Source organism: Streptomyces sp. col6, from assembly GCF_008042035.1.
Lineage (GTDB): Bacteria > Actinomycetota > Actinomycetes > Streptomycetales > Streptomycetaceae > Streptomyces.
Map to the genome: position 1 here is coordinate 1 of NZ_RDBL01000006.1, position 51,644 is coordinate 51,644.

Genomic DNA, 51,644 nt, shown 5'->3' on the forward strand with positions numbered 1-51,644 from the left:
ACCCCGGGCCGCCATCGAGGCGGCCCGGGAGTTCATCGACGGCGCGCCGCGCACAAGGCTCCAACGCGTCACGTCGATGGACGCCCACCGCGCGGCCAAGGACGCGGCTACGGGCGGCGCCCGCCTCGATCTCCGCGATACGGGCCGCGTTCGCGGCGGCGCGCAGGATGTGGCCCACCTGGTGCGCCTTCGCGATCGGGTGCAGGTAGGCGGCGGAAGCCGCGTCGCCCGCCGCCTGTGCGGCGAGGCGGGCGGGTTCCGTAGCCGCGTCCTTGGCCGCGCGGTGGGCGTCCATCGACGTGACGCGTTGGAGCCTTGTGCGCGGCGCGCCGTCGATGAACTCCCGGGCCGCCTCGATGGCGGCCCGGGGTCGTGCGTCGGCGGGGCACGCGACCTCGAACACCGGCAGGACGTCCAGTGCCGCCTCGGTGGCGTAACGGGCCACGGTTCTCAGTTCGTCCAGGGACAGTTCGAAGTCGCTCGTCACGCCGGTGATCTTCGCACAGGCGTCCGTTCAGCCGAGCCGGTCCGCCGTGTACGCCTCGATGGCATCGCGCTGGAACACGGCGAGGCCGGGCGCGATGGCCTCGTAGGCCGCGCGCCAGTCGGGGTTGCCGGAAAAGGGCGGGCGGACCGTATGGCCCCTCTGCCAGGATGGCCGGCCATGACCGCGACGCGAGCCACCATCCTCTTCGACCAACTGGCCCCGGTGTACGACGAGGTGCTGCCGTTCTTCGCCGGGTTCGCCCGACAGCACATGGCGTGGCTCGCTCCCGGGCCCGGGACCCGGGTGCTCGACCTGGGGGCCGGGCGCGGTGCCCTGACCGGTGCCGCGCTCGCCCACGGCTGTCGGGTGACGGCGGTGGACTGCGCTCCCGGGATGGTCGAGCGGCTGGCGGACCAGTACCCGCGTGTGCACGAGGCGCGGGTGATGGACGTCCACCAACTGGACTTTCCCGACGGCTCCTTCGACCTGGTCTGTGCGGGGTTCGTCGTCCACCTGCTCGATGATCCGGCTGCGGCGGCCCGGGAGATCCGGCGCGTCCTCGCCCCTGGCGGGGTGTTCTCCTTCTCCGTCCCCGGTGACGTCGAGGACGCGCCGGAGTGGGAGTTCTACGGGGCCCTCTTCCGGGAGTTCCAGCCCCTGATTCCCGAGGGTCAGGGGCGGCTCAGCCGTCCCCTGGACGCGGAGAGGCTGCTTTCGGCCGCGGGATTCACCGGCACCGGCGAGACCGCCATCGAGCAGCGCCTGCCCGTCCCGGACGCCGGCACGTTCTGGGACTGGGGGCTCTCACACGGCTCCCGCGCCTACTTCGACGCCCTCCCGTCCGATGCCCGTACCGAGTTCGAGGCCCGCGTGCGGGCGGAGCTGTCCGCCATGGACCCGATCGTGTTCGCGGCCGGTGCGCGCCTCTGGAGGGGCACTTCAGCGGCCTGACCTCGGGCGGCGAACCGCACCATCGTTCGTGAGGGTGAAGCCCAGCAGGGGGATCTCGTCCGGGTCGACGTCCTCGGACGAGGGGCAGCCCTCCACGTATCCCGCCACGCCTGGACCGGGCTCCTCGGGCTCACCACGGCGGAGTGGTACAGGCGCCGGCTGTACGTGCGGGAGCCGTGCCGGTCCGTGCCGGCGGATAGGGTCGACGGGCCATGGACTACGCACCGATCGACCGGGATCCCGGAGCATTCCAGCAGCCCCTGAGCGCGGCCGAGATCGAGGCCGTCGTGCGGGCGGCCTTCGGCGAGGGCGCGGTCGTGCTGTCGGCGGCCGAACTCACGGGTGGGTACTACAACAACACGTACAGGGTCGACCTCGACGGTGAACGGCCCGTGGTGCTGCGCGTCGCGCCGGAGCCGGACCGTCAGGCCAGGGCCGATCCCGAGATGATGCGCAACGAGCACGCGGGGGTCCCGTACCTGGCGCCTGTGGCGGGGCTGCTGCCGCGTACCCTCGCGATCGACTTCACCCATAAGGTGATCGGCCGCGACTACATGTTCCAGACGTTCCTGGCCGGTGTGCCCGCCGCAGCGGCGCTCGCCACGTACCCGGAAACCGCGCGCGGCGCGTACTTCCGGCAACTGGGTGACATCACGCGTACCGTGCACGGCGTGCGCGGACCGGGGTTCGGCAGGGTCGCCGGCCCCGTGCACGAGTCCTGGAGCGACGCGCTGTTCACCTGGTTCGATCACGCGTGCGCGGACCTCACCGACGCCGGGCTCGACGCCGGTGACGTCACCAGGCTGGTCCGGCTGGCCGACCGTGAGCGCGCCGTGCTCGACGAGGTCACCGAGCCGCGTCTGCTGCACGGGGACCTCTGGGTGGGGAACACCATGCTGGCCGAAGGCACGCCGGAGCCGTTGATCACGGGTGTCTTCGACTGCGACAGGCTCTGGTGGGGCGACCCGGAGGCGGACTGGCCGGTCTATCTGGCGCTGCGCAAGCCGGGCGGCGAGCGCGATGCCTTCTGGGAAAGCTACGGCCGGGTGGGCCGGACCGAGAGCGCCCGGTGGCGCGCGCTGGTCTACGAGGCGAGGCACGCGACCGCGCTGCTGCACGAGTTGCACCGGCTCGGCCTGGCCGACCGGCTGGCGGAGACCTACGGCGAGATCCGCGACCTCGCCGACCGGCTGGCCGCCCACTGACGCGGAAGCGGTACGGGCCCGGCTCCCCCTCGTACAGGGAGCCGGGCCCGCTCACGCGCCGGCCGCTAGACCAGCGTCCACGACTGGTTCGCCGTGCCGCCGCAGGTCCAGATCTGGAGCTGGTTGCCGTCCGTGGTGCTCCAGTCCGTGACGTCCAGGCACTTGCCCGAACCGGCGTTGACCAGGCTGCCGTTGGCGCCGGCCGTCCAGGACTGGGCGCCGGAACCATTGCAGTCGTAGAGCTGGACCTTCGTCCCGTTGGCCGTGCCGGCGGCCGCGACGTCGAGGCATTTGCCGAGGGCGCGGAGGGTGTTGCCGGTGCGGGTCCACTGCTGGGCGGAGGTGCCGTTGCAGGTGTAGAGGTCGACCTTGGTGCCGTTGGCGCTGTTGGCACCGGCCACGTCGACGCACTTGCCGCCGTAGCCCTTGATGGCGGTCGTGCCGGCCGGCGGGTCGACGGGCCCGCCGCCGCCCGTGATGGCCTTGAACGTGTTGGTGAACTGCCAGGTGCTCTGCGGGGTGCCGCTCTCGCCCTGGTTGTCGCGGCCGAGGGACCAGAAGGTCAGTTCCTGGATGCCGTTGCTCGCGGCGAACGCCTCCAGTTCCTGGGCGTCCTGGGTGGTGAAGACCTCGGCGGCGGTGTCGTTGACGCCGATCATCGGGCAGTTGCCCTCCATCGCCCAGAGCTGTGCGGAGGACTTCTCGGTCCAGATCTGGCCGAGTTGGGTGTGCAGGCCCTTCGCGGCGCTGATCGCGGCCTGGCCCATGTCCATGGCGGGGCCGTAGTCCATGGTCATGATGTTGACCAGGTTGACGTCGAGGTTGTGGCTCTTGGCGTTCTTGAGGAGCGCGATGCCGTTGGACTCCAGGCCGCTGGGGCTGACCGGGAGCGTGTAGTCGATGTCGAGCTTGCGGCCCTGTGCGCGGTACTCCTGCTGGAGGTTGGCGAGGGCCTGGTTGCGGCGGTCGTTGGCGGCGGTGTTGTCGAGTGTGCTGCCTTCGATGTCCAGGTCGATGCGGGTCAGGTTGAGCTGGTCGATGACCTTCTTGTACTGGGCCTGCATCGCGGACACCGAACCGCAGGAGGCCAGTTCGTTGCCGCTCGCGCCGCCGAAGGAGGCGATGACGTCGCCGCCCACCGCGCGCAGGCTGTTGATGGCGTTGTTCCAGCCGGAGTCGGTGACCGGGGTGTCGCCGTTGATGGTGGCGTTGCAGGTGCCCTGGCTGATGATGAACGCCAGTGTGTAGTACTTGTTTCCGGTCGCGTTGTACGCGTTCATCAGGCTGGACGGGCTGTTCCACATCTCCGCGTACGGGGCCGCGTAGTGGGCGGGGAAGCCGGGTCCGGGGTTGGCGGCGGCGGAGGCGGGGGTGGCCGTGGCGACCAGGCCGGCGGCGGCCAGGGGCAGCACGCCGAGCAGGGCGGTGAGCCATCTGCTGCGGGATCGGGGCATGGGGGTTCCCTCCGTTTACGGGTAGGTGGTGAGGTACGCGACGTTGCTGCCGGGCGTGACCGCCGCCCCGGTGCTGTTGATGATGTGGCTGATCGTTCCGGCGCCGCCGAGGACGACGGTGACCATGTCGTGGAACTTCACGCCGGAGGTCTGGGGCACCTCGAAGGAGTGGTCCTCGACCACCGAGGGGTTGACGTTGAAGTAGGCGTAGCTGCCCAGACCCCACGCTTCGTGGCTGGTCACGGACGCGCCGACCTTGTACGCGGGGTAGCCGTTGGTGTTCCCGTTCTTCCAGGCGCTCTGGTTGGGCGGGTCGTACGGCAGCTCGTTCTGGAAGAAGTACGTGCGCCCGCCGTTGCCGTTCCAGATGACCTGGGTCTTCTGGTAGTGCTCGACGAACAGGCCGTACGCGGTGACGTTCTGGCCGTTGACGACCAGCCCGGTGTCGGCGGTGTTGGTGTTCCAGCCGACGGTGCCGCCGTTGCCGTGGTCGGCGCGCCAGATCCAGGTGTGGTCGATGATCGTGTTGCTGGTGTTGACGACCAGCGACTGGGTGGCCTTGCCGACGGTGGCGCCGCCGATGCGGAAGAACACGTCGTTGAGCGTGACGGGGTTGGCCGCGTGGTTCGCGGACGAGCCGTCGGGGCCGATCCGCATCAGGGTCTGGGAGTTGGTCGTACCGGCGTCGACGAGGACCCCGGCGATCTTGATGCCGTCGACGTCGGCGGTGGTGAGCGCGGTGATGCCGTTGTCCGGGATGAGCGTGGCGAGGCCCATGCCGAGGACGACCGTGTCGGGGCGGGTGACGTTGAGCGTCTGGTTGAGGTGGTAGACGCCCGGGGTGATCAGGAGGTTCTTGCCGGCGGCCAGGGCGGCGTTCATGTCGGCCGCGCTCGCGCCGGGCTTGGCGATGTAGAAGTCGTCCAGCGGAAGCGACGAGCCCGCCTGGGTCTTGCCGCTCCAGGTGGTGGCCGAGGCGTTGGTCTGCGCGGCGGGTACGAACACCTTCCAGGCGCCCGCGTCGTCGACGTACAGGAAGGGCTTCTCGCGGTTGACCGGGGCGGAGGCGACGGTGGTGTAGGTCGGGAAGGACTGGGCGGGGGCACCCTGGTCGCCGACGAAGACCATGTTCCAGTTGGAGCCGGACCAGGAGCCCATCTTGGTGTTCTTGGTCAGGAACTGCTGCTGGCTGCCCGACTGGATCTGCCCGTCGATCTTGGAGTCGGAGATGAAGCCGCCGCTGGACCAGCCGCCGTCGTCCAGCTTGAGGTTCCCGCGCACATGCATACGGCGGTACGGGGCCGCCTGCGAGACGGCCCAGCGGTCGCTGCCGCCGTTCGGCGTGACGGACAGGTTCTCCGCGTCGCGCCAGAAGTTCTGGGTCGCATTGCCCTGGAACCAGTCGGCCTCGGCGTGGACGGCGCCGTTGATGTTCACCGCGTCCGGGGAGAGGCCGAGGCCGGCGACCTGGGTGTAGAAGCCGACGTTGACGTCCGCGCTGTACGTGCCCGGCTTGAACAGCACCGCGTAGCGCTGGGAGCCGAACTGGTTGGACTGCTGCTGGCTGAAGATGCTGTTCAGCTTGGACTGGATGGACGAGGCGGACATCGACGGGTCGAAGATCACCGTGTTCGGGCCGAGGTCCGGGTTGTCACCCGTGGGCGGGTCCGTGGGGTCGGTCGGGTCCACCGCGCCGGAGAAACTCCACTTCTGGTTGCCGGTGCCCGCGCAGTCCCAGATCTGCAGCCGGGCGCCGTCCGCGGTGCTGTTGTCCTTGACGTCCAGGCATTTGTTCGCGGCGGTGTTGACCAGGTCACCGGCGGAGGTCAGCCGCCATTTCTGACTGGCGACGGTCCCGTAGCAGGTCCACAGGTGCACCGCGGTGCCGTTGGCCGTGCCGTTCGCCGCCAGGTCCAGGCACTTGCCCTTCGCGGTCAGCGAGCCGTCGCTGTTGAGCGTCCAGCTCTGGTTCTGGCTGCCGGGGTAGCAGGTCCACATCTGGGCGGGCGTGCCGTCGGCGGTCGAACCGTCGGTGACGTCGAGGCACTTGCCGGTGCCGGTGTTGGTCAGCGCGCCGGGGGTCGCGGCGCCGGCGGTTCCCGAGCCGAGGGCGACCAGGGCCCCCGCGGCGGCCAGCGAGGCGGACAGCGCCATGGCCAGGGATGCGGTGCGCCGTCTGCGGCGGCGGTGGGGCGGATGAAGCATGGGGAGCCTTCCTGTGGCGGGCGGGGGGTAGGAAGTCAGGTCCATGACAGGAGACACGTCCGGCCTTATTTCAAGCCGTGAAGCTAGAGGCGTCTGCGACCGCCCGTCAACCCCCTTGCACGGGCCGGTATTTCAACCTCTGTAGACACTCCGCCCGCGATCACGGGAAACCGCAGCACTCTCGTACGGCTTCTGAAGTCGCAGGTCAGCTGTACTGACATGCAGTGTTCGAGTTGTGCGCGATTTTCTGCCAGGAAAGTTTCCTGACAGACGGCTTGACGGGCTGTCGTGTACACGCGCAGACTCCGGTCTGCTCAGCCGCTGCGCTCCACCGCCCACCTCTGGAGTCCCCCATGCGCGTCAGACACGGCACCGCACTCCTGCTCCGGCTCCTCGCCCTCGCCGCGCTCGTGCTCGGCCTGCAGGCCGCCCCGGCGCACGCCGCCCCCGCTGCCGGTACGTTCCGGGTGCTGGCCTTCTACGACGGCACCTACGACGCGGCGCACATCAGCTTCGACCACGAGGCCAACACCTGGTTCGCCCAGCAGGGCGCAGCCCACGGCTTCACGTACACCGCCACCACCGACTGGAGCCGGCTCAACAGCACCGAGCTGGCCGGCTACCAGGTCGTGATGTTCCTCGACAACTACCCGCACACCGCGTCCCAGCGCTCCGCGTTCCAGTCGTACGTGCAGAACGGCGGCGGGTTCGTCGGATTCCACGTCTCCGCGTTCAACACCGATACGAGCGACTGGCCCTGGTACCACAACACCTTCCTCGGCACCGGGACGTTCCGGTCGAACACCTGGGGCCCCACCCAGGAGACGCTGCGCGTCGACGACCCCGGGCATCCGGCGACGGCGGGGCTCCCCGCCACCATCACCTCGTCGGTCAGCGAGTGGTACAGCTGGCAGAACGACCTGCGGAAGAACCCCGCGATCGACGTCCTCGCCTCGATGGCCCCCTCGACGTTCCCCATCGGGACCGACCCCAACCAGACCTGGTACAGCGGGGATTACCCGATCGTGTGGACCAACCGCGGGTACCGGATGGTCTACAACAACTTCGGCCACAACGCGATGGACTACGCGACGAACACCGCCCTGTCGTCCACCTTCGCGAGCGCCCAGCAGAACCGGCTCCTGCTCCAGGAGATCGCCTGGGCCGCCGGGCAGGACGGCGGCCCGGTCACCCCGCCCGACGACTCCACCGGCCGGATCACCGGCTACGGCGGCAAGTGCGTCGACGTGGCGGGCGCGAGCTCCGCCAACGGCGCGGCCGTCCAGCGCCAACGGCGCGGCCGTCCAGCGGGTATCCGGCGGGGCTGCGCGGGTGCCCCTGCCCGCTGGGGGTGGAGCCGGGGGCTTTTGGGCGGTACGGGGACGGCGGCGGGGCTGCCGGTCCGGTCGGCCAGGACCGCGCTCAGGTCCAGGGCGGGGAAGCGGGATGCGGTGCGAGGGGCCTCGGGCATGCGATGTCCATCCGTTCGTCGTTCGAGGTGAACTTTACGACGGAGGTAAATTTAGCCCGAGACTTCAAGGGTGTCAACATAAAAATGCTACGAGGGTAAGATTGCGCCATGACTACTGAGACCACCGCAGCCACGGGCGCCCCCGTCGGACTCCGTGAGAGCAAGAAGCAGGAGACCCGGCAGCTCATCTCCGATGCCGCCACCCGGCTCTTCCTCGACCAGGGGTTCGAACAGACCACCATCGCGGAGATCGCCGCCGCCGCCCGTGTCGCGAAGAAAACGGTGACCAACTACTTCGCGCACAAGGAGGACTTGGCGCTCGACCACCAGGACGCCTTCACCGGCTCCCTGGCCGCCACGGTCGCCGGCCGGGCGTCGGGCGAGTCCGCGCTGACGGCCCTGCGGCACGCCTTCGCCGAGGCGGTCGCGGCGGCCGACCCGGTCGCGGGATTCTCCGGCCCCGCGTTCGCCCGGATGATCGCCGACAGCCCCACGCTGACGGCCCGGCTGCGCGACCTGCACGATCTGCGGGAGACCCGGCTCGCCGAGGCCCTGGCCGAGGCCACCGGCGCCGCCCCCGACGACATCGCCGTGCGCACCGCCGCCGCCCTGCTCGGCAGCGTCCACCGCATGCTCTTCGACCGCATCCAGGAACGGACCCTGGCCGGGTGGCCCAACGCCCGGATCAGCGGCGAGATGGCGGAGGCCGGGGACTACGCGTTCGGGGTGCTGGAGGAACCGCTGGCCGGTTACGCCGCCGGGCCCTCCACCGACCCGAAGGTCCACCCGGACCTCGTGCTCTGACGGATGTCCGCCGCGCTGTGCCGACGACGCGTACCCGCCGCGCTGCTCCGGCAGGTGTCCGCGGGGGCCTCAGCGCCCAGGCCAGGCGATGTCGTCCACGGCGAGGAACGGCTCACCGGCCACCTTCGCCGGGGTCGCGCCGGTGAACGCCACGACGTCCCGGTGCAGATGGGACTGGTCGGCGTAGCCCGTCTCGGCCGCCACCCGGGCCGGACCCTCGCCCGCGACCAGGCGGTGGGCGGCGTGGTCGAAGCGGACCAGTCTCGCCGCGCGCTTGGGCGGCAGCCCGAGCTGGGAGCGGAAGCGGGACCACAGCCGCTTGCGGCTCCAGCCGACGTCGGCGGCAAGTTCGTCGATCCGGAGCAGTCCGTGGCCGGCGGTCATCCGCTCCCAGGCCCGTGCCACCTCCGGGTCCACCGGGGGGCCTGCCGCGTACCGGCGGCCGAGCAGCGCGTCCGCGAGCGCGAAGCGGGCCTGCCAGGACGGGGCTTCGCCGAGCTGTTCGCGTATCCGGGACGCCTCACGGCCCCACAGGGCGTCCAGCGGGACGACGGCACCGTCGAGCTCGGCCGGGGGCACGCCGAGGACCGCGCGGGCGATCACCGGGGACAGCCGCACCTGCACGCACTCGACGTCCTGTCCGCGTACCCGGACCGCGCCGCCGGAGCCGAGCCCGGGACCGGCGACCAGGCAGCCGCGCTGCTGTTCACCGGTCGCGGTGTCGAGGACGGGGGTGCCGGCGCCGAATTCGAGGAGCAGGGTGACCGCCGGGTGCGGGACCATGCGCAGCGCGTCCAGATCGTGCACGCGGAACCCGGCCATGGTGACCCCGGGCACGCGGCTGGGCCGTGGTGGGCGGGAGACGTCCCACACGGCCGTACCGTGCATGAAGGTGTGCACCCCTCCATGCTACGAGCGGGCCGCCGCGAGCACGGCCGGGCGGGCGGGACATTCGTTCAAGACGGGGCCGGGGCCGGTGGCGACAGTGGGGTCATGACTGTTTCCGACGCCACCGAGTTCTCGGCCGTAAAGCTGGACGACGGCCACACCATCCATGTATGCCAGGACGGACCCCGTGACGCCCCCGTGCTCCTGCTCATCCACGGATCGGCGTCCTCGGCGCGCTCGTGGGACGCGCTCGTGCCGCTGCTCACCGCGCACCGCGTCATGCGGGTCGATCTGCTCGGGCACGGCAGGTCGGACAAGCCGGACGACGGCGGTTACGCGATCCGCGACCAGGCGCGGCGCACCGGCGAGGTGCTGGACCGGCTCGGTGTCGGGCACGCCGTGGTGGTGGGCCATTCCAGCGGCGGGGTGACCGCGACGGCCCTCGCCGAACAGCGGCCGGAGCTGGTGTCCGGTCTGGTGCTCGTCAACACGGGCCCCGGCCTGGGGGCATTCATCGCCACCGGCTCCGGCGCCGCTGCCGCGCCCACGCAGTGGCCGCCGAGCGACGAGCAGATCAGGCAGCTCGCGAGCACGGGCTTCAGCCGCCCCGGTTACCGGGTGCCGGACGCACTGCTGGACGAGGTGCGCGCCATGACGGCGCACTCCTTCACCGCCACGATGGGGAGCACCCGCGCCTACCTGGAGCAACGGGCGCTGCCGGAGCGGCTGGCGGGACTCGGCAAACCGCTGCTGGTGCTCTTCGGTGAGGACGACCGGCGCTGGCGCTCCTCGTCGGCCGCCGACTACCGCGTCGTCCCGGGCGCGCGGGTGGAGTTGCTGCCGGGGCTGGGGCACTCGCCGATCCTGGAGGACCCGCCCCGGGTCGCCGGGCCCCTGCTGGACTTCGCCGCGCTCCACGGCTGAGAGGGAGGGCGTCGTGCGGATTCTCGTCTCCGGGGCCGGGGTCGCCGGTCCGGTGCTCGCCCACTGGCTCGTCCGGTACGGCTTCCGGGTCACCGTCGTGGAGCGGGCGCCGGCTCCGCGCCGGACGGGCGGGCACGCGGTCGACCTGTTCCGTCCCGCCGTGGACATCTCGGAGCGCATGGGAGTTCTGCCGCGCATCGAGGAGCGGACCACCGGCACAGATCGGCTGAGCGTCTTCCGGGAGGGGGCGCGGCGGCCCGTCCGGGCGGACCTCGCCAAGATCTTCGGCGGGGCCTCCGACCGGCACGTCGAGGTCTTGCGCGACGACCTGACCGCGATCTACTACGACGCCGCCCGCGAGGACGTCGAGTACCTCTTCGACGACTCGGTCACCTCGGTCTCCCCCGGGGACGGCGACGGGTGCGAGGTGACGTTCGAGAACGCCGCGCCGCGCCGCTTCGGCCTCGTCGTCGGCGCGGACGGGCTGCACTCCGCCGTGCGCCGCCTGGTCTTCGGTGCGGATTCCGGGCGCGGCTCCTTCCTCGGTGCCTACTTCGGGGTACTGAGCCTGCCCAACCTCTCCGGGCTGGACGGAGAGTTGCTGATGCACGTCGGGGTGGGGCGCACCGCCGGGATGTACGGGGCGCGGCATCTGGACGACGCGCGGGCCCTGTTCCTGTTCCGGAGCGCGCGGGAACTCGACTGGCACCACCGCGACGTCCCCCGGCAGAAGGAGTTGCTGCGCGGAGCGTTCGCCGGGCTGCACCCCCAGGTCGACGGGTGGCTGGAGGAGCTGGACCGTACGCCGGCGTTCTACTTCGACTCGATCAGCCGGCTCCGCATGGACAACTGGTCGCGGGGGCGGGTGACGCTCGTCGGGGACGCGGGGTACTGCCCCGGTCCGGCCGTCGGCGGCAGCACCACGCTGGCGGTGGTCGGCGCGTATGTCCTCGCCGGTGAGCTGGCCCGTGCGGGCGGCGACCACACCCGTGCGTTTCCCACGTACGAACGGGTGATGGCGGACCACGTACGCGGCAGCCGTGCGGTCGCGTTGAGCGCGGCGAGGACGCTGATTCCCACCTCGCGCGCCGGGGTGTGGGGGCTCGCGCAGGGCGCCCGGCTGGTCTCCGCGCTGCCCGCGGGGCCGGGCCGCGCGCTGCTGCGCCTCACGACGAGGAGCGCGCGGCTGTACAACGCGATGACCGTCGAGGACTACGCACCGGCCGCCGCCGTGTGAGGGCCGGCGGACGCGTATCAGGCGCGGTCCAGCGCCGCCTCCACCTCGTCCATCACGTGCTGCCAGTGGGTGCGCCGGTTCTCGCGTTCCTCCGCGCTCGCCAGGTGTTCCTGGTGGAAGCGGAGCATCGTACGGGCGCCGTCGGCGGCCGGGGTCATGGCCACCTGGAGGGTGGTGGTGCCGTGGGTGACGCGGATGCGGTCAGCCGGGCGGTAGCCGCGTACCTCGCCGGTCACGCCGGCCGCCGTCCGGTAGGGCGCCCCGCGCTCGGGGGTCAGGGCCGTGTCCGAGCCGAGCCAGAGGGCGAGTCCTTCGGGGCCGCTGATGAAGTCCCAGACGACGGACGGCGGGTGGGGCAGTGTGCGGGACACGCCGATCTGCCAGCCCGCGTCCCTGGTGAGTCCGGTGGGCATCGGTCATCCTTCCTCGGAGTGGCGGGCGCGCAGCGCCCTGACCTTGTGACGGTTGCCGCAGTGCTCCATCGAGCACCAGCGGCGGCGGCCGGGGCGCGAGGTGTCCACGTAGATGAGGTGGCAGTCCTCGGCGGCGCAGGTGCGGATGCGGTGCGCGTGGGGCCCGGTCAGCAGCTCGACGGCATCGCGGGCGACGGTGGCGGCCAGCGCCGTGCCGCTGGGGGCACCGGCCCAGCGGCGGCTGCCGTCCGGGGCGATGGCGGGTGCCAGGGCGGGGCGGGCGGCGGTCTCGTTGATGACCGCCAGGTCGCCGGGCGGGTGCGGTTCGCCGCGCGTGTGGGCGACGACCACGCGGAACAGCGCGTCGCGCAGCATCCGTAGCGCCGCGACCTCCACGGCGGAGACGGCCGGCTCAGGGGTCGGGGTCAGCCGGGAGCGTTCCGCCCAGGCGGTCACGTCTGCGGGCTCGTGCAGGACCTCGTACCGCTCGTAGGGCCCGGGACCGCCGGTGGTCAGCAGCTCCAAGCACAGGGCGCCGGGATTGAACCGGTAGGCGACGCCGGTGGTGGAGCGCAGGGTCAGGCCCACGGGCTCCGCCCGCGCGGTCGCCGCCGCTCTCTCTGCGGACTTCATGTAACCACTATAAGCGGTTACAGTGACAGCGCCAGGGGTTCAGCGCAGCAGGGTGAGGTGGCCCCGGGTTCCGCGCAGAGGGCGGCTCTGGGCAGCGGTCACGGGGGCGAGGGAGCCGCCCACGGCGCGCGGGAGGACCACCTCGGTGGGGCGGTGGGCGCTCACGATCGCGTCCAGGGCCTGCCCGAGACGGGCGATGTCCTGAGCCGTGGTGTCGTGGTCCAAGGAGGCGTGGAGGGCGGTGGTGATGCCCCGTCCGGGCAGGTGGAGCGGCATCTCCTGGGCGACCGTCTTGCGCAGGACGATCCCCCGCGCGCGCAGCTCGCGGCGGAGCTGAGCAGCCGTCAGCTCGTCGTGGCGGAAGGCGAGGACGGCGGACTGGACGCGGCCCGGGGCGATCAGCTCGATGCCGGGGGCCCGGCCGACGGCGTCGCGCAGCTGCGGGTAGAGGTCCTGGCGCGGCGCGGCCGAAGCGTCCTTCTCGTGCAGGAGGAGCGCGGTGTTCAGGCCGGCGACGGACGCGCTGTGCGGCGTACGGGGCGGCTCCTGGCCGTACCGCGCCGGGCCCGGATCGGTGAGCGCGGACCGCAGGCGGGCCGTGGCGCAGGCGAATCCGACGTCGACGGGCCCGCCTAGGAAGCGCCAGGCGTCTCCGGTGAGCAGGTCGGCGCCGATGCGCGCCGCGTTCACGGGCAACTGGCCCACGGAGTACGAGACGTCGACCGCGTACAGGGCGCGGTGCGGGGCGAGGAGGCGGCCGATCTCCTCGACCGGGTTGACGATGCCGCAGCCGGCCGGGACGTGGGCCACGCTGACCAGGGCCACGTCCTCGTCGATGTGCGCCGCCATCCACTCCAGGTCCAGGTCGCCGCGCGCGTCCAGCGGGACGACGTCGAGGCGGCAGCGGGTGCGGTCGCGCAGCGCGAACAGTGCGGTGAGGCGGGCGACGTCCTCGTAGGGCGTCGTCCAGATCCGGTCGGCCGGGCCGACGGGCAGCCGGTCGAGCGTCTCCCGGAAGGCGTCGGCCCCGCCCGTCACGAGGGTCGTGGTGCCGGTGGCGGGCACGGAGAGCAGGGCGCCGAGGCGTGCGGGGACCTCGGTGTGCACGATGTCCTCGACGTACTCCTCCAGTTCGTGCGTCCCGTACTCGTCCTCCCGGCGCAGCAGCTCCGTGACGACGGCGCGCACCGCGGCAGGTGTGTGGCCGGCGGTGGCCGCGTCGAGACGGACCGTTCGTTCGACCTGGGGCGTCTGCACATTCATTCCGGGTCCTCCCCCCGTTGTCGGGGAACCTTGACAAGTCATTGCCTGACCTCTGGCAATATGTTGCCCGGCGTTCGGAGAATTTGGCAACGCCCGCTCCAGCGATACTCAAGCGCAGCGGGCCGCCCCTCTTCCCCTGGCCCCGGTTCCGAGATTTCCTGGCTCACTTCTCCAGGGTTTGCCAAGCGCCGGAAGAATGCGCGAAACAGCATGTCATCGCAGGTCAAGACGGCATGTACGAGCGGGACCCACTCAAGGAACGGGCCTCGCGGGCCCGTTCCTCCTCTTTACTCCACCCATTCACGAGGGAATTACGACCGAATTCCTAGGAGGTGTTGCCAATCTCAAGGCAAGAAGTTGCCAACGCGGCACACGGAACTTGTCACAAAGGAGACCAGCCATGAAGAACATCGCCCGCGTCCTCGTCAGCACCGCCGCCGTCGCCGCCGCCGTCCTCACCAGCGCCGGCATCAGCGCTGCCGACGGCCAGGACATCGGCTGGCCGTTCGCCGGCGGTACGACGCAGGTCTCCGCCAAGGACATCGGCTGGCCCGTGGCCCCGCAGGGCGACATCGGCTGGCCGACCGCTCCCCAGGGCGACATCGGCTGGCCGTCCGCCCCACAGAGCGACATCGGCTGGCCGGCCGCGCCCGTCGCCTGACCGCGCCGCCCGCACCGCCACCGCACGAGCGCCCGTCCAAGGCGGCTCGAGCGGAACCCGGCACCGTGACGCACGTACGCACGCAGGCTCGTACGTCCGGGCTCGCGCGGCCAGAAGTCCCGGCAGCCGGAAGGAAGTCCGCCCCATGGCACAGACACCGTGGAACGCGAGGTTCGAGACGATTCTCCGGCAGGGCCTCCCCGGCCTGGGCAAGGAGAGGACGCCCGACGCCGACGTTCCGATGGAGAGTTACGGGCTCGACTCCATGGCCCTCATCGGCATCGTCAGCTCCCTCGAAGCGGCGTACGGGGTCAGCCTCGCCGGCCAGGTCGTCGTTCCCGTGCACACTCTCACCGCCGGGCAGCTCTGGGGCATCGTCTCCGCCGCCTTCCAGCCTTCCTGGGACGCCGGCCTCTATCCGTCGTCGGACACCGTCACCCGTGGGCGTACCCCCTGGGCCGTCGCCTGACGGGCCACCCCGTTCCGCAGGACCCGAGAAGCCTCCGCCGCTCACCGAGCGCCGCGGGGGCTTCGGTCGTGTCCGGCCGCTCCCGCACACCCTGGTGACTCAGGTCACAAAGGCGCCATGTCACATTCGAGGGGTCCGCCTCCATCCCCTGGTTGTCAGCAGCCGGTGAGGAAGGAAGGACCCGATCATGAACGCGCAGCAGAGGACCCGTACGGCGGTCACGCACCGAGTGGTGATCCTGGGAGCCGGGTACGCGGGCATGGCCGCCGCCGTCCAGCTGGCTGCCCGGACCAGGAAGCACCGCGACACGGTGCGGGTGACCGTGGTGAACGCGCAGGAGCGGTTCACCGAGCGGATGCGGCTGCACATGACGGCCACCGGCCGCACGCCCGACGTGATGAGCGTCCCGGAGATGCTGGAGGGCACGGGCGCGCACTTCGTGCAGGGCTGGGTGACGGCGGTGGACGCCGGGGCCAGGACCGTGCGGATCGACGACGACCGCGTCCTTCCCTACGACACACTGGTATATGCGCTGGGCGGGCACGCCGACACATCGGCGGTGCCGGGGGCCGACGACCACGCCTACACCCTGAGTGGCGTCCAGGACGCGGAACTGCTCGCCGGGCGGCTGGAAGCCCTCGGCAACGGGAGCGGTGGCGGCACGGTGGTCGTCGTCGGCAGCGGACTCACCGGGATCGAGTCGGCCGCGGAGATCGCCGAACGGTACCCCCGCCTCGACGTGGTGCTGCTGGGCGGCAAGGAGCCCGGCGCAACCATGAACGACAGGGCCGCGGCCCATGTCCGGGCCGCCCTCGACCGCCTCGGCGTCCAGGTGCGCTGTGGTGTCGAGGTGGTGAAGGTGCTCGCCGGTTCGGTGGAGCTGGCGGACGGCGCGAGCATCGCGGCCGACGCGGTCCTGTGGACGGGCGGCACCCGGGTCGCACCGCTGGCCGCCGCGGCCGGACTTGAGGTGGACGAGCACGGACGCGTCGTCACCGACCGGGCGCTGCGCTCCGTTTCGCACCCCGAGGTGTACGCGGTCGGGGACGCGGCCGCGATCCGCCAGGGCTACGGGGTCATGCACGGCACCTGCCAGGGCGGCATGCCGACCGGGGTGCACGCCGCGCTGTCGATCTTCCGGGTCCTCGGGGGCAAGGAGCCCAAGCCGTTCCGGTTCGGCTACTACCACACGCCGGTGAGCCTGGGCCGGGGCGACGCGGTCGTACAGTTCACCCGGCCCGACGACAGCCCGCGCCGGATCTGCCTGGTGGGACCGATGGCCGTCCGGTACAAGGAGACCGTGACGGCTTCGCCCTGGCCGACGTACGGCCGCATGAAGAAGATGCCCGCCTCGGGCGCGTTCTGGCCCCGGGGCGGCCGCTTCACCCGTTAGGGCGTGTCCGCAAGGGCCCGTCGTACGCCCGAAGCCGACAGGCCCTAGTACCCGCACCCGATGTGTCCGAGGGGACAAATGAGCAACCCGCACGACGACGCAGGCCGTCCCGCCCATCCCGGTCAGCAGGTCTTCCTGGAGTACCGGCGGCTGCTGTTCTCCGTCGCGTACCGCCTGCTGGGCACCGCCGCCGACGCGGAGGACGCCGTGCAGGACGCCTGGCTCAAGTGGTCCGCCGCGGACCGTTCGAAGGTGGCCGATCCCAAGGCGTACCTGACCCGGATCGTGTCGAACCTGGCGCTGGAGCGGCTGCGGTCCGCCCGGCACAAGCGGGAGACCTATGTGGGGCCGTGGCTGCCGGAACCCATCCTGACCGGCACCGGCGCCTCCGAGGCCGTCGTCCCGGACGCCGAATCGGCCGCCCTGGGCGCCGAGTCGGTGTCGATGGCCATGCTGGTGGTCCTCGAAACGCTCAGCCCGCTGGAGCGCGCGGTGTTCGTGCTGAAGGAGGTGTTCGCCTTCAGCCACGCCGAGATCGCCGAGGCGGTGGAGCGGTCCGAGCCCGCCGTACGGCAGGCGGCGCACCGCGCCCGTGAGCACGTGCGGGCCCGCCGGCCGCGCTTCGAGGCAGGCCGGTCGGCGCAGCGCGCGGCGACGGAACGTTTCTTCGCCGCCGCGACCGGCGGTGACGTCAACGCGCTCCTCGAACTCCTCTCCCCGGACGTCACGCTGTGGACCGACGGCGGCGGCAAGGTCCGCCAGGCCCTGCGCCCGGTGACCGGCGCGGCGACGGTGGCCGCCTGGTTCTCGGCCATCGGCACGGTCGCCTACCAGGGCGTCGAGCCGGCGGACATGAAGGCCGAACTCGCGGAGATCAACGGCGGTCCGGGCCTGGTGTTCAGCGGGCCGGAACGCGTGATCGCCACCGTGTCGTTCGACTTCGACGCGGACGGGCGCATCACCGCGATCCACAACGTGGCCAACCCGGACAAGCTGCGGGCGGTCGCGGAGGGGGTCGCGTACGACGTCGGGGCGCGGTAGCCCGTACGGGCCCGCCGCCCCGGGGCGCCGCGCACGACAGCAGCCCGTCCGGGCAGGACCGGACGGGCTGCGGAGGGGGCGCCTCCGGTCGATCTCGACCCGTGTGTCGCGTCAACGACGTTGTCGTACACGGCCGGAGCATCGCCCCAGAACCGCTGGAGCGGTCGCCGGCGGACGTGCACGGCCGCGCTCCCGCACCGCTTCCTGGCAACGGCCGGGGGCGTCACGGCCCCGGACGGGCCGCCCCCACCTGCGGCTAAGGCAGGGCTCCAGCCGGTTCGGAGAATCTTTCAAGCCCCTTCTGCCAACGTCCTGGCAATGTCTTGCCACGGCGGAAGCCGCTGTCGAAGGAGCTCGCCACGATGTCCATCTCCGGTCTCATCGCGCAGCAGGTCGTCGCACGCCCCGACACGATCGCCGTCCACGCTCCCGGACACCCCGGCGACGACGTCTCCCTGACCTACCGTGAGCTGAGCGGCGCCGCCGACCGGCTGGCGCGGCTCCTCGCGGCCCGGGGCATCGGCCGGGGCGACCGGGTGGCGACAAGTCTGCGTCCCGGACCCCGGCTCGTGACGGCCCTGCTGGCCGTCCTGCGGACCGGGGCGGCGTACGTGGCACTCGACCCTGCCGATCCGCTCGCGCACCGCCGGTTCGTCGTGGGCGACAGCAGGGCCCGTACCGTCCTGGCGGAGCCGGCGGACACGCTCGACTACGCGGGACTGGGGGCGGCCGTCCTCGGCGCGCAGGCGGCGGGACCGGACGACGAACCGCCCCACGCGGCCCCCGTTTCCGCTGCCGTTTCCGATGACGACCCCGCGTACGTCTGCTACACCGCGCGCACCGGCAAGGGATCCCCCGTCGGCGCCGTCGTGTCGCACCGGGCGCTGGCCGAACTGGTGCGGTCCGGGGCCGCTTTCCGGCCCGGCCGGGACGATGTCGTCGCACAGGCCGCGAGTCCCGCGTCCGCCGCGAGCGCGTTCGAGACGTGGGCGACGCTGGCCGCCGGCGCCCGGCTCACCGTCCTGTCCTTCGACACCTTCGCCGGCCCGGAGCGGCTGCGGCGCGCCCTCGTCGACCACGGGGTGACCGTCGCCCTGCTGCCGGCCGCCCGGTTCCACCGGATCGTCCGCGACCGCCCCGACGCGTTCGGCTCGCTGCGCGCACTGCTCGTCGGCGGCGGGACCTGCGACCCGCACCAGGTGCGGCGGGTCCTGCGCGCCGGGCCGCCCCGGCGGCTGCTCCAGGTGTACGGGGCGGCGGAGACGGGCGCGTTCGCCCTCTGCCACGACATCACCGGCGAGGCGGCGGACCCGGACGGCCCGATCCCCTACGGCCGGCCGGTCGGCAGCACCGCCGCCGTGGTCGTCGGCGCCCACGGCCTGCCCGCCGACCCGGGCACCGTCGGGGAACTGCTGCTGGGCGGGCCCGCACTCGCGGACGGCTACCTCGGCCGGCCGGAGCTGACCGCCCAACGCTTCGTCGAGGACCGGTTCACCGGAGTCGGCGGGCGGCTGTGGCGGACCGGCGACCGGGTGCTGCTGCGGACGGACGGCGCGCTGGAGTTCGCGGGCCGGACCGACGACCGGGTCACCGTGCACGGTCTGCGCGCCGGACTCCACACCATCGAGTCCGCGCTCACCGCGCACCCCGGCGTCGCCGAGGCGGTGGTGACCGTGCACACGGACGCGGACGGCGAACGGCGGCTGGTGGGACACGTGGTGCCGGGCGGCGGGGCCGACGCCTCCGAGGCGGACGGCCTCGCGAAGGCAGGCCGTGCGCAGGCTGCCGACACCGCGCACGCGGACCCCGGCGCGCAAGCGAGCGACACCCCGCACCTGGCCGGCACCACACACGCCGGCGCCGGCGTCGCCGTCCGTACGGCCCTCGCCCCTTCCCCCGCCGTCCCCCTCGAAACCGCTCTCCGCGCCCATCTCCATCAGCACCTGCCCGACGGGCTCGTGCCCTCTTCCCTCGTCCTCCACCGCGAACTCCCCCTGGATTCCGAGGGCCGCGTCGACCGTGCCGCGCTGCCCGCGCCGGGGCCGGTGGCGGACCCGGTGGCCGGAACGCCGCCCGGGACGCCCGTCCAGGAGATCGTGCGGGACCTGTTCGCGGAGGTGCTCGGGCTGCCGCGCCGGCTGATCGACGCCGACTGCGACTTCTTCCGCGCCGGCGGCCATTCGTCGGCGGCGGTCCGGCTGCTGGACCGGGTGCGCGAGACGCTGGGCACCGGGCCGGTCGGTCCCGGCGCGCTGCACGCGGCCCCGACCCCGGCGGCGCTGGCCGCGCTGCTGGGCGAAGGGCCGGCCACCGCGATCGGGCCGGGCGCCTCCGGTTCGGCCGGTACGGACAGCGTCGTGCTGGCGTTCCGGCTGCGCGGGCCGCTGGACGTACGGGTGCTGGACGAGTCGCTCGCCGTACTGGGGCGGCGGCACACGGTGCTGCGCAACTCCCGTATCGGGACCGCCGGAACCCGGCTGCGGTCCGTGGCGCCGGACGACCACCTGCTCGAACTCTCGCTGCCCGCCGACGGGGTGGACCTGTGGTCGCAGCTGCCGCTCGCCGCCGACCTGGCCCGGATCCACCGGGAGCTGGCCGCCGGGGGCAGCCCGTCGCCGGTCCGGGAACTCGTGCGGTACGCGCCGCGTTCTCCGTACGGCGACACGGAACCGACCCCGCTGCCGGGCGCCGGTCCCCAGGTCTTCGGCACCGCCCCCGGCCGGCTGGAGGCCGACCTGGACGAGGCCCTGCACGCCCGGCTCACACGGTTCGCGGCGGCGCGCGGGGCCACGGTCTTCATGGTGGTGCACGCCGCGCTCACCGCCGTCCTCGGTCAGCTGGGCGCGGACGGCGAGATCACCGTCGCGGCGCCCGTCCCGGCCCGGGACCACCCCAGCCTCCGGGGTGCCGTCGGGGCGTACGGGCGGGTGCTCGCGCTCTCCGTGGACGCCTCGGACGACCCGGCGTTCGACGAACTGGTGCGCCGGGCACGGGAACGGGACCTGGCGGCGTACCGCAGCGCCGACGCGCCCCTCGCCCAGGCCGGGGGCGTCGCGCTCACAGTCCTCCAGGAGGCGACGGAGGCCCAGTTCGCGGCGGGCTCCCTCACCGTGCAGCCGGAGCGGGCCGGGCTGCCGCTGCCCGCCACGGATGTGGGCTTCACACTGACCGAGCGCCAGAGCCGGGCGGGTGCGCCGGCGGGCATCGCCCTGACGACCACGTACCGGCGCGAGACGGTCGGCGAGACCGTGGCCGCCACGCTGACCGGTCGGCTGACCGCCCTGCTCGCGGCGGCCCTGGACCGCCCGGACGCCGCTCTGAGCACGCTGCTGCCGGCCGGGCGGCCCGTGGCCCGGGGCGGGGTGTGGGAGGGCGGCCGCAGGCACGCGCTGCCCGTCACGACGGTCGCCGACCTCTTCGCGGAGCGGGTGCGGCGGGCTCCGGCGGCGGTGGCCCTGTCGGGCGCGATCGGCGTGGCAGCCGCCTCCGGTACGGGCGACGGGGCGCCGGTCTCCGTCATGGACTACGCGGAGCTGGACTCCCGGTCCGACCTGCTGGCGCACGCGCTCGTCACGCACGGCGCGGGCCCCGGCACCACGGTCGTGACCGCGCTGTCCTCGCCGACCGGGTTCGCGGTGGCGGCGCTGGCCGTCGCGAAGACCGGCGCGGCGTGCGTACCCGTCGACCCGTCGCGGAAACTCCCCCGTTCGGTGCGGCCGGCGGTGATGCTGCTCGACGAGACGGCCGATCTGCTGCTGGGTCAGGTGCCGGGGGCCGTGCGCCTGGTGCGCGACGAGTCGGCCGATCTGCTGCCCGCCGACGGGAGGTGGCCGCTGCGGGACTCCGACCGTACGCGCCCGCTGCGCGCGGAGGACCCGGTGCTGTGGGCGCTCGGCTCGCCCGGCGCCACGGTCGTCGGCGCCGGCCCCGTCGTCGCGGCGACGCTGGCCGAGCCGGTCGACGCCGCGTGGCTGGTACGCGGCTACCCGGACGCCGACGCCACGATCGGCCTGCTGGGCGCGCTGGTACGCGGTGTCCGGGTGCACGTACCGGACGTCTCGCTGCGGCACGCCGTACCGCAGGAGCTGCTGCGCTGGCTGCGCGAGCGCGACGCCCGGACGCTGCTCGGCGGCAGCGACGAGGTGCTGGTCGCCCTGGTCGCGCTCGCCCGCGAGGAGGGCATGTCCCTGCTCACCAGCGGCGGCTGGGCCGAGGGCCACCTCGTCGTCGAGCACCGGGGTACGGGGACGGCCCGGCCCGCCCCCGGCTACCGGGCGTACGTCCTGGACGCCGGGCTGCGGCCCGTCGCCCCGGGCGCGGTCGGCGCGCTGTACGTGGCGGGGGCGGGCGTCGCCCTCGGGTACGCCGACGCCCCGGCCGCGACGGGCGAGCGCTTCCTGCCGGACCCCTTCGGCGGTCCGGGCACCACCGCCCGCATGTGGCGCACGGGCCGGGCCGCCCGGCTGGACGAGCACGGCAACCTCACGGTTCTCGAAGGCCCGGCGCCGGACGACCCGTTCGCGGACACCCCGTCGACCTTCGTGGTCGTCGACGACGGCGCGGGCCGCCGCGCCCTGTGGCCCGCCTCGGCGACGGTCCCTACGGGCTGGTCGGAGATCCACGCGGAGAGCCGGTACGAGCGGTGCCTGGACCACTTGGACGAGCTGCCGTAGGGGCCGTGGCCGGTCGTCAACTCCGCTCCCGCGCAGGTGGCTTGCCTTCGCCCGATCGGGTCGAAAACCGGCGGCTCCGAACCGCCTTCCGCGTCTGCCGGGGGTCTGCCCACAAGATCGTCAACGGGCCGGACTCCGGCCCGGCGGAGCGCGACCGGCATGTCGTGGCGCGACCGTCACCCGACACGGCCGGGCCACGGGCCGGGCCACGAAGGAGATCTTGTGATCGCACAGGGCAAGCGGCTCCTCGGTTCCCTGGCCATGGCGTTCGCCGCCGCGGCCTCGCTCACCGTGGCCGTACCCGCCGGGTCCGCCTACGCCATCGACCACGTGGAGTGCGTCGGCGGCGCGGACTTCCTGAAGATCTACTCGCACCTGGACGGCCGGAACAGCGTCGACTGCTACGCCAACGCGGGCAGGACCGACTTCGGCGGCTGGTGGGCCGACCGGATCGTCACGGGCAACAACGACCTGATCTACTACGACGTCAACGGCGACTCGGTGCGGATCAACCGCTGGACGGACATCACGTTCCCGAACAACCCGCCCCGGATCAAGAGCATCCAGATCCTCTGAGCGGCCGGTAGCGAACCGCCCCGCCCCGCCGTCGACGAACGGCGGGGCCGGCGCCGTCACACCACGTCGAACTCATTCCCCTCGGGGTCCAGCATGGCCGCGGCGTAGAACTCCATGTCCGGCTCCTCCCGGATCCGCGCCACCGTTGCACCGGCCCCGGCCAGCCGTCGCACCGTGGCGTCGACCCGCTCCTTGCGCACCTCCAGCGGCACGGCACGGCCCCCGCCGACCTTGAGATCGAAGTGCCACCGGTTCTTGGCGGCCTTGGGCTCCGGCACGCGCTGGAACCACACTCTCGGCCCGCGCCCCGTGGGATCGACGATCGACTCCGGTATGTCACCGGCTCCCGGCGGCAGTTCCTCCGCCGGAACCCCCATGTCCTCCCAGTAGGCGCGCCACGTGGCGTGCCCGTCGGGCGCCGGCTCGGGCACGTACCCCAGCGCCTCGGCCCAGAAGGCCACCATCCGCTGCGGATCGGCACAGTCGATCGTCAGCTGCACTGTCAGCTCCATACCCGGAGCATCGCAGGCGGGTCTGACAGTGAGGGCTGAGCGACTTGACCTCAAGCTTGATCGAGGTACGAGTCTTGCGGCATGGACACCGAAGAGACACAGCGACAGCTGCGCTACCTGGCCGACCGGGCCGAGATCGCCGATCTGCTGGACCGCTATCTGCGGTCCCTGGACGTGGGGGTGCTCGACGAGGAGTGGGCCCGTGCGTTCCACACCGAGGACGTCACCGCCGAGATGCCCATCGGGACCGTGCGCGGCCGTCACGCCGTGCTGGACCGGGTGCGGCAGGGCATGGCGTTGTTCGACCGGACCGTGCACCTGGGCACGAACACCGTCATCGAGGTCGACGGGGACCGGGCCACGGCCCGTGGCGCGCAGCTGAGCACCCATGTCCTCGCGGACGGCTCGGGAAACGTGTTCGTCTCGGCCGGGCACGCCGACAACGAACTGGTGAGGACGGCCGAGGGATGGCGGATCTCCGCCTCCTCGCTGCGGGTGGTGTGGACGCAGGGGCCGCCGCCACGGCTTCCGGAGGGGTTCGGTCCGGCCGTCGGCTGACAGCGGGCGGTGTGGCCGGGGTCACCGGAACCCCGTGGGCCGGCCGGAGAGACAGGTGGTGTGAGATGTGATGAGCAGGAAGACCGGGAGCACATGCGCGCACGTATCAGGGCGGGCGACCGCCAGGCGTTCGCGGCGCTCTACGAGGCGTACGCGCGGCCGGTCTACAACCATGCCTACCGGCTGACGGGCGACTGGTCGACGGCCGAGGAGGTCATGTCCGAGACCTTTCTGGCCGCCTGGCGCACCCGGCAGGCCGTCGAACCGGAGGGCGACTCGCTGCTGCCGTGGCTGCTCGGGATCGCCACGAACAAGGCGCGCAACGCCAACCGGGGTGCCGGGCGGCGCCTGGCGTTCCTGGCCCGCCGCCCCGCGCCGGAGCCGGTCGCGGACATCGCGGACGCCACCGCCGGGCACGTCGACGACACCCGACGGCTCGCCGCCGTCCGGCAGGTGATGGGCGGACTGCGCCGCCAGGACCGCGAGGTGCTGGCCCTGTGCGTCTGGTCCGGTCTCGACTACGCGGAGGCGGCCGAGGCGCTGGGCGTACCGGTGGGCACCGTGCGCTCCCGGCTGTCCCGCGCCCGCGAGCGGCTGAGGCGGCTCACCGACGAGCAGCTCGGCCGGGAGCGGATGGAAAACGGCGGCACCGGCAGGGAACCCCGCCCCCGCCGCGGAGAGGTAGGGGGCAGGGCCGCGTTCGTGGCCCTGCCCATCCAGGAGGAAGCCCGATGAACGACCGTACCTCCGGCCCCGCGCGGGCCGAACGCGAGGAACTGGCCCGGCTGCTGCCGGCCCCGGCCGAACGGGACCTGCCCCCTGGCCGCCTTCTCCACCACAAGGAATCCCTGATGCAGCTGATCGACCAGGACGGCGACCGCGCCACCGCCCGTCCCCGGCCCCGCCTCCTGCGCCCCGCCGTCCTGCTGCCCGCCGCCGGGCTGGCCCTGGGCGGGGTCCTGTTCACGACCCTCGCCGTGACAGGCCCGGACGAGACGCCCCGCACCGCCTCCACGGCCACGGCCCCGCGCGGCGCGGCCGTGCTGCTGGACCGGATCGCCACGGTCGCCTCGAAGAGCGACGCGATCGAGGTCGGCGACGGGCAGTTCGTGTACGTCCGGACGCTGCAGGCAGGGAACGAGGGAAAGTTCGGCGGCCCGGTGAAGCTGGGCAAGCCCGGTGAGCGCGAGGTGTGGATGACGCAGAAGTCCGGGCCGGTGATCGACGAGGGCCTGATCCACGAGGACGGCCGGTACTACCCGATCGAGGTCGGGGTGCCGGACGGCGAGAAGCCCGTCGGCTACCCGGCGGGCCTCAACCGGCCGACGTACACCTGGCTGGCCTCCCTGCCCACCGACCCCGACGCGCTGCTGCGGCGGCTGGCCGGCGAGATCACCGCGGACCAGGACGCGCGGAACACTCCGGCCGGTGAGCGCGATCCGGACCAGGACGCCTTCGACGCCATCGGTGAGCTGCTGCGCGAGACGCTGATGCCGCCGAGGACGGCGGCCGCCCTCTACAAGGCCGCGGCGAGGATTCCCGGCGTCAGCGTGGACTCCGACGCGGTGGACGCGGCCGGCCGGCACGGGATCGGGGTGGCCCGGGACAACACCCGCGCCGGCTGGCGCACCGCCTGGGTCTTCGACGCGAAGAGCCTGGAGTACCTGGGTGAGCGGAGCTACCTCATCCGGGACAGCTCCCTCGGCAGGAAGGGCACCGTGACGGGCCGGTCGGCGGTCCTGGAACGGGCGGTGGTCGACGCGCTGCGCGAGAAGCCGTCGACGAAGGCCTGACCGGCCGCCGGGGGCCCGCCGGAACTGCCGTGCGGGGCCCCGGCGGAGTGCTTCGTGACCGGTATGGTCCTCGGCCGCACCGTGCCGTGTCTGATCCCCGCCCCGGCGCGCGGACCGGCTCACGGGAAGTAGAGGGCGGCCTTCTCCAGCACGTGTTTCGTGAACATGCCGCCCCAGGCGGTCCCGCCCCGGTACATCGTGGTGCGTACGGTGCCGGGGGCGGTCTCGACCGTGACGGGCCGGCCGATCAGTGTCGTGCCGAGCAGCCGGGCGTCCTGGGCGGCCCACTGGGCCGCCTCGGGTCTGACCCGGGGGCTGACGAGGGCGGGCAGCACGAAGGCCGCGTTGCGGGCGCCGGGTATGCCCTTGCGCAGGCTCTTGGCGTAACTCATGGCCCAGACGGTGAACTCCCCCAGCAGGGTCACGTCGATCTCGGGGACGGCGGTCGCGAAGACGAACACCTCGGTCTTCGTCCCGAACCAGCGGACCTTGCGGTCGGCGCGGCAGCCGGTCACCACCCGGTAGTCGTTCCAGGGCGGCGAGCTCATGGTGCAGCCGTCGGCCGTCAGCCGTGCGTGGAGCGCCGTGAGGTAGCTGGCCGCCGCGTCGGCGGTCGGGTGGGGCCCGTGCTGATTCATGCGCGCATCCTCCAACTTCCCTGGTCCGTAAGGGAAGAGGGCCACGAACGCGCTACGCCGGATGCGGTATGGGGCAGCACAGGCGGGTGCGGAGGCAGCGCGGCGGGGTGCTCCGCCTGCCGCGTCTCAGGGCGCTTCCGGAGCCGCCCGCCGCGATACGGGTACAGCGTCGCGCCGGCACCGTGCGAACCCCGTCAGCACGCCGACAGGGCCGCCATGACGACCGTCGCCCGGCCCGGTCCGGGGGTCTTCGGGTCGGCCGGGGCCGGGGTCCCGGGGGTGGTCGTGGGCGTGGTGTGGGTCATGTCGGGCTCCCCGTCCGCGTGGGTGTCTGGGTCGCCACGAGCGTGCTCCCGGCCGGTGCAGAATGCGTCGAGGGCCGCTGGATCTGGGAGAGGGCGTCGGCGAGGATGCGCCAGATCTCGGCCGCCAGGTCGATGTTGGCGTCCTGTTGTGCCTGCTGTGCCAGCGCCCGCAGCCCCTCCACCCCGGCCTCGTCGCCGGCCAGGACGCGCAGCTGGTTGCGCAGGATGTCGAGGCGGATGCGGTCACGGTAGGTCATCATCGGTGCCTCCGCCGCCAGCTCTCCGAGCAGGGTGCGGGCTTCCCCGTAACGGCCCGTCATGAACGCCAGGTCCGCCTTCAGTGCCGAGAGTTCCTGGCGCATCCCGGGCGTCCCGACGAAGGCCATGGCCTGTTCGGCGGCGGCCACGCACGTCTCGGCGGCCTCCGGCTCGGCGGGGACCTTCTGCAGGTGCAGGCGGCCCGCCGCGAGGCGCAGCCGGAGCCACAGCACCAGGTCGTCGGTGCCGGCGAACCGTTCCAGCGCCTGCCCCAGGTAGCCTTCGGCGCCCGCGTAGTCGCCCTGCCGCATCCGTACGGCCGCCGCCGTCCACATCGCCTCCGCCCACAGCGCGTCGGTGCGGCCCTCGACGAGCGCGGTCAGCTCGTCGGCGTACGCCCGCGCGTCCGGGATCCGGCCCGCCTCGGCGCGTACGGAGACCAGGGCGAGCAGCACGGCGGCGTGGTCGTCGACGCCGACCCGGCCCTCTCGGGCGATGCGGTCGGCCTCCACCGCGGCGTCGGCGGCCTCGTTGATCTCGCCGAGGGAGCGCAGGCAGCGGGCGAGACGGGTCAGTCCGCGTACCTGGAGTTCGGGCAGTCCGACGTCGTCGCCGAGGCGCACCAGGCGTTCCAGGTGGTCGCGTTCGGCGGCGTGGTCGCCCTGGAGTCTGCGGTGCTGTGCCAGCAGCCACAGGGCCTGCCAGCGCAGCACGGGCAGCTCGTGGCCCTCGGCGGACAGCGCGTCGTGCAGGGTGCGCAGGGCGTCGTCGGAGCCGGTCGAGGCGGCGAGGGTCAGGGCGTGGGCGAGGGAGCCGCCGGCCGGGTCCTCGAAGTCGGCGGGTTCGATGCCCAGGCGCTGGGCCAGGTAGCCGACGGCGCGTTCGGTGGGCTGGCGGGCGCCCGACTCCAGGCGGGAGAGGTAGCCCGTGGACATGCCTTCTCCGGCGAGCGCGGTCTGCGAGTAGCCCTGGGCCACGCGCAGCTTCTTCAGACGACGTCCGAACGAGGGTTGTTGCAGCATGTGACCATTCCCCTGGAGTTGACGCGCTGTCGACGCGGGCCGCCTGCCGGGCAGCCGCGAGCGGTCGGGCGGGTCGGGTGAGCACCCTGAACGCGTTCGAGCGTAGGACCGGGGCAAGGCGGCGGGCAAAGCTTTGCCTGCGTATGTGCCTCCACTCTCGTGCGGATCTCTTGCGGCTCTCGTGCGCCGCTCCAGCGCCCGGCCGCCCACCTGCGGAGCCGCGTGGGGCGGCGGTGACGGCGGGATACGCGCGAAGAGCGCGTGGCCGGGTGGAAGCCGTTCGTTAGCATGCCCGGATGCCGATGCAACCCTGGTTCCCCGACGCGAAGTTGGGGATCTTTCTCCACTACGGGATCTACGCCGTCGACGGTGTGTGGGAGTCCTGGTCGTTCTACACGGGCCAGGTCTCGCACGAGCGGTACATGAAGCAGCTCGACGGTTTCACCGCCTCGCGGTACGACCCGGCCGCCTGGGCCGATCTGTTCGCTCGCGCCGGCGCCAGGTACGCGGTCCTGACGGCGCGCCACCACGACGGGGTGTCGCTGTGGGACACCGCCCAGGGTGATCTGAACGTGGTGCGGCACACCCCTGCGGGCCGTGACCTCCTGACCGGGTACACCGAGGCGCTGCGCGACAGGGGCCTGAAGGTGGGCCTGTACTACTCGCACTCCGACTGGAACCACCCCGACTACGCGAGTGCGGTCCACCCGTCGCCGCGGAAGGCGGGTGTGGTGGACAACCCCTTCGCCTCCGCCCGGCCCGGGGAGGAGGACCCCGAGGCATGGGCGCGCTACCTGGCGTACCGCGAGGCCCAGGTGGGCGAACTGGTCGACCGCTTCCGGCCGGACCTGCTGTGGTTCGACGGCGAGTGGGAGCGGACCGAGGAACAGTGGCGGATGCGTGAGCTGCGCGAGATGGTCCTCGCGAGGAATCCCGAGACCGTGTTCAACGCGCGCTTGCTGGGGCACGGCGACTATGCCACTCCGGAGCAGGGTGTTCCACTGCAGGCTCCGCAGGGGCCGTGGGAGCTGTGTCTGACGGTCAACGACTCCTGGGGTTTCCAGCACCAGGACACCAACCACAAGTCGGTCCGGCTGCTGGTGCGCTATTTCACCGAGACGATCGGCATGGGAGGCAATCTGCTCCTCGGGGTGGGCCCGAGGGAGGACGGCACCATCCCGGCGGAGCAGGCGGAGCGCCTCGAAGCGCTCGGCACCTGGATCGCCAAGCACCGCGAGGCGGTGTACGGCACGGGGGCGGGGCTGCCCGCGGGCCATCATTACGGCCCGAGCACCCTGTCGGCCGACGGCCGCACCCTGTACCTCATGTGCTTCGACCCACCGCGCGAGAACGTGGGCGTGCGCGGACTGCACAACCGGGTCAGGCGCGTGAGTGTGGTCGGCTCGGGCGCCGAGGTCGCCCACCGGGTCGTCGGGGGGCACGGCAGGATTCCCGGTGTCCTCTGGATCGACGCACCGGCGGCGGCGGACGTGGACGAGTTCGCCACTGTGCTGGCCGTCGAACTGGACGGTGGACTCGATCTGTACCGGGGTGCCGGCCGCAGCGTGTGAGCGTCCGGCACCGACCGGTCAGAAGCTGCCGCGTACGCCCATCTCGAAGGCGTAGATGGCCGCGTGGACGCGGTTGCGGAGTCTCAGCTTGTGCAGCATGTTCTGCACATGTGTCTTGACGGTGTGTTCGGAGAGGGTGAGCGCGCCGGCGATCTCGGCGTTGGACAGGCCGCGGGCGAGGAGTTCGAGGACCTGGCTCTCGCGGTCGGTCAGCTCGTCCGGGCTGACGGTGGAGAGCCGGGTTCCGGGTGGTGGGAGGCCGCGTGTGCCGCCGACGAGGGTGTAGCCGGCCGCCGCGAGCACCACGGCCGAGCTGAGTTCGCCGGCCGTCGCCGTGCCGGGGAGGTGTCCGTGGGTGGGGGCGCCCGGCACCCCCGGGGCCTCGCCGACCGTGAGCACGCTGACCGCCTCCGGGGCGGGGCGGTCCTCCGGCGACAGGGTGCCGTGCACGACCAGAACGCGGGGGCGGGTGGCGTGCAGGGCGCGGGCCAGCGGGGGTCCGGGCGGGCTCTCGCCGGTGACGTGGATGGCGGGGTGGTCCGCGAGGAGGGTGCGCAGCCCTACGCGGGCCAGCGGGTCCGTGCCCACGACGTGGACCCGGACGGGGCGGGGGCCGGGTTCCGGCACCTCGTGCAGCTCCGGCCGGCGGGCGGGCAGGACGCGCAGGGTGGCGTGCTGTTCCTCCACGGCGGCCCCTCCTCACACCTCGGCAGCGTCACCGTAGTGCGCGGCCCGGGGGCCTCCCGCCGGATTCGAGCGGTCCGCGACCGTTCCCCGATTCCGCCTCGCACAACCCTGTGAACGCAACCGCCCGGGTTCGTACGAGACGTGCTCAAGGACCGCTCGAAAGTGACTGGAGGGGTCCTCGTGAAGTACCCCGGCGAGCAGGGGCCGGGTGCTTGAATGGCCTTGATCGGTAGGGCAGTCGACCCAGGGGAGCGGACGCCGCCATGCGGAAGTCGTATTACGCAGCGCACGTCTACATGATCGTCGGAGTGATCTCGGGGCTGTTCTACCGGGAGTTCACCAAGCACAACGACTTCCACGGCGACACGCAGCTGGCGCTGATGCACACGCATCTGCTGGCGCTGGGCATGATCGTCTTCCTGATCGTCCTCGCCCTGGACAAGGTCTTCTCGCTGTCCGGCTCGAAGCTGTTCACGGCGTTCTTCTGGTTCTACAACATCGGCATCGCCATCTCGACCACGATGATGGGCGTCCACGGCATCCTGACCGTGCTGGGCCGCAGCGAGGACGACATCGCGGTGGCCGTGCCGCTGACCGCCGGGCTCGGCCACATCCTGCTGACCGTCGGGCTGATCCTGCTCTTCGTCCTGCTCGGCAAGCGTGTCAACGAGCACGTCAAGCCGACGGCCACGACGAGCGAGCCGGCCGCGGAGACCGCCGGCACCGTCTGACGGACGGCCGGCGGCGGACGGCCGACGCCCCGTCAGGCCGGCTGGGGCGCCGGATGGGCCAGGGCATCGGTGAGCAGCAGCAGCCGCTCGTCGGTGCCCTCTTCGGTGAGCCTGGCTCCCCCGGTGAGCGTCACCAGTCCGTGCCAGGCGCTCCACACCACTTCGGCCAGCACCCTCGGGTCGCGGCCCTCGGCGACGGGCTCGACCACCTGCTGGATCTCCGCCAGCACGTCGAGCAGGGGCTGCGGTTCGCGTTCGTCGCCGCGTTCCTCGCCCGTGTCCAGAACCAGCATCGCCTGGTAGAGCGCGGGCCACCGGGCGGCGAACACGGTGTAGGCGCGGGCCACCGCGTGCAGCGCCTCGCGCGGGCCGCCGGACTCGGGGCGGGCGGCGCGCAGCACGGAGGCCAGCTCGACCAGACCCTCGGTCGCCACGGCGTGGACGATCGCGTCCTTGTTCTTGAAGTGCTGGTAGAGCACGGGCTGGCTGTACTCGATGCGGTCCGCGAGGCGCCGCGTCGTCACGTTGTCCCAGCCCTCCTCCTCGGCCATCTCGCGCGCGGTGGCGAGGATGAGCTGATGGCGGTTGGCCTGCTCACGGAGGCGGCGCTCTCTGGCGGTCATGGTCCCGATACTAACATTTCAGCGAAACTCTAGCTAGCACTGATAGGGTTTCTGCTCCCGAAAGAAGTGAGGTGCGGGCTCCTTCCGTGCAGCCGGGTTCGAGTGACTTTCGAGGTGTGGTCGCCACCATCGGCGGCAAGACCGCCACAGAAGGGCCACCTCATGCCGACCCGAACCCCCTCGGAGGCACTGCTCGATCTGGCCGCGGACGTGATCGGCCTCGACGCGCGCACCCTGGCGGCCCGAGCCGCCGGCTCCCCCTTCATCACCCTGGGCGGCACCTTCGACCGGGCGGCGCGGCTGCGACTGCGGGCCGGCGAGGACCTGGGCCTCGGCGTCGAGCTGGACCAGCTGATGGGGCCCGCGCCCCTCGCGGACGTCCTCGACCGCGCCGTCCCGGCCGCTCCCCCGCCGCTCCCGCGGCCGTCGTCCGCCCGGCGCCCCCTGCTCCCGGGCCAGCGGGCGGCCTTCGGTGACACCTCCGCGTACCGGGTGCTCAGCGCCGAACTGACCGGGCCGCTCGACGTCACCGCGCTGCGCACGGTGCTCGACGCGCTCTGCTCCCGGCACGAGGGACTGCGCACGGTCTTCGCGCCGTACGGGGGCGGGATGGTCCGGCGCGTACTGGACCGGCATCCGGGGCCGCTGGCCGAACTCCCCCGCACGGCCCCCGGACCCGACCCGGTCGCCGCCGCGCACTCCCGGCTGGCGGCGGATCCGCGGCGGTTCGCCGGGCGGCCGGGCAGGCCGCCCGTTTCGTTCGCCCTGGCCGCGCTGGGGCCCGGCCGGCATCTGCTGTCGTTCGTGCACCACGAGGCCGTGGCCGACGGATTCTCCGCCGCGCTGGTCTGGCGCGAACTCCTCGCCGGTTACGAACGCGTGGTGGACGGGCTCGCGCCGGGATACGCGGCGGCTCCGGGCCCGGACGCGGTGGAGGCGGCCCACCCCGAGGCGGGGTGCGCCCCCGGGACCGCGCCCCGGTTCCGCACCGAGCGATTGGCCTTCGCCCTCGACGACTCGTTACGGGACGCGGTCGACGCGACCGCCCGGCGCGCCGGGGTGCCGCACAGCTGTGTACTGCTCGCCGCCTGGGCGCTGGTGCTGGGGCGGGACTCCGGCGCCGACGCGGTGCCGGTCGGCGTCGAGCTGCCCCGGCATCCGGGCGCGGCGCCGGTGGGGGCCGTCGCGGCGTGCGGGGCCCGGGTGCCCGTCGCCTGCGAACTGGAGGGCACCACGGACTACTTCCTGCGGGGCGTGGCCTGCGCGTTCGGCGAGGCGCTGGCCGGGGCGCGGGAGCGAGGAACCGCACATGCCCTCGCTACCGCGCCGACGGCCCCGGTACTCTTCGCGGCCCGCGACGAGTGGCTCCCGGCCCGGACCGCGTACGGCGGCCTGGCCACGCGTTTCCACCACGCCCATCTGGGCGCCGGCCCCGCGCAGGCGGCGCTGACCGTGCTGCGGTGGCGGGACGACCCGTTGCTCTGCCTGGACTTCGCGCCCGCCGTGATCGAACGGGCCGCCGCCGTACACCTGGTGGCCGAGGTCCGCCATGTCCTGGGGGCCCTCGTGCGCGCCCGCGCGTGGGCGCCCGTGGACGACCTGCTGGCGCGCTCCGGCGGGCCCGGCACCGCCCCGTTCCCGGCGGCCGGGACGGTGCCGCTCCCCCTGTGCTGAGTGGGGCCCGGTGCGCGCGGCGGGGGACACAGCACGCACACCGGGGTCTGGGAGGGCCGTCAGCCGGCGAACTCCGCCAGCCGCTTCACGGTCTCGGCCGGCAGCGGCATGGACGCGATCTCGTCGGCGACCTTGCGGGCGCCCACCTTGGCGCTCTCGGACGCGAGCAGGGCGCGCGCCGCCTCGGTGACCGCGTCGGCGGTCAGGTCCGGGGCGAAGACGACCTCGCCGGCGCCCGCGTCGCGCACCGCGCGGCCGTTGGCCGGGCCGTCCGCGCCCTGCGGCAGCACCAGCTGCGGGAGCCCGGCGGCGAGGGTGGCGAGCGTGGTGCCGGCGCCGCCGTGCTGGACGACGAGCGACGCGCTCTCCAGCGCCTTGGCCTGGGCGACCCACGGCACGGCGACCACGCGGTCGGGCAGCTCGCCGAGCTCCTCGACGGGGACCACGGGGCCGGCCGCGACGAGCAGCGGCACGTTCAGCGGCAGCAGGCCCTGGACGACCGTGCGCAGCACGTCCGCCGAGCCGAGGGCGGTGCCGAGGGTGACGTAGACGAACGGCTCCGAGCCGCTGCGGAACGGCTCGGGCAGCTCGCCCGGCTCCGCGTAGGCGACCGAGCGCTGCTCGATGCGGGGCAGCGGCGCGGCCAGGAAGTACGGGTCCTGGATGGACGGCGGGCAGATGTCGATGTACGTACGGGCCAGGGCCAGCAGCTGGCCGCCCGGCACGTCGACACCGAGGTCGGCGGCGGTGGCGAGCAGCTTCTCCTGGACGGCCAGGTCCTCGGGGCCCTGGGCCATCAGCCCGACGCCGTGCGCGACGGCGGGGATGCCCGCGAGGCTCGCGGCGAAGGAGGCGCCGGGGTTCAGCGCCTCGTAGACGACGAGGTCGGGGCGGAGCCGCTCCAGCTCGGGTGCCAGGTCGGCGGCTACCCAGCGGGGCAGCACGGAGCCGAACACCTCGATGTGCAGGGCCGCCAGGACCTCCGGCGGGACATCCTGCGCGCCGAGGTCGCCGCCCTCGTGGCCCATGGCGCGAACGGCTTCCATGAACGCCTCGGGGACCGGGCGCCCGGCCTTGACCGGGTCGAGGCCGGCCCGCACCAGGGCGGGATGCAGCTGCTCACCCGTGGCGAAGAAGACCTCGTGGCCCGCCGCCTTGGCGGCCGTCGCCAGAGGGATGAGGGGATAGACGTGGCCGAAGTTTCCGGCGCCGGCAAAGAGGATTCTCATACCGCCTCAGCGTAAGGACGCCGACCCACCTTGTCTAGTGCCGCTAGAAAATTTATCACTGACAACTACGCATATTGACACAGCAGTTGTTTGAGTCGGACTCAAGGACTCCTGTGGGGCCTCTCCAGCGGAAGCCCATCGCCACGGCCCATCGTCGAGCTGCGGCCGCCTGCCCTGGCTCGCGGGAAACGGCAGAGCGCTCGCGGCAAACAGCATGGCGCTCGCGGGAAACGGCCCAGCGAAGGAGTTCTCCGATGACCATCACCCAGGCCGCGCCCCCCGGCGTCGCCACCAGCGCGGCGGGGCGGTTCACGCTCTCCGCGCAGGCGCTCGACAGCGCGGTGACACCGAACGCGGTGTTCCGCGACTGGTTCGACGCCCAGCGCCGTACCAACCGCTACGACGTGCGCCGCATCCCGTTCTCCGAGCTCGTCGGCTGGCACTTCGAGGAGTCCACCGGGAACCTCGTGCACGACAGCGGGCAGTTCTTCTCCGTGGAGGGGCTGAGCCTGCGCACCGAGTGGGACGGCCACGAGCACTCCTGGTCCCAGCCGATCATCAACCAGCCCGAGGTCGGCATCCTGGGCATCGTCGTCAAGGAGTTCGACGGCGTCCTGCACTGCCTGATGCAGGCCAAGATGGAGCCCGGCAACGTCGACACGGTCCAGCTCTCCCCCACCGTGCAGGCCACCCGCAGCAACTACACGGGCGTGCACAAGGGCGCCGCCGTCCGCTACATCGAGTACTTCACCCCGCCGCGCGCTCGCTCCCGGGTCCTCTACGACTCCCTCCAGTCGGAGCAGGGCTCCTGGTTCCTGCGCAAGCGCAACCGGAACATGCTGGTCGAGGCCGTCGGGGACGTACCGCCGCACGAGGACTTCGTCTGGCTGACGCTCGGCCAGATCAACCAGCTCCTGTACGAGTCCAACGTCATCAACATGGACGCGCGCACCGTCCTGTCGATGATCCCGGCGCTCACCGGCAGCGGCCCCTCGCTGCACTCCACCGAGCACGTGCTGAGCCGGCTCACCGAGATCAAGGCCCGCCGGCAGCTCGTCCAGCGCACCATCCCGCTGAACCGGGTCCAGCGCTGGCGGCGCACCGACCACGAGATCGTCCACGACACCGGGCACCACTTCACCGTCATCGCCGCCTCCGTGGCCGCCGCGAACCGCGAGGTCAAGAGCTGGACGCAGCCGCTGCTCGCCCCCGCCGAACAGGGGCTCTCCGCGTTCCTGATCCGCCGGATCGGTGGCGTACCGCACCTGCTGGCGCACGCCAGGTCCGAGGCCGGCGTGCTCGACGTGGCCGAGCTGGGCCCCACCGTGCAGTGCCAGCCGGGCCGGGCGCTGTCCCTGCCGCGCCACCAGCAGCCGCGCTATCTGGACGTCGTCCTGGGCGCCGATCCGGGCCGGCTGCTGTACGACACGGTGCAGTCCGAGGAGGGCGGCCGGTTCCACCACGCGGGCAATCGCTATGTGCTGATGGAGGTCGGGGAGGAGTTCCCGCTCGACGTGCCCGAGGACTTCACCTGGGTGACCGCGAGCCAGCTCTCCGGCCTGGTCCGGCACAGCAACTATCTGAACGTCGAGGCCCGCACGCTGCTCACCGGCCTGCGCGCGGCCTGGTCCCTGGGCGGGGTGTACGCATGACGGGCGCACGGGTACTGCGGCTCGGGGTGCTGGGCTGCGCGGACATCGCGCTGCGGCGGACGCTGCCCTCGCTGGAGCGGCAGCCGCTGGTCGAGGTGACGGCGGTGGCCAGCCGCCGCATCGAGCGGGCCCGGGAGTTCAGCGAGAGGTTCGGCGGCGCGGCCGTCGAGGGGTACGAACGGTTGCTGGAGCGGGACGATGTGGACGCCGTCTACATCCCGCTGCCGCCCGCGCTGCACGCGGAGTGGACGCTGCGGGCGCTGGCGGCCGGCAAGCACGTGTGGTGCGAGAAGCCGTTCGCGACGGACCTCGCGGAGGCCGAGAAGGCGGTGGCGGCGGCGCGCGAGCGCGGGCTGCTGCTGATGGAGAACTTCATGTTCCTTCACCACTCCCAGCACGCCCGAGTCCGCGAGCTGGTCGCGGACGGCCTCATCGGCGAGGTCCAGCTCTTCGCCTCGGAGTTCGGCATCCCGCTCCAGCCGGCGGCGGACGGCTCGGGCGGGCTGCGGCGGGCCAGCACCCTGCCGGAGGTCGCCGCCTATCCGCTGCGCGCGGCGCAGCTGTTCCTCGGCCCGGGGCTGCGGGTGGCCGGTGCGCAGGTGCGCCCGGCGAGCGCGCACGGGCCGAGCCCGGCCGGCAGCGCCCTGCTCGAATCGCCCGACGGGATCGCGGCGCAGCTCTCGTACGGGGTGGAGCACGCCTACCGCAGCGGCTACGAACTGTGGGGCAGCCGGGGACGGGTGCGGCTGGAGCGGGCGTTCAGCACGCCCGACGAGTACACCCCCGTGCTCAAGGTGGAACGCGACGGGCGGGCCGAGGAGATCGCGCTCGCCCCCGACCAGCACTTCACCAACACCGCCGGGGTCTTCGCCCGCACGGTCCTCCAGGACCAGGACTTCGCCCCGCACGCGGAGGCGGTCCTGGCGCACGCGCGTCTGGTCGAGGAGGTCCAACGGGCGGCCGGCTGACGACCGTTGCACGCGGGGCGGCCTCGATTATTACGCCGTAATAATCGAGGCCGCCCCGCGTCGTGCCGCGTCCGACGTGCCGTCAGGCGCCTGCGCCCTGCATGGCGTAGAAGTCGACGCCGAGCTGGTGGAACATCCCGCCCATGTCCAGCTGGTCCCAGTGCTCGGCCAGCAGGCCGTTCTCCACGCGCCAGATGTCGATCGACTGGAACGTCAGCGTGCGGCCGGTGGCCTCCACGCCGAAGAAGGCGCCCTGGTGGGTGCCCGAGTACTCGAAGCGCCCGGAGACGCGGTCGCCGTCCGAGATCACGTCGTGCACGGCGATCGTGATGTCCGGGAACGCGGCGAATATCTGCTTCCAGAACTCGGTGTTGGCCTCGATGCCGTCCTCGACCACCGGGTTGTGGTCGATGTGGCCGGCCGCGGTGTGCTCGCTCATCCGGCTGATGTCGTGATCGTTGATCATGTCGACGAAGGACTGGATGAGTGCGCGGTGGTCTGCCATGGGTGTGCCTTCCTCGTGCTCGCCTCAGGGAACGCTCCGAGGATCTGCACCGGCGGTCGAGCGGCCCTGGAGGCGTCCTGTGGCGCGGCCGATCCCCGATCTGTTCTCAAGTGCCCGCTCCTAGCGTCGACGGCATGAAGGCTCTCGTACTCTCCGGCGGGGCCGGAACCCGCCTGCGCCCCCTCACCCACACATCCGCCAAGCAGTTGGTGCCCGTGGCCAACAAGCCGGTGCTCTTCTACGGTCTCGAAGCGATCGCGGACGCCGGTATCAAGCAGGTCGGCATCATCGTCGGGAGCACCGCCGACGAGATCAGGGAGGCCGTCGGCGACGGCTCCGCGTTCGGCATCGAGGTGACCTACATCCCGCAGGACGCGCCGCTGGGCCTGGCCCACGCCGTGCTGATCGCGCAGGACTTCCTCGGCGACGACGACTTCGTCATGTACCTCGGCGACAACTTCATCGTCGGCGGCATCACGGACCTCGTCGACGGCTTCCGCGCCGACCGGCCCGACGCGCAGATCCTGCTCACCCAGGTCTCCGACCCGAAGGCGTTCGGCGTCGCCGAGCTGGGCCCCGACGGCCGGGTCACCGGCCTGGAGGAGAAGCCGCAGCACCCCAAGAGCGACCTCGCCCTGGTCGGCGTCTACCTCTTCACGCCCGCCGTCCACGAGGCCGTCCGCTCCATCGAGCCGTCCTGGCGCGGCGAGCTGGAGATCACCCACGCGCTCCAGTGGCTCATCGACAACGGCCGCGACGTGCGCTCCACCACGATCTCCGGCTACTGGAAGGACACCGGCAACGTCACCGACATGCTGGAGGTCAACCGGTCCGTCCTGGAGACCTCGGAGCAGCGCATCGAGGGCAGCGTCGACGCGAACAGCGAGATCATCGGCCGCGTCCAGATCGAGGAGGGGGCGTCCGTCGTCGGCTCCCGCATCGTGGGCCCGGCGGTCATCGGTGCCGGCACCGTCGTCACCTCCTCGTACGTCGGACCGTTCACGTCCGTCTCGCGCAACTGTGTGATCAGCGACAGCGAGATCGAGTTCTCCATCGTGCTGGACGACTCCTCGCTCAACGGGGTCCGCCGCGTGGAGGCGTCGATCATCGGGCGGAACGTCGTGGTGACGCCCGCCCCGCGGATGCCCGCGGCCCACCGTTTCGTCCTCGGCGACCACAGCAAGGTGCAGATCTCCTCATGACCGACACACGCATCCTCGTCACCGGCGGCGCCGGCTTCATCGGCTCCCACTACGTCCGTACGCTGCTGGGCCCGGACGGGCCCGGCGACGTCACCGTGACCGTCCTCGACAAGCTCACCTACGCGGGCAACCCCGCCAACCTGGACGAGGTCCGGAGCAACCCCCGCTTCTCCTTCGTCCCGGGCGACATCTGCGACCGCGAGCTGGTCGCACGGGTGGTGGCCGGGCACGACCAGATCGTGCACTTCGCCGCCGAGTCGCACGTCGACCGCTCCATCCAGGGCGCCGCGGAGTTCATCACGACCAACGTCCTGGGCACCCAGACCCTCCTGGACGCGGCGGTGCGCCGGCCGGGCGGCCCGGCCCGGTTCCTGCACGTGTCGACCGACGAGGTGTACGGGTCGATCGACGAGGGCTCCTGGCCGGAGACGGACCCGCTGCGCCCCAACTCCCCGTACGCGGCCTCGAAGGCGTCCTCCGACCTGGTCGCCCTGTCGTACCACCGCACCCACGGACTCGACGTCCGGGTGACCCGCTGCTCGAACAACTACGGCCACCACCATTTCCCCGAGAAGGTCATCCCGCTGTTCGTCACCAACCTCCTGGACGGGCACAAGGTGCCGCTGTACGGCGAGGGGCTGAACGTGCGGGACTGGCTGCACATAGACGACCACGTCCAGGGCCTGGAGCTGGTGCGAACCGGTGGCCGTCCGGGCGAGGTCTACAACATCGGTGGTGGCACGGAGCTGAGCAACAAGGAGCTGACCGAACTGCTGCTGGAGCTGTCGGGCTCCACCTGGCAGAGCGTCGAGCACGTGGCGGACCGGCTCGGGCACGATCTGCGCTACTCGGTCGACTGCACCAAGATCCGCGAGGAGCTGGGCTACCGGCCGCGCAAGGACTTCACGCAGGGGCTGCGGGAGACCTTCGACTGGTACCGGGACAACCGCGCCTGGTGGGAGCCGCTGAAGAACAAGGCCTCCTTGTGACCCGCTGGCTGGTCACGGGGGCGCGGGGTCTGCTCGGCCGGGAGCTGCTGCCGGCTCTCGACCGGGCGGGCCGGCCGTACGTCGCCCTGGGCCACGAGGACCTGGACGTGACGGACCCCCGGGCCGTGCGCGCGGCGATGACCGCGCACCGGCCGGGGATCGTGGTCAACGCCGCCGCCTACACGGACGTGGACGCGGCGGAGGCCGAGCCGGCCCGCGCCCTGCGGGTCAACGGCACGGGCCCGCGCCGGCTGGCCGCGGCGTGCGGGGAGTTCGGCGCACTGCTGCTGCACGTCTCGACGGACTACGTGTTCTCCGGCGAGGCCCGCACGCCGTACGCCGAGGACGCCCGCCCGGACCCGCTCGGCGCGTACGGCCGCTCCAAGCTGGAGGGCGAGCGCGCGGTCCTGCAACTCCTCCCGTGGACCGGTTACGTGGCGCGCACCGCCTGGCTGTACGGGGACGGCGGCCGGGGCTTCGTCTCCACGCTGATCCGCCTGGAGCGCGAGCGGGAGATCGTCGAGGTCGCGGACGGCCAGTGCGGCCAGCCCACCTGGAGCGCGGACGCGGCCGGCCGGCTGGTCGCGCTCGGTCTGGCGGCCCTGGGCGGTGCGGCGGCCCCGGGTGTCTACCACGCGACGAACTCCGGCCACTGCACCCGCGTGGAGCTGGCCCGGGAGGTCTTCCGCCTCCTGGGCGCGGACCCGTCCCGTATCCGCCCGGTCCCGGCCGCGTCGTTCGCGGCGCCCGCGCCCCGGCCGCGGTACTCCGCGCTGGGGCACGCGCGGTGGGAGGCGGCGGGGCTGGGGGCGATGCGGGACTGGCGCGAGGGGCTGGCCGCGGCGTGGCCGGCGCTGCGGGCGGGGGTCGCGGTCGCCCGCGCGGGGTGAGCGGGGCCTTCTCCGGGTACGGCCGGGCGGCCCGCCTCAGACCGGGCGTTCGGTGCCGAGGGTGATGCGGCCGTTCGTCCAGGCGGGCAGGGACCGGGCGAGTCTGTTCAGCGACGGGCCCCGTACGTGGTGCAGATGGACCGCGAGTCGCGTACCGAACAGCGCCTCGAAATGGGCTCCGAGGCCCTGTCCGGTGCCGGTGAACCTGGCATCGGCCGGGATGTCGGGCCGTGGGGGTTCGTCGATCCGGTACACGCACAGCGCCCGTCGGTCCGCGATCGGTCCGGGGAGGACGGCGACCGCCCGGACCGCCGGCCAGCCCAGCTTGATCACGGGGTCGTGCCCGAACGCCTGGTGGTACGCGATGCCTTCGGGATGGAAGCGGACGGCCGGATCGTCGGGGCGGGCCGGTGTGGGCCCGCCCGTGTACGCGCGGATCGTGGTCAGCAGCGTACTTCCGGGCCGGTAGAAGAGGGACTGCCGGTAAAGCTGTCGGTCGTGCGAGGACTCCTGACCCATCTCGCGACTCCTTCACAGCCTCGTTCGGGCCGGTGGTCGCATCAGCCTCGCACGAGCCCGTTCCGCACACCACGCCCTTTGATTAAGGTGCGCCCATGGCCACCGCGCGCGCCCACGAACCCGCCCTGCTCGATCCCAAGGGCCCGGCGATCACGGCCATCGCCTGCACCGTGGGCGCGATCCTGCTGCTGGGTGCGGGCGGAGCCGCCGTCTACACCGCGGTCCGTACGGTCTCCGAGATCGGGGAGACCGGCAGCGGGTGGACCTGGGCGGGCGCCGCCCTCTTCCTGGTCGCCGTGTTCGTCGCCTACGTCGGGTGGTCGACCGTCGTCTCCGCCCGTATGGAACGCCGGCTCACCCTCCGGCTCGCCGCCACCGGTGTCGACGCGACCGCCCTGGTCCTGTCGGCCTCCGCCGCCCCGCCGTCCAACGACGACCACGAGCAGGTCCGGCTGCTGATACGGGTCGACGGACAGGGGTTCGAACCGTTCGAGTGCGCGTGCGACCTGCTGGCGTACCAGTTCGGGGACGCCGCACAGGGGACGGCGCTGCCGGCCCGGGTCGACCCCGAGACGCGCGTGTTCACCCTCGCCCCCGTGGTGTCTCCACAGCCCTGAAGTCACCGCCCGTTGTGATGGGGTGTATGACCCTTGAACGGCCGATGTACCGCGTCAAACGGCGGCTCCTTGGCAAGCCCCTCACCACCGCGCGTGTCAGTGAGGAGAAGCTGAGCAACCGGACGGCGCTCGGTGTGCTCGCGTCCGACTGCATCAGTTCGTCGGCCTACGGCTCCGAGGAGATGCTCCGCGTCCTCGTACCGGTCGCCGGAGCGGCCGCCTTCACGCTGGTCATGCCGGTGACCGGTGCGATCCTCCTGGTGCTGCTGCTTCTGACGGTCTGTTACAGCGACGTCGTCAGCATCTACACCCGGGCCGGCGGCTCCTATGTGGTGGCCCGGGAGAACTTCGGGCCGAACGTCGCCCAGGTCGCCGCCGTGGCCCTGCTGGTCGACTACATCGTCACGGTCGCCGTCCAGGTGTCGGCCGGCACCAACGCGCTGATCTCGCTCGCCCATCTGGCGGGCAACGGCTGGACGGGGCTCGACCATCTCCAGCTGCCGGTCTCCGTGCTGGTGATCGTGGTGCTCGCGTACGGGAATCTGCGCGGCATCCGCGAGGCGGGCCGGGCGTTCGCACTGCCCGCGTACCTCTTCATCGCCGCCATGGGGCTGGTCTTCCTCGCCGCGGCGGTCCGCGCGCTCACGGGCGGACTGCCGCACGCCGACCTGAACGCTCCCGGTGTCGTGCCCCTGGGGACTCCCGGCGACGGCTGGCTCCAGGGTGCTTCGCTGTTCATCGTGGCGCGCGCCTTCGCCAATGGCGGCTCGTCCCTCACCGGCCTCGAAGCGATCTCGAACGGCATCTCGGCCTTCCGTGAACCCCAGGGCCGCAACGCCCGGCGCACCCTGATCGCCATGAGCTGCGTGCTCGCCGTCCTGGTCCTGGGCGTCTCCACGCTCGCGCACTTCACCCACGCCGTCCCGTACACCGACGGGACCCCCACCGTCATCGCGCAGGAGGCACGGCTCGCCTTCGGGAACGGAACGCTGGGGACGCTCGGGCTGGTCCTCGTCCAGCTGGCGACCGCGCTGGTCCTCTACACCGGCGCCAACACCCCTTTCACCGGGTTCCCGTTCCTGGCCAGTTTCGTCGCGCAGGACCGGTTCCTGCCGCGGGTCCTCACCCGGCGCGGACACCGGCTGGCCTTCTCCAACGGCATCGTCACCCTCTCCGCTCTCTCGCTGGCCCTGCTGCTCGTCACGGGCGCCAATGTGGACAGGCTCGTGGCGCTCTACGCGATCGGCGTGTTCACCGCCTTCACCATGGCCGGGGCCGGCCTCGCCGCGTACCACGTGCGCAGGAGCGAGCCGCTGCGGCGGGCGAAGATCACGGTCAACGCGCTCGCGGCGGTCGTCTCCGGCGCGGTCGTCCTGATCTTCGCAGTCACGAAGTTCACCGAGGGCGCCTGGCTGGTCGTCGTCATCTTCCCGCTCGGCGTCTGGATGCTGATCCGCATCAACCGCGAGTACCGGCGCGAGGCCGCGGCCCTGGAACTGCTGCCCCCGGGCGCGGACCGGCCGCGTACGCGCCGCCATCAGGTGTTCGTCCTCGTCGAGTCGCTGGACCTGGCCACGCTGAAGGCCCTGCGGTACGCACATGAACTGCGGCCCGACACCGTCCGGGCCGTGCACTTCGCCATCGACGAGGACCACGCACGCCGGCTGTCCGCCCGCTGGGCGTCGACGTCCGCGACCTCGGTCGACCTGGAAGTGGTGGCCTGTTCCGACCGCCGGCTGCGTCACGCGATGCGCGAACTGGCCGTCCGCACCACGCAGGACGGGGAGACGTCCCTGACGGTGCTCGTGCCACGGCGGCTGTACGCCAACGCCCTCGGCAAGCTCCTGCACCGGGGCACCGGCGAGAAGATGTCGAGGACCCTGGAACAGCTGCCGCACGTCGCGGTGACGATCCTGCCGTTCAACGCGTCGCACGCCATGCGGGCCCTGGAGGCGCATCACCTGCCCGACGTGGAATGACGCTCACGGCGACTGGAACGACACCTCCGGGTTGGCGGCCGTCGGCCCGGCGAGCAGCGGCTGCGGTACGCCCTTGAGGTGGAGGCCGAAGAAGGCGGCGACGTAGTCGCGGGTGATCCGGCTGGAGCGGTCGGCGGCCAGCGGTGCCGAGGGATCCTTGATCCCCAGTTCCTCGCCGAGGACCGGCATGTCGGTGAAGGTGAAGTGGCCCGCCCCGGCGACGGTGAGCCACCGCTTCCAGCCGTCCAGGTGCGGCCAGTCCCGGTCCCAGGTGGTGTCGGTGGTGCTGCCGGGGGCGTGCTGGACGTCGGTGCCGAGCACCATGAACGGCCGGCCCCGGAGCCCCGCGGCGGGGACCGGCTCGTAGAAGGCACCGTCCATGTTCACGCCCGCCCGCACCCGCCCGTCGGCGGCCATGGTGGCCGCGGCGGAGTCGCCACCGATGGAGTGCCCGGCCATGCCGACGCGCCGCCGGTCGATCATCGGGGCGTACCGCCAGGCGGGGTGAACGTCCGTCAGCCGGTCCAGCAGGAACGAGACGTCCTTCGCCCGGCCCCGGGCGACCTCCGCCATGCCCGCGTCGCCGGTCCGTTCCACCAGGTCGCAGGCGGCGCAGGGCAGGACGCGCCCGCCCGGGAACACGGTCGCGGTGGACTCGTGGGCGTGGTCCACCGCCGCGACGACGTAACCGCGTGAGGCCAGGTCCGCCGCGAGGGAGGTGAGCGTGAACCGGCTCTGCCCGAAGCCCGGCGACAGCACGATCAGCGGGAACCGGCCGCGCGCGGGCGCCGCGCCCAGCCGCGCGTGCGTCTCGGTGGCGCCGACCACGCCGGGCTCGACGAGACCGCCGAGCCCCCGGGACGCCAGCAGCAGTTCCGCTTCCTGCTCGCTCATGTACGGGGCGGGCACCCCGCTCCCGGCCCGTGCCGGGTAGAACACGGACGCCAGCAGCTCGCGTCCGCCTGCCTCCGGTACGTACGGGTCGGCGCGGCCGGTGTCCCGCAGGTACAGGGTGCTCTCGCCGACGCCGTACGGCCCGGTCGGCGCGGGCAGTCGCAGCTGCTGGGCGGCGGCGGTGAGTGCGGGGCCGTCCGCGGCGGGCGACGGGGTGGCGGCGACGGCCGGGGCGACGGCGGTGGCCCCCAGGGCGAGGACGAGGAGCGAGGCGGCCAGGCCGCGGTGACGAGTTCTCATGATCGGAACGCTAGGCGCGGACCGGGTGCCGCAACGTCCGCCCACGGGTGGCGGTTCGGTACCTCCGCGGTCGCATGTACGTGGCTGCGCGTCGTACCACGGGCCTACAGGCGGTCCGCGTAGTACGCGTGCAGCGCGGCCTCGCTGCCGGAGCCCAGGGCGGTCATGATCCGCTGGTAGCGCGCGGAGCGGAGGTCGCCTGCGACGAGGACGCGCGGGTGCTGGCCGGCGGGCGCGCAGTACCCGTCGGCGCTCCGGACCAGATCGCCGGCCGGGGCGGCCGGCGCGCTCCCGAGGCTGAGGTGGACGGCGTCCGCCACGAGCCTGTGCCGTACGCCGTCCGCACCCACCGCCTCCGCCGCCCCGCTGTCCGCGAGCGTCAGGTGGTCGACGGGGACGAGCGTGACCCGGGGGTCCTCGCGGATCTCCTCGGTCTTGTAGGCGTCGGCCGCCGGGTACGCCACGAGGAGCCGGAAGCCGGTGCCCGGGTGGGCGCGCAGGAAGGTCCCGACCGGCCGGTCCCCGCCGAGGACGAGGAGGGTCCGCCCCTCCTCCGCCCCGGCCTGCCACAGCGGCGTCGGGGCGAGCCCGTCCGGCGCGGTGATCCAGTCGACGTCACGCGGCCGGAGCGGCCCGACCCCGGTGGCGACGACGGCGTACGGGGCGGTGAGGCGGTCCCCGCTGTCGAGGGTGACGGTGACATGTTCCTCGTAAGCGCGGATCTCACTGACCTACCGCCCCAGTTGGACCCGGCACAACTCCGTGCCCCGGATCTCCGCGGTGACGGCATCGGCGAGCGCGGGCCCGCTGGTGTGACCGCCGAGCACGTTGTTCAGGGCCGGAACCCGGTACAGATTCCGGCACAACCGGTCCGGCTCGACGAGCACCGACCGCATCCCGACCCCGGCGGCCATCCGCACGGCGGCGCAGCCGGCGGGGCCACCTCCGATGACGAGGAGGTCGGTGTCGTACCGCGTGTCGCCCATGGGGCTATTCCAGCATCCGCCCCCTGCCGCCCGCCTGACGGGCCCTCACCGGGGGTTGTCCCCACCGGAGATACGGATGATCGCCTCATCGTGGCGGCCGGTGCCGTTCGGACATCGTGGGGTGGCGGCAGGGCAGGCGATCGGCGCCGAAGCTGCCGCTCCGACGAGGGGAACTCATGATCAAGCACAAGCGGACTCTGGCCGGCGCACTCGCTCTGGCCGTGGCGTTCGGTGTCGCGGCGGGCATGCAGGTGGGCGGTACGGCTGTCGCGGCGGAGCCCGCCGCCGTATCCGCCGCCGATGCCCCGCTGCGCGACATCCTGCACCGGCTGACCACCGTCGACGGCGCGCCCGGGGCGCTCGTCGAGACGCATGGCCGGCGCGGCGGCGCGGTGCTGACCAGTGGGGTGGCGGACGCGGACAGCGGGACGCCGGTACGCGGTGACAGCCGCTTCCGGATCGGCAGCATGACCAAGCCCTTCGTGGCCACGGTGGTGCTCCAGCTCGTCGGTGAGCACCGCGTCGTCCTCGACGCGCCGGTGGAGCGCTATCTGCCGGATGTCGTCCGCGATCATCCGGGCGAGTGGCGGGGCGTCACCGTACGGCGGCTGCTCCAGCACACCAGCGGGCTGCCGGACTACCTCGACTTCCTCAGCCCGCAGGACATCCTGACGGACCCGCTCGCCCACCACGACACCCGCGACCTGGTGGACCTGGCGCTCGACCGGCCCCGTACGTTCAGGCCCGGCCACGGCTGGGACTACTCCAACACGAACTACCTGCTGGCCGGCATGATCATCGAGAAGGTGACGGGGCGCCCCTACGGCGAGGAGATCCGCCGCCGCGTCATCCAGCCGCTCGGGCTGGCCGCGACCACCGTGCCCGGCGACGACCCGGTGATCCCCGGCCCGCATCCGCGCGGATACGTACGGCCGGGCACGGACGCGCCGCTCATGGACGCCACCGCGATCAACCCGTCGGTCGCGGGTGCCTCCGGCGAGATGGTCTCCAGCACCGCTGACCTCAACCGGTTCCTGGCCGCCCTCGTGGACGGCCGGCTGCTGAAGCCGGCGCAGCTCAGGGAGATGATGCGGACCCGGCCGGCCGGTGACGACCGGGCGTACGGCCTCGGCCTGGAGCGCCGGACGCTTCCGTGCGGCGGGCACTACTGGGGCCACGGCGGCGACATCTTCGGCTTCCAGACCGCCGGCGGCGCCACCCTCGACGGCAGGCAGACCTCGGTCATGGTGAACCTCGACCCGGGCGGCACGGACGCACAGGACGACGACATCCAGGCGGCCGTGGAGGCCGGGCTGTGCGAGGGCCGATAGCGCCGGAGTCGCCGATCCGGCGCCACGCACGGCGCGCCGGCATCGCATAGCCTGCTCCGCATGCCCGAAATCACCGCACCCGTGCCGCGCGACGACCGTCCCGAGGACTCCCGGCGGGAGCGGCTGCGGCGGACGTTCGACGAGGACGCGGAGCTGTACGACCGGGCCCGGCCGGGGTATCCGGCGGCGCTCTACGACGATCTGGCGGAACTCGCCGAGGCCGGGCCGGGCAGCCGCGTACTGGAGGTGGGGTGCGGGACCGGGCAGGCGACGGTCCCGCTGGCCGGGCGGGGCTGCCGGATCACGGCCGTCGAGGCGGGGCCGAGCATGGCCGCGGTCGCCCGGCGCAACCTGGCCGGGGCTCGGGACGTGGAGGTGGTGACGGCGGAGTTCGAGAGCTGGCCGCTGCCCTCGGAGCCGTACGACACGGTGCTCGCGGTGACCTCGTTCCACTGGATCGACCCGGCGGTGCGGGTGACCAGGGCCGCCGACGCGCTGCGGCCCGGCGGGGCGCTCGCCGTGGTGCGTACGCAGCATGTGGCGGGCGGCACCGAGGAGTTCTTCCTCGATGTCCAGCGTTGCTACGAGCGGTTCGACCCGGACACGAAGCCGGGGACCCGGCCGCCCGCGGCCGCCGAGGTCGACCACGCCGACCACGCGGAGGAGGTGGCCCGCAGCGGCCGCTTCGGCCCGACGGTCTTCCGCCGCTACGAGCACGACGTCACGTACACCGCGCCGGAGTACCTGGAGGTGCTGCGGACGTACTCGGGCCACCGGGCGCTCCCGGAGGACGCCCGGCGCGGGCTGCTGTCGTCCATCGCGGAGCTGATCGACGGGCGGTACGGGGGCCGGGTGACGAAGCGTTACCTCATCGAGCTGGGTATCTCCCGCAGGCGGTAGCCCTTACCCGCTTACCCGCTCAGGCCCGCGATCCCCCAGCCCCGGCGGGCGGCCTCGGCCAGCACCTCGCCCCAGCCGGTGAGAAGGCGTACGAACGCGTCGGCGTCGGGGATCCACCCTTCGGGCAGAGCGGCATGTTCGTCGAACGGCGCCCGAACCTCGTCGAGCCGGGGCCGTACACGCTCCCAGGTCGCGAGCAGTTCGCGTACGCGCTCCGGCGCACACGCCACCAGCACGCTGTCGTGGTCGGGGGAGAAGAAGGCGCGGTCCTCGCTCTCCTCGTCGTCGTCGAAGTCCGGCCTGTCCCAGGTCAGCCCGCCGAGCAGCGCGTCCACCTCCGCCCGCACGGCCGGATCGACGTGTGCGCGTGTCTTCTCCCAGCCCTCCCCCGCCCAGAAGTGCGGCTTGAACGAGCCGAGGGTGCCCGGGAACTCGTACACCCCGAAGCGCGCGCCGTGCGGCCCGCGCGGCCACTCCCAGCCGCCGTCGGTCCCGGGTGCGTCGTGGTCCCACAGCCCGGTCCCGTCGTCGTACCAGGCGTCCCGCAGACGCGGCAGCCGCTCCCGGGGCGGGACCTCGGCCAGCCACGACCAGTCGGCGATCAGTGTGGTGATGTCGAGGCCCATGAGGTGAGCCTATCGATCATGCGTACGAGGCCTCGATGCGCCGCCGTCGGAGGAACTACGGAACGAAGACGAGGCGTTCGTCGCTGCGGTGGTCGTTCCACGCCTGCGCGATCCCGGCCGGATCCACGGCCCGCGCGCGGACGTCGAGGGCGCCTTCGGTCACCGCCGCGGCCAGTTCCGGGAGTTCGGCGAGGAAGTCGCGGGGGGAGAGCGAGCCGATGCCGCTGCCCACGATCTCCAGCCGGGCCTTGCGCAGCGCCGCCGAGGGGATCGGTGCGGTCGGACCCGCCATGGAGCCGATCTGCACCCAGGTGAGCGGGGCGGAGCGGTCGGCGCGCGCGGTGAGGAGGGGGAGCATGGCGCCCGCCGCGGGCTCGCCCCAGACGAAGTCGAGGACGACGTCGACGTCGGCCGCGGCGTCGATCTTGTCGAAGGTGAGCGCACGGTCCGCGCCGAGGGCGGGCAGCTCGGCGAGCCGGGCGGCGTTCCGGCCGGCGGCGAAGACCTCCGCCGCACCGAACCGCCCGGCGATCTGGACGGCCATGCGTCCGGCGCTGCCGGTGGCGCCGAGGACGAGGACGCGCTGCCCCTCCCGGAAGGTGATGCGGCGGCGCAGCGCGACCCAGGAGGACATGCCCGGATTCATCGCGGCGGCGATCCGGACCGGGTCCGCGTTGTCGGGGAGGACGATGCTGCGGCGTACGTCGATCACGGTGCGCTCGGCGAAGGTGCCGAGGTCCGTGTCGTCCAGGATCGCGTAGCGCAGCCGGCCCGAGGGCTCGCGGACGACGGCGTCCACGCCGGGCACGATCGGGAAGACGCCGGTGGCCGAGTAGTGGGTGCCCTCGGCCTTGGAGCGGGTGAGGTGGTGCAGGCCCGCCGCGAGGACGTCCACGACCGTCTCGTGCTCGCCCCGGGCCACGGGTTCGGGGTGCTCGCGGTAGACGGGCGGGGTGCCGTGCGCCGTGATGACTGCTGCGTGCATGAGGTGCTCCCTGGCAGTTTGGTTTGCATTACCAATCATTACCAGAGTTGTTTGTAATGCCAACAATGTCAAGTAGGGTGGGCTCCATGGCCCCCGACGACTCCACCGACGCCCTGCTGGACGGCCTGGTCCGCAGCGCCTTCCAGATCATGGGCGTGCTCACGCGGATCGGCGCCGAGCACGACCTGTCCCTCACGCAACTGCGCGTCCTCGGCATCGTGCGGGACCGGCAGCCCCGTATGAGCGATCTGGCGGCCTTCCTCGGCCTGGACAAGTCGACCCTGTCCGGCCTGATCGCCCGCGCCGAGCGCCGGGGCCTGCTGGCCCGGGGCACCAGCCCCGAGGACAAGCGCGCCGTGGTCGTCCTGATCACCGACGAGGGGCGCGAGCTCATCGAACGGCTCTACGCGCAGGGGCGGGAGGAGCTGGCACCGGCCATCGACCGGCTCGACCCGCACCGGCGCCGCGAGCTGGCCCAGCTCCTGGAGCCCATGCTCTCCCCGCCCCTGCCGCTCACGCCCCGGCGCCCCGGCGGCCGGTCAGGCGTCCTGGACGGTTAGCCGGGACAGCGCCACGCCCCCGACGATCAGGGCGAGCGCGGCGATGCGGCCCGCCGACACCGGGTCCTTGTGGACGACGATGCCCAGCGTGATCGCACCGAGGGCGCCGATCCCGGTGAAGACCGCGTACGCCGTGCCGACCGGCAGGTTCCGCATCGCCAGCGAGAGCAGATAGACCGCGGCGGCGGCGAGCACGAAGCAGACCAGCGTCGGCAGCGGGCGGGTGAAGCCGGCCGTGGGCTTGATGCTCTGCGACCAGGCGACCTCGACCAGCCCCGCCGCGAGGAGCAGCAGCCAGCTCACAGCGCCCCTCCGGTCTTCCGGGCCGCCGCCAGCGCCGCCTCGCGGGACGCGTCGTGGGCGGCGCGGCGGGCGGCGAGGGCGGGATCGACGCGCGCGTTCACCAGCTCGGTGCCGAGGAAATCCATCGCCTCGTCCGGTACGGCGAAGTGCCCGGCGAAGAAGTCGCGCAGATAGCGCTCCTGGTGGTCGTACGGGTGGCGCGGCGTGCCCGGCCCGTACGCCCCGCCGCGCGCGTACGCCACGACGAACCGCCGTCCGGCCAGGGACATCTTGGGGAAGGTCACCTGGTCGATCCACGCCTTCAGCGACGCCGGGATCGAGAAGTTGTACATGGGCGTGGCGATCAGGACGGTGTCGGCGGCGACGAGTTCGGTGAGCAGCGGCTCGATCACCGCCCAGGCGGCGGCCTGTTCCGGGGTGCGGACCGCTTCCCGGTACCGGCCGGGGTCGGTGATCCCGTACTCCAGGACGTGGTCGCACAGCTCGGTCCACGCCTCGGTTATCTGCGGGACGGGGGTGAGCGCGAGGTCGCGGTGCACGTACGTGCCGCCGGGGTGGGCCGTACGCCAGGCACCGGCGACGGCGTCGCCGAGCTCGCGGCTGAAGGAGTGGCGGCGGGCGCTGGCGTCGATGTGGAGCAGGGTCGGGGCGGTCGCGGGGCCGGCGGTCATGACGGGTCTCCTCGGTCGGTCGATGCGTACAAGCACGCACGGACATACGTAACCGGACGCCGTGTCCAGTTACGGGAACGAGTCGACCTTACAGCCAACCGGACACCGTGTCCGCTTACTTCCGGACTGACGTAGGCTGGGCCCGTGGTGGAGATGAGGGAACGCGCGGACGCGGCGCGCAACCGTGCCAAGGTGCTCGCCGCCGCGGCCGAGTTGTTCGAGACCGGGGACCCCCGGACGGTGACGATGGAGGACATCGCCCGCACGGCCGGCGTCGGCCGGGGCACCCTCTACCGCCGCTACCCGGACGTGGCGTCCATCGCGGCGGCCCTGCTCGACGAGCACGAACGGCTCCTCCAGGACGAACTGCTGCGCGGCGCCCTCGGTGCGATCACGCTGGGCATCGTCGTCCACAAGG

Annotated in this window: 49 protein-coding genes and 2 pseudogenes; 29 read left to right on the forward strand and 22 right to left on the reverse strand. The window is 72.7% G+C overall.

Annotated elements, in window-relative coordinates:
- Together EAO73_RS03880 and EAO73_RS36335 are read right to left on the reverse strand one after the other, a co-directional pair.
- The coding region (locus tag EAO73_RS03880; RefSeq protein ID WP_412074560.1) for a putative immunity protein at positions 1 to 487 on the reverse strand (487 nt) is incomplete at its 3' end.
- A gap of 27 nt (positions 488 to 514) precedes the next feature.
- Positions 515 to 613 (reverse strand): annotated as a pseudogene (locus EAO73_RS36335) (MerR family transcriptional regulator); the annotation flags it as partial.
- 51 nt (positions 614 to 664) lie between these two features.
- Between EAO73_RS36335 and EAO73_RS03890 the strand changes: the two are divergent.
- Positions 665 to 1,438: a class I SAM-dependent methyltransferase gene (locus EAO73_RS03890; RefSeq protein WP_147971369.1), complete on the forward strand. Its 774-nt coding sequence runs from the start codon at positions 665 to 667 to the stop codon at positions 1,436 to 1,438.
- A gap of 212 nt (positions 1,439 to 1,650) precedes the next feature.
- The gene (locus EAO73_RS03895) at positions 1,651 to 2,643 is read left to right on the forward strand and encodes a phosphotransferase family protein (RefSeq protein ID WP_147970102.1); all 993 of its coding nucleotides are present in this window, start codon (positions 1,651 to 1,653) and stop codon (positions 2,641 to 2,643) included.
- Positions 2,644 to 2,708: 65 nt separating this feature from the next.
- On the opposite strand, the gene EAO73_RS03900 is transcribed toward EAO73_RS03895, so the two are convergent.
- Together EAO73_RS03900 and EAO73_RS03905 are read right to left on the reverse strand one after the other, a co-directional pair.
- On the reverse strand, positions 2,709 to 4,097 hold the full coding sequence (locus EAO73_RS03900; RefSeq protein WP_147970103.1) for a chitinase: 1,389 nt from the start codon (positions 4,095 to 4,097) through the stop codon (positions 2,709 to 2,711).
- 15 nt (positions 4,098 to 4,112) lie between these two features.
- Positions 4,113 to 6,302 (reverse strand): ricin-type beta-trefoil lectin domain protein, encoded by a 2,190-nt coding sequence (locus tag EAO73_RS03905; RefSeq protein WP_412074561.1) that lies wholly within the window; start codon positions 6,300 to 6,302, stop codon positions 4,113 to 4,115.
- A 353-nt stretch (positions 6,303 to 6,655) separates the two neighbouring features.
- On the opposite strand from EAO73_RS03905, the gene EAO73_RS03910 reads away from it, so the two are divergent.
- The gene (locus EAO73_RS03910) at positions 6,656 to 7,804 is read left to right on the forward strand and encodes a ThuA domain-containing protein (protein ID WP_224756176.1); all 1,149 of its coding nucleotides are present in this window, start codon (positions 6,656 to 6,658) and stop codon (positions 7,802 to 7,804) included.
- A gap of 77 nt (positions 7,805 to 7,881) precedes the next feature.
- On the forward strand, positions 7,882 to 8,577 hold the full coding sequence (locus tag EAO73_RS03915) for a TetR/AcrR family transcriptional regulator (protein WP_147970104.1): 696 nt from the start codon (positions 7,882 to 7,884) through the stop codon (positions 8,575 to 8,577).
- 69 nt (positions 8,578 to 8,646) lie between these two features.
- On the opposite strand, the gene EAO73_RS03920 is transcribed toward EAO73_RS03915, so the two are convergent.
- Positions 8,647 to 9,477 (reverse strand): helix-turn-helix domain-containing protein, encoded by an 831-nt coding sequence (locus tag EAO73_RS03920; protein ID WP_147970105.1) that lies wholly within the window; start codon positions 9,475 to 9,477, stop codon positions 8,647 to 8,649.
- 93 nt (positions 9,478 to 9,570) lie between these two features.
- Here EAO73_RS03920 and EAO73_RS03925 point away from each other — a divergent pair, with 93 nt between their 5' ends.
- Both EAO73_RS03925 and EAO73_RS03930 read left to right on the forward strand, forming a co-directional pair.
- Positions 9,571 to 10,389 carry an alpha/beta fold hydrolase gene (locus EAO73_RS03925; RefSeq protein ID WP_147970106.1) on the forward strand — a complete coding sequence of 273 codons (819 nt, stop codon included), beginning with the start codon at positions 9,571 to 9,573 and terminating at the stop codon, positions 10,387 to 10,389.
- 13 nt (positions 10,390 to 10,402) lie between these two features.
- Positions 10,403 to 11,626, forward strand: a complete 1,224-nt coding sequence (locus EAO73_RS03930) for an FAD-dependent monooxygenase (protein ID WP_147970107.1) — start codon at positions 10,403 to 10,405, stop codon at positions 11,624 to 11,626.
- 17 nt (positions 11,627 to 11,643) lie between these two features.
- On the opposite strand, the gene EAO73_RS03935 is transcribed toward EAO73_RS03930, so the two are convergent.
- Genes EAO73_RS03935 through EAO73_RS03945 form a run of 3 tightly spaced genes read right to left on the reverse strand, consistent with a single transcriptional unit; the run spans position 11,644 to position 13,935 of the window.
- Complete coding sequence (locus EAO73_RS03935; RefSeq protein ID WP_147970108.1) at positions 11,644 to 12,039, reverse strand: SRPBCC family protein; 396 nt, start codon at positions 12,037 to 12,039, stop codon at positions 11,644 to 11,646.
- A 3-nt stretch (positions 12,040 to 12,042) separates the two neighbouring features.
- Positions 12,043 to 12,672 carry a CGNR zinc finger domain-containing protein gene (locus tag EAO73_RS03940; protein WP_191133930.1) on the reverse strand — a complete coding sequence of 210 codons (630 nt, stop codon included), beginning with the start codon at positions 12,670 to 12,672 and terminating at the stop codon, positions 12,043 to 12,045.
- Positions 12,673 to 12,711: 39 nt separating this feature from the next.
- The gene (locus tag EAO73_RS03945; RefSeq protein ID WP_147970109.1) at positions 12,712 to 13,935 is read right to left on the reverse strand and encodes an aminotransferase class V-fold PLP-dependent enzyme; all 1,224 of its coding nucleotides are present in this window, start codon (positions 13,933 to 13,935) and stop codon (positions 12,712 to 12,714) included.
- A gap of 400 nt (positions 13,936 to 14,335) precedes the next feature.
- Between EAO73_RS03945 and EAO73_RS03950 the strand changes: the two genes are divergently transcribed.
- The 6 genes from EAO73_RS03950 (at position 14,336) to EAO73_RS03975 (ending at position 22,748) form a co-directional block, all read left to right on the forward strand.
- A complete protein-coding gene (locus EAO73_RS03950; RefSeq protein WP_147970110.1) occupies positions 14,336 to 14,596 on the forward strand; it encodes a hypothetical protein in 261 nt (86 codons plus the stop codon).
- A 145-nt stretch (positions 14,597 to 14,741) separates the two neighbouring features.
- Complete coding sequence (locus EAO73_RS03955; RefSeq protein ID WP_147970111.1) at positions 14,742 to 15,065, forward strand: acyl carrier protein; 324 nt, start codon at positions 14,742 to 14,744, stop codon at positions 15,063 to 15,065.
- 187 nt (positions 15,066 to 15,252) lie between these two features.
- Positions 15,253 to 16,458: an NAD(P)/FAD-dependent oxidoreductase gene (locus EAO73_RS03960; protein WP_147970112.1), complete on the forward strand. Its 1,206-nt coding sequence runs from the start codon at positions 15,253 to 15,255 to the stop codon at positions 16,456 to 16,458.
- Between the two features lie 78 nt (positions 16,459 to 16,536).
- The gene (locus tag EAO73_RS03965; protein ID WP_147970113.1) at positions 16,537 to 17,499 is read left to right on the forward strand and encodes an RNA polymerase sigma-70 factor; all 963 of its coding nucleotides are present in this window, start codon (positions 16,537 to 16,539) and stop codon (positions 17,497 to 17,499) included.
- Positions 17,500 to 17,861: 362 nt separating this feature from the next.
- On the forward strand, positions 17,862 to 22,172 hold the full coding sequence (locus tag EAO73_RS03970) for an AMP-binding protein (protein ID WP_147970114.1): 4,311 nt from the start codon (positions 17,862 to 17,864) through the stop codon (positions 22,170 to 22,172).
- Between the two features lie 222 nt (positions 22,173 to 22,394).
- A complete protein-coding gene (locus EAO73_RS03975) occupies positions 22,395 to 22,748 on the forward strand; it encodes a beta/gamma crystallin domain-containing protein (protein ID WP_093710969.1) in 354 nt (117 codons plus the stop codon).
- Between the two features lie 56 nt (positions 22,749 to 22,804).
- Here EAO73_RS03975 and EAO73_RS03980 read toward each other — a convergent pair whose 3' ends face one another.
- Positions 22,805 to 23,260: a VOC family protein gene (locus EAO73_RS03980; protein WP_147970115.1), complete on the reverse strand. Its 456-nt coding sequence runs from the start codon at positions 23,258 to 23,260 to the stop codon at positions 22,805 to 22,807.
- A gap of 81 nt (positions 23,261 to 23,341) precedes the next feature.
- Between EAO73_RS03980 and EAO73_RS03985 the strand changes: the two genes are divergently transcribed.
- From EAO73_RS03985 to EAO73_RS03995, 3 genes are all read left to right on the forward strand, one after another.
- Complete coding sequence (locus tag EAO73_RS03985; protein ID WP_147970116.1) at positions 23,342 to 23,818, forward strand: nuclear transport factor 2 family protein; 477 nt, start codon at positions 23,342 to 23,344, stop codon at positions 23,816 to 23,818.
- A 93-nt stretch (positions 23,819 to 23,911) separates the two neighbouring features.
- Positions 23,912 to 24,553 carry an RNA polymerase sigma factor gene (locus tag EAO73_RS03990; protein ID WP_147970117.1) on the forward strand — a complete coding sequence of 214 codons (642 nt, stop codon included), beginning with the start codon at positions 23,912 to 23,914 and terminating at the stop codon, positions 24,551 to 24,553.
- Positions 24,550 to 25,611, forward strand: coding sequence for a CU044_5270 family protein (locus EAO73_RS03995; RefSeq protein WP_147970118.1), 1,062 nt, complete (start codon positions 24,550 to 24,552; stop codon positions 25,609 to 25,611). The genes EAO73_RS03990 and EAO73_RS03995 overlap by 4 nt, the downstream gene beginning before the upstream one ends.
- Before the next feature lie 119 nt (positions 25,612 to 25,730).
- Here EAO73_RS03995 and EAO73_RS04000 read toward each other — a convergent pair whose 3' ends face one another.
- Positions 25,731 to 26,249 carry a hypothetical protein gene (locus EAO73_RS04000; protein WP_147970119.1) on the reverse strand — a complete coding sequence of 173 codons (519 nt, stop codon included), beginning with the start codon at positions 26,247 to 26,249 and terminating at the stop codon, positions 25,731 to 25,733.
- Between the two features lie 301 nt (positions 26,250 to 26,550).
- On the reverse strand, positions 26,551 to 27,834 hold the full coding sequence (locus EAO73_RS04005; RefSeq protein ID WP_147970120.1) for a helix-turn-helix domain-containing protein: 1,284 nt from the start codon (positions 27,832 to 27,834) through the stop codon (positions 26,551 to 26,553).
- Positions 27,835 to 28,130: 296 nt separating this feature from the next.
- Between EAO73_RS04005 and EAO73_RS04010 the strand changes: the two genes are divergently transcribed.
- Positions 28,131 to 29,405, forward strand: coding sequence for an alpha-L-fucosidase (locus EAO73_RS04010; RefSeq protein ID WP_147970121.1), 1,275 nt, complete (start codon positions 28,131 to 28,133; stop codon positions 29,403 to 29,405).
- An 18-nt stretch (positions 29,406 to 29,423) separates the two neighbouring features.
- Here the strand turns inward: EAO73_RS04010 and EAO73_RS04015 are convergent, their stop codons facing one another.
- Positions 29,424 to 30,092 carry a response regulator transcription factor gene (locus EAO73_RS04015; protein ID WP_147970122.1) on the reverse strand — a complete coding sequence of 223 codons (669 nt, stop codon included), beginning with the start codon at positions 30,090 to 30,092 and terminating at the stop codon, positions 29,424 to 29,426.
- A gap of 263 nt (positions 30,093 to 30,355) precedes the next feature.
- Between EAO73_RS04015 and EAO73_RS04020 the strand changes: the two genes are divergently transcribed.
- Entirely contained in the window at positions 30,356 to 30,823 is a 468-nt protein-coding gene (locus tag EAO73_RS04020) for a DUF2871 domain-containing protein (protein ID WP_147970123.1), read from the forward strand.
- A 32-nt stretch (positions 30,824 to 30,855) separates the two neighbouring features.
- Here EAO73_RS04020 and EAO73_RS04025 read toward each other — a convergent pair whose 3' ends face one another.
- On the reverse strand, positions 30,856 to 31,446 hold the full coding sequence (locus EAO73_RS04025; RefSeq protein ID WP_147970124.1) for a TetR/AcrR family transcriptional regulator: 591 nt from the start codon (positions 31,444 to 31,446) through the stop codon (positions 30,856 to 30,858).
- Positions 31,447 to 31,608: 162 nt separating this feature from the next.
- On the opposite strand from EAO73_RS04025, the gene EAO73_RS04030 reads away from it, so the two are divergent.
- Positions 31,609 to 33,120: a condensation domain-containing protein gene (locus EAO73_RS04030; protein WP_147970125.1), complete on the forward strand. Its 1,512-nt coding sequence runs from the start codon at positions 31,609 to 31,611 to the stop codon at positions 33,118 to 33,120.
- A gap of 59 nt (positions 33,121 to 33,179) precedes the next feature.
- Here EAO73_RS04030 and EAO73_RS04035 read toward each other — a convergent pair whose 3' ends face one another.
- Positions 33,180 to 34,349, reverse strand: a complete 1,170-nt coding sequence (locus EAO73_RS04035; RefSeq protein ID WP_147970126.1) for a glycosyltransferase — start codon at positions 34,347 to 34,349, stop codon at positions 33,180 to 33,182.
- Between the two features lie 254 nt (positions 34,350 to 34,603).
- On the opposite strand from EAO73_RS04035, the gene EAO73_RS04040 reads away from it, so the two are divergent.
- Both EAO73_RS04040 and EAO73_RS04045 read left to right on the forward strand, forming a co-directional pair.
- The gene (locus EAO73_RS04040) at positions 34,604 to 36,001 is read left to right on the forward strand and encodes an NDP-hexose 2,3-dehydratase family protein (protein WP_147970127.1); all 1,398 of its coding nucleotides are present in this window, start codon (positions 34,604 to 34,606) and stop codon (positions 35,999 to 36,001) included.
- Positions 35,998 to 36,969 carry a Gfo/Idh/MocA family protein gene (locus EAO73_RS04045; protein ID WP_147970128.1) on the forward strand — a complete coding sequence of 324 codons (972 nt, stop codon included), beginning with the start codon at positions 35,998 to 36,000 and terminating at the stop codon, positions 36,967 to 36,969. The genes EAO73_RS04040 and EAO73_RS04045 overlap by 4 nt, the downstream gene beginning before the upstream one ends.
- Before the next feature lie 82 nt (positions 36,970 to 37,051).
- Here the strand turns inward: EAO73_RS04045 and EAO73_RS04050 are convergent, their stop codons facing one another.
- Positions 37,052 to 37,474 (reverse strand): ester cyclase, encoded by a 423-nt coding sequence (locus EAO73_RS04050; protein ID WP_147970129.1) that lies wholly within the window; start codon positions 37,472 to 37,474, stop codon positions 37,052 to 37,054.
- 134 nt (positions 37,475 to 37,608) lie between these two features.
- Here EAO73_RS04050 and EAO73_RS04055 point away from each other — a divergent pair, with 134 nt between their 5' ends.
- The 3 genes from EAO73_RS04055 to rfbD are packed head-to-tail and all read left to right on the forward strand — an operon-like array spanning position 37,609 to position 40,555.
- On the forward strand, positions 37,609 to 38,676 hold the full coding sequence (locus EAO73_RS04055) for a glucose-1-phosphate thymidylyltransferase (protein ID WP_147970130.1): 1,068 nt from the start codon (positions 37,609 to 37,611) through the stop codon (positions 38,674 to 38,676).
- Positions 38,673 to 39,665 (forward strand): dTDP-glucose 4,6-dehydratase, encoded by a 993-nt coding sequence (gene rfbB / locus EAO73_RS04060; protein ID WP_147970131.1) that lies wholly within the window; start codon positions 38,673 to 38,675, stop codon positions 39,663 to 39,665. Before EAO73_RS04055 ends, rfbB begins: the two co-directional genes overlap by 4 nt.
- A complete protein-coding gene (rfbD, locus tag EAO73_RS04065) occupies positions 39,662 to 40,555 on the forward strand; it encodes a dTDP-4-dehydrorhamnose reductase (protein ID WP_147970132.1) in 894 nt (297 codons plus the stop codon). Before rfbB ends, rfbD begins: the two co-directional genes overlap by 4 nt.
- A gap of 36 nt (positions 40,556 to 40,591) precedes the next feature.
- Here rfbD and EAO73_RS04070 read toward each other — a convergent pair whose 3' ends face one another.
- Entirely contained in the window at positions 40,592 to 41,074 is a 483-nt protein-coding gene (locus tag EAO73_RS04070) for a hypothetical protein (RefSeq protein ID WP_147970133.1), read from the reverse strand.
- A gap of 95 nt (positions 41,075 to 41,169) precedes the next feature.
- Between EAO73_RS04070 and EAO73_RS04075 the strand changes: the two genes are divergently transcribed.
- On the forward strand, positions 41,170 to 41,691 hold the full coding sequence (locus EAO73_RS04075; protein ID WP_147970134.1) for a hypothetical protein: 522 nt from the start codon (positions 41,170 to 41,172) through the stop codon (positions 41,689 to 41,691).
- A 26-nt stretch (positions 41,692 to 41,717) separates the two neighbouring features.
- Positions 41,718 to 43,670 (forward strand): APC family permease, encoded by a 1,953-nt coding sequence (locus EAO73_RS04080; RefSeq protein WP_191133931.1) that lies wholly within the window; start codon positions 41,718 to 41,720, stop codon positions 43,668 to 43,670.
- A 3-nt stretch (positions 43,671 to 43,673) separates the two neighbouring features.
- On the opposite strand, the gene EAO73_RS04085 is transcribed toward EAO73_RS04080, so the two are convergent.
- Together EAO73_RS04085 and EAO73_RS04090 are read right to left on the reverse strand one after the other, a co-directional pair.
- Positions 43,674 to 44,864, reverse strand: coding sequence for an alpha/beta hydrolase family protein (locus EAO73_RS04085; protein WP_147970135.1), 1,191 nt, complete (start codon positions 44,862 to 44,864; stop codon positions 43,674 to 43,676).
- A gap of 104 nt (positions 44,865 to 44,968) precedes the next feature.
- Positions 44,969 to 45,850, reverse strand: a pseudogene (locus EAO73_RS04090) (FAD-dependent oxidoreductase).
- Positions 45,851 to 46,026: 176 nt separating this feature from the next.
- Between EAO73_RS04090 and EAO73_RS04095 the strand changes: the two are divergent.
- Positions 46,027 to 47,181, forward strand: a complete 1,155-nt coding sequence (locus tag EAO73_RS04095; RefSeq protein WP_147970136.1) for a serine hydrolase domain-containing protein — start codon at positions 46,027 to 46,029, stop codon at positions 47,179 to 47,181.
- A 60-nt stretch (positions 47,182 to 47,241) separates the two neighbouring features.
- Positions 47,242 to 48,081 carry a class I SAM-dependent methyltransferase gene (locus EAO73_RS04100; protein ID WP_147970137.1) on the forward strand — a complete coding sequence of 280 codons (840 nt, stop codon included), beginning with the start codon at positions 47,242 to 47,244 and terminating at the stop codon, positions 48,079 to 48,081.
- Between the two features lie 11 nt (positions 48,082 to 48,092).
- Here EAO73_RS04100 and EAO73_RS04105 read toward each other — a convergent pair whose 3' ends face one another.
- Both EAO73_RS04105 and EAO73_RS04110 read right to left on the reverse strand, forming a co-directional pair.
- Positions 48,093 to 48,707, reverse strand: coding sequence for a hypothetical protein (locus EAO73_RS04105; protein WP_147970138.1), 615 nt, complete (start codon positions 48,705 to 48,707; stop codon positions 48,093 to 48,095).
- Positions 48,708 to 48,762: 55 nt separating this feature from the next.
- Entirely contained in the window at positions 48,763 to 49,692 is a 930-nt protein-coding gene (locus tag EAO73_RS04110) for a quinone oxidoreductase family protein (protein ID WP_147970139.1), read from the reverse strand.
- Positions 49,693 to 49,778: 86 nt separating this feature from the next.
- On the opposite strand from EAO73_RS04110, the gene EAO73_RS04115 reads away from it, so the two are divergent.
- Positions 49,779 to 50,252, forward strand: a complete 474-nt coding sequence (locus EAO73_RS04115; RefSeq protein ID WP_147970140.1) for a MarR family winged helix-turn-helix transcriptional regulator — start codon at positions 49,779 to 49,781, stop codon at positions 50,250 to 50,252.
- Here EAO73_RS04115 and EAO73_RS04120 read toward each other — a convergent pair.
- Both EAO73_RS04120 and EAO73_RS04125 read right to left on the reverse strand, forming a co-directional pair.
- On the reverse strand, positions 50,232 to 50,555 hold the full coding sequence (locus EAO73_RS04120; RefSeq protein WP_147970141.1) for a DMT family transporter: 324 nt from the start codon (positions 50,553 to 50,555) through the stop codon (positions 50,232 to 50,234). The genes EAO73_RS04115 and EAO73_RS04120 overlap by 21 nt on opposite strands.
- Positions 50,552 to 51,226 carry an FMN-dependent NADH-azoreductase gene (locus tag EAO73_RS04125; protein ID WP_147970142.1) on the reverse strand — a complete coding sequence of 225 codons (675 nt, stop codon included), beginning with the start codon at positions 51,224 to 51,226 and terminating at the stop codon, positions 50,552 to 50,554. Before EAO73_RS04125 ends, EAO73_RS04120 begins: the two co-directional genes overlap by 4 nt.
- 153 nt (positions 51,227 to 51,379) lie before the next feature.
- Between EAO73_RS04125 and EAO73_RS04130 the strand changes: the two genes are divergently transcribed.
- The coding region (locus tag EAO73_RS04130; RefSeq protein WP_191134002.1) for a TetR/AcrR family transcriptional regulator at positions 51,380 to 51,644 on the forward strand (265 nt) is incomplete at its 3' end.

Bases quoted from the DNA above. Each gene is read 5' to 3' on its own strand.
- EAO73_RS03890 (WP_147971369.1), top strand. From the start codon at position 665: ATGACCGCGACGCGAGCCACCATCCTCTTCGACCAACTGGCCCCGGTG.
- EAO73_RS03895 (WP_147970102.1), top strand. From the start codon at position 1,651: ATGGACTACGCACCGATCGACCGGGATCCCGGAGCATTCCAGCAGCCC.
- EAO73_RS03900 (WP_147970103.1), bottom strand. From the start codon at position 4,097: ATGCCCCGATCCCGCAGCAGATGGCTCACCGCCCTGCTCGGCGTGCTG.
- EAO73_RS03905 (WP_412074561.1), bottom strand. From the start codon at position 6,302: ATGCTTCATCCGCCCCACCGCCGCCGCAGACGGCGCACCGCATCCCTG.
- EAO73_RS03910 (WP_224756176.1), top strand. From the start codon at position 6,656: ATGCGCGTCAGACACGGCACCGCACTCCTGCTCCGGCTCCTCGCCCTC.
- EAO73_RS03915 (WP_147970104.1), top strand. From the start codon at position 7,882: ATGACTACTGAGACCACCGCAGCCACGGGCGCCCCCGTCGGACTCCGT.
- EAO73_RS03925 (WP_147970106.1), top strand. From the start codon at position 9,571: ATGACTGTTTCCGACGCCACCGAGTTCTCGGCCGTAAAGCTGGACGAC.
- EAO73_RS03935 (WP_147970108.1), bottom strand. From the start codon at position 12,039: ATGCCCACCGGACTCACCAGGGACGCGGGCTGGCAGATCGGCGTGTCC.
- EAO73_RS03940 (WP_191133930.1), bottom strand. From the start codon at position 12,672: ATGAAGTCCGCAGAGAGAGCGGCGGCGACCGCGCGGGCGGAGCCCGTG.
- EAO73_RS03945 (WP_147970109.1), bottom strand. From the start codon at position 13,935: ATGAATGTGCAGACGCCCCAGGTCGAACGAACGGTCCGTCTCGACGCG.
- EAO73_RS03950 (WP_147970110.1), top strand. From the start codon at position 14,336: ATGAAGAACATCGCCCGCGTCCTCGTCAGCACCGCCGCCGTCGCCGCC.
- EAO73_RS03955 (WP_147970111.1), top strand. From the start codon at position 14,742: ATGGCACAGACACCGTGGAACGCGAGGTTCGAGACGATTCTCCGGCAG.
- EAO73_RS03960 (WP_147970112.1), top strand. From the start codon at position 15,253: ATGAACGCGCAGCAGAGGACCCGTACGGCGGTCACGCACCGAGTGGTG.
- EAO73_RS03965 (WP_147970113.1), top strand. From the start codon at position 16,537: ATGAGCAACCCGCACGACGACGCAGGCCGTCCCGCCCATCCCGGTCAG.
- EAO73_RS03970 (WP_147970114.1), top strand. From the start codon at position 17,862: ATGTCCATCTCCGGTCTCATCGCGCAGCAGGTCGTCGCACGCCCCGAC.
- EAO73_RS03980 (WP_147970115.1), bottom strand. From the start codon at position 23,260: ATGGAGCTGACAGTGCAGCTGACGATCGACTGTGCCGATCCGCAGCGG.
- EAO73_RS03985 (WP_147970116.1), top strand. From the start codon at position 23,342: ATGGACACCGAAGAGACACAGCGACAGCTGCGCTACCTGGCCGACCGG.
- EAO73_RS03990 (WP_147970117.1), top strand. From the start codon at position 23,912: ATGCGCGCACGTATCAGGGCGGGCGACCGCCAGGCGTTCGCGGCGCTC.
- EAO73_RS03995 (WP_147970118.1), top strand. From the start codon at position 24,550: ATGAACGACCGTACCTCCGGCCCCGCGCGGGCCGAACGCGAGGAACTG.
- EAO73_RS04000 (WP_147970119.1), bottom strand. From the start codon at position 26,249: ATGAATCAGCACGGGCCCCACCCGACCGCCGACGCGGCGGCCAGCTAC.
- EAO73_RS04005 (WP_147970120.1), bottom strand. From the start codon at position 27,834: ATGCTGCAACAACCCTCGTTCGGACGTCGTCTGAAGAAGCTGCGCGTG.
- EAO73_RS04010 (WP_147970121.1), top strand. From the start codon at position 28,131: ATGCCGATGCAACCCTGGTTCCCCGACGCGAAGTTGGGGATCTTTCTC.
- EAO73_RS04020 (WP_147970123.1), top strand. From the start codon at position 30,356: ATGCGGAAGTCGTATTACGCAGCGCACGTCTACATGATCGTCGGAGTG.
- EAO73_RS04025 (WP_147970124.1), bottom strand. From the start codon at position 31,446: ATGACCGCCAGAGAGCGCCGCCTCCGTGAGCAGGCCAACCGCCATCAG.
- EAO73_RS04030 (WP_147970125.1), top strand. From the start codon at position 31,609: ATGCCGACCCGAACCCCCTCGGAGGCACTGCTCGATCTGGCCGCGGAC.
- EAO73_RS04035 (WP_147970126.1), bottom strand. From the start codon at position 34,349: ATGAGAATCCTCTTTGCCGGCGCCGGAAACTTCGGCCACGTCTATCCC.
- EAO73_RS04040 (WP_147970127.1), top strand. From the start codon at position 34,604: ATGACCATCACCCAGGCCGCGCCCCCCGGCGTCGCCACCAGCGCGGCG.
- EAO73_RS04045 (WP_147970128.1), top strand. From the start codon at position 35,998: ATGACGGGCGCACGGGTACTGCGGCTCGGGGTGCTGGGCTGCGCGGAC.
- EAO73_RS04050 (WP_147970129.1), bottom strand. From the start codon at position 37,474: ATGGCAGACCACCGCGCACTCATCCAGTCCTTCGTCGACATGATCAAC.
- EAO73_RS04055 (WP_147970130.1), top strand. From the start codon at position 37,609: ATGAAGGCTCTCGTACTCTCCGGCGGGGCCGGAACCCGCCTGCGCCCC.
- rfbB (WP_147970131.1), top strand. From the start codon at position 38,673: ATGACCGACACACGCATCCTCGTCACCGGCGGCGCCGGCTTCATCGGC.
- EAO73_RS04070 (WP_147970133.1), bottom strand. From the start codon at position 41,074: ATGGGTCAGGAGTCCTCGCACGACCGACAGCTTTACCGGCAGTCCCTC.
- EAO73_RS04075 (WP_147970134.1), top strand. From the start codon at position 41,170: ATGGCCACCGCGCGCGCCCACGAACCCGCCCTGCTCGATCCCAAGGGC.
- EAO73_RS04080 (WP_191133931.1), top strand. From the start codon at position 41,718: ATGACCCTTGAACGGCCGATGTACCGCGTCAAACGGCGGCTCCTTGGC.
- EAO73_RS04085 (WP_147970135.1), bottom strand. From the start codon at position 44,864: ATGAGAACTCGTCACCGCGGCCTGGCCGCCTCGCTCCTCGTCCTCGCC.
- EAO73_RS04095 (WP_147970136.1), top strand. From the start codon at position 46,027: ATGATCAAGCACAAGCGGACTCTGGCCGGCGCACTCGCTCTGGCCGTG.
- EAO73_RS04100 (WP_147970137.1), top strand. From the start codon at position 47,242: ATGCCCGAAATCACCGCACCCGTGCCGCGCGACGACCGTCCCGAGGAC.
- EAO73_RS04105 (WP_147970138.1), bottom strand. From the start codon at position 48,707: ATGGGCCTCGACATCACCACACTGATCGCCGACTGGTCGTGGCTGGCC.
- EAO73_RS04110 (WP_147970139.1), bottom strand. From the start codon at position 49,692: ATGCACGCAGCAGTCATCACGGCGCACGGCACCCCGCCCGTCTACCGC.
- EAO73_RS04115 (WP_147970140.1), top strand. From the start codon at position 49,779: ATGGCCCCCGACGACTCCACCGACGCCCTGCTGGACGGCCTGGTCCGC.
- EAO73_RS04125 (WP_147970142.1), bottom strand. From the start codon at position 51,226: ATGACCGCCGGCCCCGCGACCGCCCCGACCCTGCTCCACATCGACGCC.